This window comes from Aquiflexum gelatinilyticum (assembly GCF_024813435.1).
Lineage (GTDB): Bacteria > Bacteroidota > Bacteroidia > Cytophagales > Cyclobacteriaceae > Cognataquiflexum > Cognataquiflexum gelatinilyticum.
The window spans coordinates 1-57671 of sequence record NZ_JANAEZ010000004.1; the positions used below are offsets into that span (position 1 = coordinate 1).

General features: G+C 41.5%; 47 protein-coding genes (1 of these 47 running past the window's edge). 21 read left to right on the forward strand and 26 right to left on the reverse strand.

Features of this window, described 5'->3' with window-relative positions; translation table 11 throughout:
* Positions 1 to 384: 384 nt before the first annotated feature.
* The 7 genes from NK987_RS10425 to NK987_RS10455 form a co-directional block, all read right to left on the reverse strand.
* The gene (locus NK987_RS10425) at positions 385 to 981 is read right to left on the reverse strand and encodes a 3-keto-disaccharide hydrolase (protein WP_258425126.1); all 597 of its coding nucleotides are present in this window, start codon (positions 979 to 981) and stop codon (positions 385 to 387) included.
* Positions 978 to 1736 (reverse strand): 3-keto-disaccharide hydrolase, encoded by a 759-nt coding sequence (locus NK987_RS10430; RefSeq protein WP_259263795.1) that lies wholly within the window; start codon positions 1734 to 1736, stop codon positions 978 to 980. The genes NK987_RS10425 and NK987_RS10430 overlap by 4 nt, the downstream gene beginning before the upstream one ends.
* 2 nt (positions 1737 to 1738) lie before the next feature.
* Positions 1739 to 3091, reverse strand: a complete 1353-nt coding sequence (locus tag NK987_RS10435) for a Gfo/Idh/MocA family oxidoreductase (RefSeq protein ID WP_258425128.1) — start codon at positions 3089 to 3091, stop codon at positions 1739 to 1741.
* Positions 3092 to 3213: 122 nt separating this feature from the next.
* The gene (locus NK987_RS10440; protein ID WP_259263796.1) at positions 3214 to 3975 is read right to left on the reverse strand and encodes an ABC transporter substrate-binding protein; all 762 of its coding nucleotides are present in this window, start codon (positions 3973 to 3975) and stop codon (positions 3214 to 3216) included.
* A 100-nt stretch (positions 3976 to 4075) separates the two neighbouring features.
* Positions 4076 to 5143 (reverse strand): M42 family metallopeptidase, encoded by a 1068-nt coding sequence (locus tag NK987_RS10445; RefSeq protein WP_259263797.1) that lies wholly within the window; start codon positions 5141 to 5143, stop codon positions 4076 to 4078.
* A gap of 62 nt (positions 5144 to 5205) precedes the next feature.
* Positions 5206 to 5523 carry a four helix bundle protein gene (locus tag NK987_RS10450; RefSeq protein ID WP_420841178.1) on the reverse strand — a complete coding sequence of 106 codons (318 nt, stop codon included), beginning with the start codon at positions 5521 to 5523 and terminating at the stop codon, positions 5206 to 5208.
* Between the two features lie 128 nt (positions 5524 to 5651).
* Positions 5652 to 7235, reverse strand: a complete 1584-nt coding sequence (locus NK987_RS10455) for an acyl-CoA carboxylase subunit beta (RefSeq protein ID WP_259263799.1) — start codon at positions 7233 to 7235, stop codon at positions 5652 to 5654.
* A gap of 165 nt (positions 7236 to 7400) precedes the next feature.
* Here NK987_RS10455 and NK987_RS10460 point away from each other — a divergent pair, with 165 nt between their 5' ends.
* The 4 genes from NK987_RS10460 to NK987_RS10475 all read left to right on the forward strand — a co-directional run bounded on the left by NK987_RS10460 (position 7401) and on the right by NK987_RS10475 (position 11855).
* On the forward strand, positions 7401 to 8360 hold the full coding sequence (locus NK987_RS10460) for a Ppx/GppA phosphatase family protein (protein WP_259263800.1): 960 nt from the start codon (positions 7401 to 7403) through the stop codon (positions 8358 to 8360).
* Between the two features lie 26 nt (positions 8361 to 8386).
* A complete protein-coding gene (locus tag NK987_RS10465) occupies positions 8387 to 9457 on the forward strand; it encodes an Ldh family oxidoreductase (RefSeq protein ID WP_259263801.1) in 1071 nt (356 codons plus the stop codon).
* Between the two features lie 207 nt (positions 9458 to 9664).
* On the forward strand, positions 9665 to 11035 hold the full coding sequence (locus tag NK987_RS10470) for a Gfo/Idh/MocA family protein (protein ID WP_259263802.1): 1371 nt from the start codon (positions 9665 to 9667) through the stop codon (positions 11033 to 11035).
* Positions 11036 to 11171: 136 nt separating this feature from the next.
* Positions 11172 to 11855: a DUF4397 domain-containing protein gene (locus NK987_RS10475; RefSeq protein ID WP_259263803.1), complete on the forward strand. Its 684-nt coding sequence runs from the start codon at positions 11172 to 11174 to the stop codon at positions 11853 to 11855.
* Between the two features lie 51 nt (positions 11856 to 11906).
* Here NK987_RS10475 and cysM read toward each other — a convergent pair whose 3' ends face one another.
* From cysM to NK987_RS10495, 4 genes are read right to left on the reverse strand one after another with little or no spacing between them, the layout of a single operon-like run.
* On the reverse strand, positions 11907 to 12785 hold the full coding sequence (gene cysM, locus NK987_RS10480) for a cysteine synthase CysM (RefSeq protein WP_259263804.1): 879 nt from the start codon (positions 12783 to 12785) through the stop codon (positions 11907 to 11909).
* Positions 12782 to 13615, reverse strand: coding sequence for a serine O-acetyltransferase EpsC (epsC, locus tag NK987_RS10485; protein WP_259263805.1), 834 nt, complete (start codon positions 13613 to 13615; stop codon positions 12782 to 12784). The genes cysM and epsC overlap by 4 nt, the downstream gene beginning before the upstream one ends.
* An 18-nt stretch (positions 13616 to 13633) precedes the next feature.
* Positions 13634 to 14188, reverse strand: coding sequence for a hypothetical protein (locus tag NK987_RS10490; protein ID WP_259263806.1), 555 nt, complete (start codon positions 14186 to 14188; stop codon positions 13634 to 13636).
* Complete coding sequence (locus NK987_RS10495) at positions 14169 to 14456, reverse strand: FtsB family cell division protein (protein ID WP_258425140.1); 288 nt, start codon at positions 14454 to 14456, stop codon at positions 14169 to 14171. Before NK987_RS10495 ends, NK987_RS10490 begins: the two co-directional genes overlap by 20 nt.
* A gap of 190 nt (positions 14457 to 14646) precedes the next feature.
* Here NK987_RS10495 and NK987_RS10500 point away from each other — a divergent pair, with 190 nt between their 5' ends.
* Positions 14647 to 17433, forward strand: coding sequence for a VPS10 domain-containing protein (locus NK987_RS10500; protein ID WP_259263807.1), 2787 nt, complete (start codon positions 14647 to 14649; stop codon positions 17431 to 17433).
* A 33-nt stretch (positions 17434 to 17466) separates the two neighbouring features.
* Here the strand turns inward: NK987_RS10500 and NK987_RS10505 are convergent, their stop codons facing one another.
* The 12 genes from NK987_RS10505 to NK987_RS10560 all read right to left on the reverse strand — a co-directional run bounded on the left by NK987_RS10505 (position 17467) and on the right by NK987_RS10560 (position 28837).
* Positions 17467 to 18057 (reverse strand): PorT family protein, encoded by a 591-nt coding sequence (locus NK987_RS10505; protein WP_259263808.1) that lies wholly within the window; start codon positions 18055 to 18057, stop codon positions 17467 to 17469.
* A gap of 290 nt (positions 18058 to 18347) precedes the next feature.
* Positions 18348 to 18719, reverse strand: a complete 372-nt coding sequence (locus tag NK987_RS10510; protein ID WP_258425143.1) for a response regulator — start codon at positions 18717 to 18719, stop codon at positions 18348 to 18350.
* Positions 18720 to 18868: 149 nt separating this feature from the next.
* The gene (locus NK987_RS10515) at positions 18869 to 20257 is read right to left on the reverse strand and encodes a sodium-dependent transporter (RefSeq protein WP_259263809.1); all 1389 of its coding nucleotides are present in this window, start codon (positions 20255 to 20257) and stop codon (positions 18869 to 18871) included.
* Positions 20258 to 20296: 39 nt separating this feature from the next.
* Positions 20297 to 21229: an SDR family oxidoreductase gene (locus NK987_RS10520; protein ID WP_259263810.1), complete on the reverse strand. Its 933-nt coding sequence runs from the start codon at positions 21227 to 21229 to the stop codon at positions 20297 to 20299.
* Positions 21213 to 22058, reverse strand: a complete 846-nt coding sequence (locus NK987_RS10525; protein ID WP_259263811.1) for a peptidylprolyl isomerase — start codon at positions 22056 to 22058, stop codon at positions 21213 to 21215. The genes NK987_RS10520 and NK987_RS10525 overlap by 17 nt, the downstream gene beginning before the upstream one ends.
* Positions 22055 to 22993 (reverse strand): hydroxymethylbilane synthase, encoded by a 939-nt coding sequence (gene hemC / locus NK987_RS10530; protein ID WP_259263812.1) that lies wholly within the window; start codon positions 22991 to 22993, stop codon positions 22055 to 22057. The genes NK987_RS10525 and hemC overlap by 4 nt, the downstream gene beginning before the upstream one ends.
* Positions 22965 to 23897, reverse strand: coding sequence for a 30S ribosomal protein S6--L-glutamate ligase (rimK, locus tag NK987_RS10535; RefSeq protein WP_258425148.1), 933 nt, complete (start codon positions 23895 to 23897; stop codon positions 22965 to 22967). Before rimK ends, hemC begins: the two co-directional genes overlap by 29 nt.
* Positions 23894 to 24325, reverse strand: a complete 432-nt coding sequence (locus NK987_RS10540) for an ATP-dependent zinc protease family protein (protein ID WP_259263813.1) — start codon at positions 24323 to 24325, stop codon at positions 23894 to 23896. Before NK987_RS10540 ends, rimK begins: the two co-directional genes overlap by 4 nt.
* 2 nt (positions 24326 to 24327) lie before the next feature.
* The gene (locus tag NK987_RS10545; protein ID WP_259263814.1) at positions 24328 to 25476 is read right to left on the reverse strand and encodes a DNA polymerase III subunit; all 1149 of its coding nucleotides are present in this window, start codon (positions 25474 to 25476) and stop codon (positions 24328 to 24330) included.
* A gap of 7 nt (positions 25477 to 25483) precedes the next feature.
* Positions 25484 to 26683, reverse strand: coding sequence for a GlmU family protein (locus NK987_RS10550; protein WP_259263815.1), 1200 nt, complete (start codon positions 26681 to 26683; stop codon positions 25484 to 25486).
* Between the two features lie 71 nt (positions 26684 to 26754).
* Positions 26755 to 27000: a type B 50S ribosomal protein L31 gene (locus tag NK987_RS10555; RefSeq protein WP_113924979.1), complete on the reverse strand. Its 246-nt coding sequence runs from the start codon at positions 26998 to 27000 to the stop codon at positions 26755 to 26757.
* Positions 27001 to 27871: 871 nt separating this feature from the next.
* The gene (locus tag NK987_RS10560; protein ID WP_259263816.1) at positions 27872 to 28837 is read right to left on the reverse strand and encodes a hypothetical protein; all 966 of its coding nucleotides are present in this window, start codon (positions 28835 to 28837) and stop codon (positions 27872 to 27874) included.
* Between the two features lie 322 nt (positions 28838 to 29159).
* On the opposite strand from NK987_RS10560, the gene NK987_RS10565 reads away from it, so the two are divergent.
* The 4 genes from NK987_RS10565 (at position 29160) to NK987_RS10580 (ending at position 34899) form a co-directional block, all read left to right on the forward strand.
* Positions 29160 to 30854, forward strand: coding sequence for a hypothetical protein (locus NK987_RS10565; protein WP_259263817.1), 1695 nt, complete (start codon positions 29160 to 29162; stop codon positions 30852 to 30854).
* 197 nt (positions 30855 to 31051) lie between these two features.
* The gene (locus tag NK987_RS10570) at positions 31052 to 32884 is read left to right on the forward strand and encodes an ABC transporter ATP-binding protein (RefSeq protein WP_259263818.1); all 1833 of its coding nucleotides are present in this window, start codon (positions 31052 to 31054) and stop codon (positions 32882 to 32884) included.
* A gap of 32 nt (positions 32885 to 32916) precedes the next feature.
* The gene (locus NK987_RS10575; RefSeq protein ID WP_259263819.1) at positions 32917 to 33282 is read left to right on the forward strand and encodes a hypothetical protein; all 366 of its coding nucleotides are present in this window, start codon (positions 32917 to 32919) and stop codon (positions 33280 to 33282) included.
* 78 nt (positions 33283 to 33360) lie between these two features.
* On the forward strand, positions 33361 to 34899 hold the full coding sequence (locus NK987_RS10580) for a YifB family Mg chelatase-like AAA ATPase (RefSeq protein WP_259263820.1): 1539 nt from the start codon (positions 33361 to 33363) through the stop codon (positions 34897 to 34899).
* 172 nt (positions 34900 to 35071) lie between these two features.
* On the opposite strand, the gene NK987_RS10585 is transcribed toward NK987_RS10580, so the two are convergent.
* Both NK987_RS10585 and NK987_RS10590 read right to left on the reverse strand, forming a co-directional pair.
* Positions 35072 to 36175 carry a trans-sulfuration enzyme family protein gene (locus tag NK987_RS10585; protein ID WP_259263821.1) on the reverse strand — a complete coding sequence of 368 codons (1104 nt, stop codon included), beginning with the start codon at positions 36173 to 36175 and terminating at the stop codon, positions 35072 to 35074.
* An 88-nt stretch (positions 36176 to 36263) separates the two neighbouring features.
* Positions 36264 to 36743 (reverse strand): DUF4293 domain-containing protein, encoded by a 480-nt coding sequence (locus NK987_RS10590; protein WP_259263822.1) that lies wholly within the window; start codon positions 36741 to 36743, stop codon positions 36264 to 36266.
* Between the two features lie 105 nt (positions 36744 to 36848).
* Between NK987_RS10590 and truA the strand changes: the two genes are divergently transcribed.
* The 6 genes from truA (at position 36849) to hemE (ending at position 42597) form a co-directional block, all read left to right on the forward strand.
* A complete protein-coding gene (gene truA / locus NK987_RS10595; RefSeq protein WP_259263823.1) occupies positions 36849 to 37601 on the forward strand; it encodes a tRNA pseudouridine(38-40) synthase TruA in 753 nt (250 codons plus the stop codon).
* Positions 37602 to 37614: 13 nt separating this feature from the next.
* On the forward strand, positions 37615 to 39390 hold the full coding sequence (locus tag NK987_RS10600; RefSeq protein ID WP_259263824.1) for an ABC transporter ATP-binding protein: 1776 nt from the start codon (positions 37615 to 37617) through the stop codon (positions 39388 to 39390).
* Positions 39391 to 39578: 188 nt separating this feature from the next.
* The gene (locus tag NK987_RS10605; RefSeq protein ID WP_258425161.1) at positions 39579 to 40160 is read left to right on the forward strand and encodes a hypothetical protein; all 582 of its coding nucleotides are present in this window, start codon (positions 39579 to 39581) and stop codon (positions 40158 to 40160) included.
* A gap of 67 nt (positions 40161 to 40227) precedes the next feature.
* Complete coding sequence (locus NK987_RS10610; protein WP_259263825.1) at positions 40228 to 40749, forward strand: hypothetical protein; 522 nt, start codon at positions 40228 to 40230, stop codon at positions 40747 to 40749.
* A 93-nt stretch (positions 40750 to 40842) separates the two neighbouring features.
* The gene (locus tag NK987_RS10615; RefSeq protein ID WP_258425163.1) at positions 40843 to 41376 is read left to right on the forward strand and encodes a hypothetical protein; all 534 of its coding nucleotides are present in this window, start codon (positions 40843 to 40845) and stop codon (positions 41374 to 41376) included.
* 195 nt (positions 41377 to 41571) lie between these two features.
* A complete protein-coding gene (gene hemE / locus NK987_RS10620; protein WP_259263826.1) occupies positions 41572 to 42597 on the forward strand; it encodes a uroporphyrinogen decarboxylase in 1026 nt (341 codons plus the stop codon).
* Positions 42598 to 42707: 110 nt separating this feature from the next.
* Here hemE and NK987_RS10625 read toward each other — a convergent pair whose 3' ends face one another.
* Positions 42708 to 43508 carry an MOSC domain-containing protein gene (locus tag NK987_RS10625; RefSeq protein WP_259263827.1) on the reverse strand — a complete coding sequence of 267 codons (801 nt, stop codon included), beginning with the start codon at positions 43506 to 43508 and terminating at the stop codon, positions 42708 to 42710.
* Between the two features lie 1022 nt (positions 43509 to 44530).
* On the opposite strand from NK987_RS10625, the gene NK987_RS10630 reads away from it, so the two are divergent.
* The 6 genes from NK987_RS10630 to NK987_RS10655 all read left to right on the forward strand — a co-directional run.
* Entirely contained in the window at positions 44531 to 47548 is a 3018-nt protein-coding gene (locus tag NK987_RS10630; RefSeq protein ID WP_259263828.1) for a SusC/RagA family TonB-linked outer membrane protein, read from the forward strand.
* A gap of 18 nt (positions 47549 to 47566) precedes the next feature.
* Positions 47567 to 49084: a RagB/SusD family nutrient uptake outer membrane protein gene (locus NK987_RS10635; RefSeq protein ID WP_259263829.1), complete on the forward strand. Its 1518-nt coding sequence runs from the start codon at positions 47567 to 47569 to the stop codon at positions 49082 to 49084.
* A gap of 117 nt (positions 49085 to 49201) precedes the next feature.
* Entirely contained in the window at positions 49202 to 52504 is a 3303-nt protein-coding gene (locus NK987_RS10640; RefSeq protein WP_420841180.1) for a VCBS repeat-containing protein, read from the forward strand.
* A gap of 211 nt (positions 52505 to 52715) precedes the next feature.
* Positions 52716 to 53303, forward strand: coding sequence for a hypothetical protein (locus tag NK987_RS10645; protein ID WP_259263831.1), 588 nt, complete (start codon positions 52716 to 52718; stop codon positions 53301 to 53303).
* A complete protein-coding gene (locus NK987_RS10650; protein ID WP_259263832.1) occupies positions 53293 to 56622 on the forward strand; it encodes a VCBS repeat-containing protein in 3330 nt (1109 codons plus the stop codon). The genes NK987_RS10645 and NK987_RS10650 overlap by 11 nt, the downstream gene beginning before the upstream one ends.
* A gap of 83 nt (positions 56623 to 56705) precedes the next feature.
* Positions 56706 to 57671, forward strand: the start of a protein-coding gene (locus tag NK987_RS10655; RefSeq protein WP_259263833.1) for a VCBS repeat-containing protein. Its footprint extends 2304 nt past the window's final position; 966 of the gene's 3270 nt are visible here — the first part of the coding sequence; its start codon is at positions 56706 to 56708; the stop codon falls past the right edge of the window.

Genomic DNA, 57671 nt, shown 5'->3' on the forward strand with positions numbered 1-57671 from the left:
CAATCTAATCCAACAGTGTTAACTGCCGGATCTTTAATGTCGTTTCTCCAGTATTTCAATGAACTTTTACCGCCTCATCCGGCAGTATCGTAAGACTCTCGCCCCATCTCTTTTTCCCGTTCCTTACAAACAGGAGTGCAAAGGTAAGAATAAAATTTACAATCGGTGAAGAAAATAAAATTATTTTTTTGACCTTCTTATTTCAACAATTGTTCCCCCGTTTGGGAGTGCAAAGGTGTAAATCATTTCATTAAACACAAAGTTGTATTTTAAAATAATTAATAAATAGGACAAATGTCACTGATGGTCAGCAACAAAAATTTAAAAAAAATCCTGCCCCGATTTTTAACCGAGGCAGGATATCAATCAAAACCTGATATTTTCTTAAAGTGCCTTCAAAGTGATGTTTCTCCAATACACTTTGATCCCACCGCCATCATGGATCTGCAATAAAATCCCACCTTCGCCTTTACCAATCTTCTCGTCTGTATAATCCACCATTTGGACACCATTAACATAAGATGTGACTCTATCACCATTTACAACGATCTTCATTTTGTTCCAATCGCCATATTTCAAGGCTTTGTCCTTTTCGGGATCAGGCTTGATCAACCAACCTCTGCCATAACTTTCATAAATCCCACCAGTATCGTTTCCCGGAGGGGCAACTTCTACCTGCCAACCTGATACTTTGGTACCGTCAACCGTAGATCGTATAAAAACCCCGCTATTGCCATCCGCTTCTTGTTTGAACTCAAGGTTGATTTCAAAGTTTTTGTAATGCTTTTCTGTTCCCAAATAGCCGTAACCTTTATCAGGACCACTCTCAGATACAATCAATCCGTTTTCCACATACCATTTTTCGGTACCGTAGACTATCCAACCCATCAAATCCTTGCCGTTGAACAACTTCTCTTTTTTCTGTCCAAATGAAACTTGCGCCAATAAGAGGAATAAACATACAATCAATAACTTTTTCATAATGGTCTAATCTTTATGTTTTTGTACCAAACTTCGCTACCGTGATCCTGAAGAGCAATCAATCCGGATTTTGAAATTGCGTAATCGGGAAAAGCATCCCACTTACCACTGTTCCGCTTTGTTTTCCAATCCTCAGAATAAGGCACGAATTCTACTGTCTTCTTTCCATTCAAATAGTATTCCGCCTTTTCATTGGTGAAAATAATTTTCGAAACATTCCATTCGCCGGCAGGCTTAACTACTCCCTCGAAATCAGGGACGTACATCGCATAGTCAGCCGCCAATGATTGCCAATCTTCCAAAGGCTGCGGGAATCCAAGCTGATCTATCACCTGGTATTCAGGTCCTGTGTAATAAGGTGCCGCATATTTTGGATCCTCCACTACATGATAGAAGACGCCACTGTTTCCACCTGTAGCTATTTTCCAGGTAAACTCCATTTCAAATTGCTCGAAATCCATTGGTGCAAATACAATATCCCCTCCGACATCTCCCCCATCATGACCTAGGCCCTTGAGGGCCCCATCTTCTACGGTCCAATTTGCAGGCAAAGAATCACCATTAAATGCCCTCCATCCATCTGTATTGACACCATCAAACAACAACATCCAACCTGCTGATTTTTCATCCTCTGAGAGTGAATTGTCAGGAAGGATTACTTCAGCAACTTCTTCCGTCACTTCTTCGGCAGGCTTTGGGCCACAGGCCCAAGCCAAGGATATCAAAGCTATCCAAGCTATTCTTGTGTATTTCATAATTAAATCAATTTCATATTTACGGGATCCCATTTCATAAACTTATCTTGAAAGTAACTGTCGTTGCAGAGCAAGGCAGGTGCCGCAGCCCTGAATCCAAAAATCGGATCCTCGGCTACTGTGCCGTTTGTCCTTATGGCATTGAACCAATTTCCAAAATGGTCATAATGTGCGCCTTTCCAGCTTCTTTCTGCAGCGTATACTGTCTCACGGGGAGGAAGAATTTTGGCTCTGCTTTCTTCGGTAGCTCCTCTCAATTTCGCCTGCTCTCTCAAAAACGGATCATCACTTTCAGCATTTTGATTGAGTTTGACGACTACTTCTTCCCACTTCACGTCCATGGAACCTTTGGTACCCACTATTCTCAAATAAGTAGTACCGCTCGTGCCATCCACAAAATTACATCTTAGAGAAAGGTTGAATCCGGGATGCTCAGGAGTCTGGGGATAATCAAACATACCCAACAACACATCGGGAACTTCCCTTCCATCTTTCCAATACCTCAAGCCCCCCATGGAAGATACCTTGGTTGGACCTTTGGAATTGGTAATAAAATGCAAACTTGAAAAGAGGTGGACAAATAAATCGCCTGACATGCCTGTGCCATAATCAAGGTAATTTCTCCATCTGAAGAATCTCAAAGGATCCCAATCTCTAGCTGTGGTATTGGAGATGTATTTTTTCCAATCAACGGTCTGTTCATTTCCATCCTTTGGAACATTATATTGCCATGCGCCTTCAGGAGAATGTCTCGCCCAAAATCCTTCTGCATAAACAATGTCCCCAATGGCCCCGGCGGCAAGAAGTTCTTTGGCCTTTTCATTTCCCAATGAAGAAACACCTTGGCTGCCCACTACCATCACTTTCCCTGATTTTTTCCAAGCGTTGACGACTTCCATTCCTTCTTTGACAGAATGGACCATCGGCTTCTCGCAATAGACATGCTTTCCAGCATTCATGGCATCGATACTGATCTGCTTGTGCCAATGGTCAGGAGTCGCAATGATAACTGCATCAATATCTTTTCTTTTGAGGACTTCCTGATAATCTTGGGTAACAAACAGATTGGCTCCCCACTTCTGCTTGGCCGACTCAAGTCTGCCTTTGTACAAATCACAAACAGCCACCAACTTGACATTGGCATGCCTTAGCGCAGAATTGGTATCTTCTGTACCCATGATTCCAGCTCCAATTAATGCCAAGTTGATAGGAGTATCGTTTACCATTTCAGAGGCAGGACCTCTTTCTAGGAAATTTTTATCGGGAATTTCTTCTGAAAATGCCAAAGGGCTGATCGCTGCTGCGGCACCTGTAGCACCAAGCTTTTTTAAGAAATGTCTTCTATTTTGCTTCATTTTCTGAGATTGGTTATTATTGATATTTGGAATCGAAAAGTTAATTAAAATTTTTATAAAAGTATTTTCAAATGATCTATATTTTTATAAACGGGGGTTTTCCCAAGTAAGCAAACTCTTCTTTAAATACTTTCAAAATATCTTCCAGCAAAAAGCAATCTGCTTCCATACCAAGAAAACATTTCCCCATCCACTATCTTGATTTTAGTTTTGGGTAATTTTTCCTGAAAAAATAAAATGTGTTTTTCTTCGAATGGAAACGGCTCTGAACTGAGCAAAAGGAATTGCGGATTCAAATTGACGATTTCTTCCAAATCAATCTCAGGGTACCGAGATGGATTGATGAGATTTTTGAAACCTGCTTTTTCCAACATGAAATCTATAAAAGTATTGGAACCGACTGCAATCAAAGGATCTTTCCAAATTAGGTAAATAGCAGAACCTTTGAGTTTGAATTCTTTTTCCAAACCATGCTTAATCTCAGACACGATCTCATTGGCTTTTGAAAAAGTATCAGTCAATTCCCCAATGCTCAGAATCATCCGGTAGGCATCTTCCAAGGTGTAAATGTCACTCATCCAAACCGGAAACTTTTCAGCAAGTTTTTCAATCCCTTCCTGATAGTTTTCCTCCTTGTTTCCAATAATCAGGTCAGGTTGAAGCGATTCGATTTTATCAAAATGGAAATTCTTTGTGCCCCCAATAACCGTTATTTCTTTTTTCAATCCTTTGGGATGGATACAAAATTTGGTAACGCCAACAATCTTATCTCTCAAACCCAAATCCACCAAAAGCTCTGTCTGCGATGGAACCAAAGAGACAATCCTTTTTGGTGGATTAGGAAGGGAGATGGTGCGATTGAGTTGGTCTTTGTGATAGGGCATGGTTATTTGGTTATTTGGTTATTTGGTTAATTGGTTATTTGATAACACAAAACCTCTGATTGTAAATCTTAATAACTTATTAACTTATTAACCAATAACCTTATTTAATATATCTAAAATCAAACTCCGGATCCAATTCAGCCAAGAATTGATACATCAGAAGAATGACATTTTCGATATCTTCTTTGCTAGCTGTCTCCACGGTCGTGTGCATGTATTTCAAAGGAAGGGAAATCAAGGCAGACGGAACGCCTTCATTGGAATAAGCAAAAGCATCTGTATCTGTTCCGGTACTTCTCGAAGCCGCTGCCCGTTGGAACGGAATGCTGTTTTTCTTAGCGGATTCGATGACCAAATCCAATAACTTTTTGTGAACTGCTGCACCATAAGTCAAGACAGGTCCTTTTCCTGCTACCTGCTCGCCACTTGTTATCTTGGAATACATTGGTGCAGTCGTATCGTGGCACACATCGGTGATGATCGCTACATTCGGCTTGATGCGGGCAGCAATCATTTCTGCGCCACGAAGACCGATTTCTTCCTGCACGGCATTCACTATATATAAGCCGAAAGGAAGCTTGAGACCTGCCTCTTGGATTTTCCTCGCTACCTGTGCGATCATATATCCCCCAATCCTGTTGTCCAAGGCCCTTCCTGAATAGAATTTTCCATTCAATTCCTGTAGTTCATCTTTGAAAGTAATCACGCAACCGACATGGATGCCCAATGCCTCCACTTCTTCTTTGTTTCTTGCCCCGACATCGATAAAAATATTATCCAAAGTCGGCCCTTCTTCTTTTCCTTCTTTCCTGACATGGATCGCCGGCCAACCAAAAACTCCGGGAATGACGGCTTTGTCCGTGTGGATATTTACCCGCATGGAAGGTGCGATCATGTGGTCCGAACCGCCGTTTCTACGGACATAGATATAGCCGTCCCCATTGATATAATTGACAAACCAACTGATCTCGTCGGCATGGGCTTCGATGACAACCTTGTATTCCGCTTCGGGATTGATCACCCCGACGACTGTTCCATAGCTGTCAGTAAAGTAGCTGTCCACATAAGGTTTGATATAATCCAACCAAATCTGTTGACCCGAAGCCTCAAATCCCGTGGGAGAGGCGTTGTTGAGGTATTTGTAGAGGAAGGCTTGTTGTTTTTCCATTTTGAGTTTTTTTATATTCTTGTCAACAGTCGACAGACGACGGTCCACAGCAGGTTTATAGGTTAGTTTATGTTGTTTCGTAAAGATTGAAGTTTCACAATTAAATTCTCTATAGATGCATAGAGAATTAAAAATTCATCTTCAACAATAATTCCTCTCTTTCTCCCTAAATAGAGGCAACCTACTACCTCAATTCCTGATCGGATAGAATATCCTAAAAATTTCTTGAATTCGGCATTCGATTGACCCGTTGATCCTTCTGCAATATTTAAAGCAATCGAATCAGCAGCTCGTTGAAGTTGCTGAGCTAAAACATACTTTTCATCTGATGGGAATTTTTTAATTAGTTTATTTATCTCAAATGAATAATCCAACGCCATTTCCCAAACCCTCAAGTTTTGAACTTAAAAGCCATACTTTATCTATTTTGTTTCAATTACTATTTAAACCATGGTAAGAATACCTTTTGCGGGGACCTGTCGACCGTGGACTGTGGTCTGTTGACCTTTTACAAGGGTATATTCCCATGCTTCTTCCTTGGCAATTTATCCACTTTGTTTTCGAGCATTTTGAAACCTCCGATCAGTTTTTCTCTAGTTTCAGAAGGGATGATCACCTCATCGATAAAACCTCTGTGGGCAGCACGGTATGGATTGGCGAATTTGGAAGTATAGTCATCAATTTTTTCCTGAAGTTTGGCGGCCGGATCTTCTGCTTCAGCGATTTCTCTTTTGAAAATAATTTCTGCCGCACCTTTGGGACCCATTACAGCAATTTCAGCAGTAGGCCAGGCAAAATTCAGATCAGCTCCGATATGTTTGGAATTCATCACATCGTAGGCTCCTCCATAGGCTTTTCGGGTGATGACGGTAATCCTTGGAACTGTCGCCTCCGAGAACGCATAGAGCAATTTGGCACCATTGGTAATGATTCCGTTCCATTCCTGATCTGTTCCAGGTAAAAATCCCGGCACATCCACCAAGACCAATAGCGGTACATTAAAGGAGTCACAGAATCTCACAAACCTTGCCGCTTTCATTGAAGCATGGTTGTCCAATACCCCGGCAAGTGATTGCGGTTGATTTCCCACGATACCAATGCTTCTTCCTGCAAGTCTTGCAAATCCCACCACAATATTATCTGCGTAATTTTTGTGAACTTCGAGAAATGATCCTTCGTCACAGATCCCATCCACTACATCGCGGATATCATAAGGATGATTGGGATTGTCTGGAATGATGGTATCCAAAATCTTCCTGGATTCATCTTCTTTCAAATCGTATCCATAAACCGGAGCTGTATCCTCACAGTTTTGAGGCATGTAACTCAGCAATTTTTTAATATGGTTGATACATTCCAATTCATTGGCACAGGCAAAATGTGTCACTCCACTTTTGGTAGAATGTGTACTCGCACCACCTAATTCCTCTGCAGTGACATTTTCGGCAGTGACGGTTTTCACAACATTGGGACCTGTCACAAACATGTATGAGGTGTTTTCGACCATCAGAATAAAATCTGTGATCGCAGGAGAATAAACCGCACCACCTGCACAAGGTCCCATGATGGCAGATATCTGAGGCACTACACCTGAGGCCAAAGTATTTCTATAAAAAATATCCGCATATCCACCTAAAGAGACAACGCCTTCCTGAATCCTTGCTCCTCCCGAATCATTCAACCCGATCACCGGCGCACCGTTTTTCATGGCCATGTCCATGATTTTGCAGATTTTCTCCGCATGTGTTTCCGAAAGAGACCCTCCAAAAACGGTAAAGTCCTGCGAATACACATAGACCAATCGTCCATTGATTTCTCCATATCCTGTCACCACACCATCTCCAAGGTAATGCTCTTTGTCCAATCCAAAATCCTTGGCCCGATGCATCACAAATTTGTCGATTTCCTGAAAAGTGCCTTCATCAAGCAAAAAATGGATCCTTTCCCTTGCCGTAAGTTTGCCTTTCTTGTGTTGGGCAGCAATTCTTGCTTCTCCCCCGCCGAGCAAAGCTTCCTCGTTTTTCTTATTCAGTAATTCAAATTTGTCCTTATTGGAGGGAAGGGTATACACGCCTTTGATTTTGCTGTCCATGTCTCTAAAGTTATTTGGTTTGGTCAAATATAATGCGGGACAATCTAGTGAGGAAATTTAAATTGAGGAACATCCCGGAAATTCGATTTCGTGGCAATAGAAAAATTCTTAACAATGGAATTAGAATAAACTTTTTATATTCGCGCATTCAAAAATCAAGGTGGTATGATTCCGACCAAAGCTGCAATCATCGACATGGGTACCAATACGTTTCACCTTCTTTTGGTGGAATTGTATGCAGACAGGTTCGAGACAATTTATAAGGAGAAAATCCCTGTCAAAATCGGGCAGGGTGGCATCAGCCGCAACACCATCCATCCGGATGCTGAAAAAAGGGCTTTTCATACATTGCACCATTTCAGAAATCTGATAGACGGGGAAGGGATCACAAATATTTTTGCTTTTGCCACGAGTGGCGTCCGAAATGCCGATAACGGAAAGGAATTTGTAGTCAAAATCAAAGAACAATTCCAGATTGACGTTCTCGTCATCGATGGGGAACAGGAAGCACAAATGATCTATGAAGGCATCAGATTTAGTGGTTCTTTAAATGGGGAAACCTGTTTGATGATGGACATAGGTGGCGGTTCGGTAGAATTTATCATCGGTAATTCACAGGAAACATTTTGGAGAAAAAGTTTTGAAATTGGTGGACAAAGAATGCTTGATTTGTTTCATTACCATGATCCAATTTTGCCTGGTGAGGTGGAGAACCTGACTGTTTATCTTGAAGAAAAACTTGGAGACCTTGTCAATGCCATCAAAAAATATAATCCAACAGGAATCGTAGGCTCTTCAGGTACTTTTGATACGCTGACAGACATTTATTTTGCTTCGTTGCATGAAACCAAGTTGAAGACACAACAGGTATTTCAGCTGCCAAGAGAAGAATTCGAATTGATAGTCCAAAAGCTTTTGACCCTAAATAGAGAAGAAAGACTTTTGATCCCGGGCATGATCGAAATGCGAGTGGATATGATTGTCGTGGCAGCCTGCCTGATCGAATATATCTTGAAGTTTGTGCCTGTATCTACCTTGATTTGTTCCAATTTTGCACTGAAAGAAGGTGCTATAGCGGAATTAATGGGGAAACATTCCCAAGCCAATACCCTTATCAGCAGGTAATCCAATCCTAAATCCGGATCCCAACCATGATATTTTCGTACGCCGACTTATTCGACTTTACCAAATCCATACTTTTGAAAATAGGCTGTCTCGAAAAAGACGCATCTCTTGCAGCTGATGTATTGTTATCCGCAGATCTAAGAGGTGTAGATTCTCATGGTGTGGCCAGGCTTTCCGGCTATGTGAGACTTTGGGAAAAAGGAAGAATCAACGCCACCCCAAATATCAAGATCATCCACGAAACCCCGAGTACAGCTGTTGTTGATGGAGACGGTGGTTTGGGTTTGGTTGTGGCACCTTTTGCCATGCAAGTGGCTATTGACAAAGCCAAAACCGCAGGTACGGGATGGGTTTCGGTGAAGCATTCCAACCATTACGGTATCGCAGGTTATCATGCTATGATGGCTCTCGAACATGACATGATCGGGATCTCGTTGACAAATGCCAGTCCTTTGGTAAGCCCGACTTTTTCTAAAGAAAGGTTGCTAGGAACCAACCCGATTGCAGTGGCAATCCCTGCCAAAAGCCAACCCGCTTTTGTGGCAGATATGGCCACCACAACGGCAGCAAATGGGAAATTGGAAATCCTGCAGAGAAAAGAAATGGATGCACCACTCGGTTGGGTGCAGGACAAAGACGGCAATCAGACGACTGATTCCAATGGCGTTAAAAAGGGAGGCGCTTTGTTGCCTCTGGGAGGAGACAGGGAACATGGTTCGCACAAAGGATATGCATTGGGGGCGATAGTGGATATATTTTCCGCAGTCCTTTCGGGAGCAAATTATGGGCCATGGGTCCCACCTTTCGTGGCATTCCTTGAGCCGGACCCCAATCCTGTCGGTGAGGGTTTAGGCCATTTTTTTGGTGCGATGCGCGTAGATGCTTTCCGTCCTGCGGATGACTTCAAATCCCATATGGACAATTGGATCGGTAGATTCCGTCAGGCAAAACCTACCGAAGGAAATGAAAAAGTATTGATTCCTGGAGATCCTGAGCGTGAACTTGAAGCAGAAAGAAGAATCAGTGGAATCCCTTTATTAAAACCTGTAGTTGACGATTTGCGAAGTTTGGGAGAAAGGTTTGGAGTAAAATTGTAATCAGAAGTCTACCCAAAACATACCCCATCTTCATTTATTTTTTGAATAAATTTTCCCACTTTTTTTTTATTGGCAAGATTGACCTCTAAATAATTTAAATTAGTTCGTGGTTGATCAACCACCCATCAAATCCCATTTGTTTGGTTTTTTCCTTTTTGTAAATTGTATTTCTTTCAAATCTTTTACCTATATCCCCAAAAAAAACCTATGAACACCTCCAACTACAACAGAAGACAATTCCTAAAAACCGGCGGTTTTGCCACCTTGGCATTGGCAAGCATGGGAATGATGGGAATGAACCCCATCCAAAATGAGAAACCGCTGAAAGTAGCACTCATCGGATCGGGTTGGTATGGCAAAAGTGACCTGTTCAGATTGATCCAGGTAGCGAATGTGGATGTTGTTGCCCTTTGTGATGTGGATCAAAACATGTTGAAGGAAGCAGGCGATCTGGTATCAAAAAGACAAAAATCAGGGAAAATACCAAAGTTGTATACTGACTACCAGGAATTGCTGAAAGAAAACAAACTAGATATCACCGTGATCGGTACCCCCGATCATTGGCATGCCTTACAGGCCATTGCCGCCATCAAATCAGGTTCGCATGTTTACCTTCAAAAACCGATCTCAGTCGATGTCATCGAAGGAGAAGCAGTGGTAGCTGCTGCGCGAAAATACAACAAAATGGTGCAGGTGGGTACACAGAGAAGAAGTACGCCACACCTTTTGGAAGCAAAAAAGCAAGTCTTGGAAAGTGGTATGTTAGGAAAAATCTCACATGCTGAAGTCTGTTGCTATTATCACATGAGAGCCAATGGCAATCCCCCGGTAGAAACTGTTCCTGCATTTTTGGATTATGACATGTGGACAGGTCCGGCTCCGCTCAGGCCTTATGATGGAATCCCACATACAAGGTGGTGGAGAACTTTCATGGAATATGGAAATGGGATCCCGGGCGATATGTGTGTTCACATGTTGGATACAGTGCGTTGGCTTCTTGGATTAGGATGGCCAAAAAAAATCACCGCAACAGGTGGAATATATGTCCAAAAAGAGGGGAAATCAAATATTGCAGATACCCAAACAGCCATCTATGAATTTGATGGACTGAATGTCGTGTGGCAACACCGTACTTGGGGCAATCCTGTGGATCCTGAATATCCCTGGGCATTCAAGATCTTTGGTGAAAAAGGTACTTTGGCGGGAAGCACCATGAAAGCCGAGTTTATTCCTTTTGGCAAAGGTGAAAAAATCCTTTTCGATGTCTTGTATGAAAAGGAACAATATCCTGAAGACCTGACCGAAAACAGGATCGAACTCAATGCGGCTCCTGCTACAAGAAGACAGATGCAAAACCTATTGAATTCCATGAAAACAGGTGAACTTCCTGTAGCGGATATTGAGCAAGGCCATATTTCAACAGCAAGTTGCATTTTGGCAAATATGTCTATGGAATTGGGAAGACCACTGGTCTATGATCCAAAAAAGAGAATTGTGGTAGGTGATGAAGAGGCAACTCAAAAACTCCGAAGACCATACCGCGGGCCTTGGGTACATCCCGAACCAGACAATGTTTAATCCAAATCGCCTGAAAAATTTCAGGGGATTTTTTTATAACAATTGTCGCGATCCATGACCTCAAAGCGTCTTGAGGGAGAAATAACAAAAACCAACTATGAAAATTACTGGATTGCAAACAAACTTTACCGGCCTAATGAAGTCGGTATCAACCTTATTTCTTTCTCTGATTTTATTTTCAGGATGTGTCAATGATTTGGAACAGCCGGCACAAGCTCCATCTGCTTTTGTTTCCATTTATCATGGATCACCCGATGGTCCTGATTTGGATATTTACGTAGAGTCAAAAAAGATCAATAACCAACCTTTACTGTTTGGTCAGTCTTTTCCTTACAGCGGTTTCTTTGCCGGTGAAAGAAGACTTCGATTTAATCCATTCAATGCACAAAATACACTTTTGGAAAAAAATGTATCCCTCTTACAGGATAAAATCTATACCGTCTTTCTGGTGAATAAAGCAGCTGACATAGACGCTATTCAGGTCGAAGATATTTGGGAAGAACCTGACGGATTAAAAACCCAAATGAGACTTGTACACTTATCCCCTGATTCTGGAGACCTCGAAGTAAGCATAGCAGAACAAACTCCTTTTGGCCCTTCCACCACTTACCATTCCATTTCAGATTTTCTTGAAATGGAAAAAGGTAAAGTAAAAGTTGTAGTCAAATCCAAATCCACAGGAGAAGTCCTTGTCACAGTCAATGAAATTGAATTGCTTGGAAACAGGGTATACACTTTGGTTGTAAGGGGATTTGCTAATCCTTCCAACGGCAACAACCCAATCAGTGTCCAACTGCTAACCAATTTTATCAAATTCTAAAAATTTTGTTTTTTTGTGGAAAACCCGGGGGCAATGCTTCCGGGATTTTTTTTACCCAAAAAGGTCTGAACTCAGATACCTATCCCCTCTGTCACAGGTAATGCAGACAATTGTCCCGGATTCAAGTTCTTCCGAAAGCCGGAGCGCAGCATACAATGCGCCCCCACTGCTCATTCCTGCTAATATACCTTCTTCCTTGGCCATCCTTCTGGTCATATTCGTTGCGGCTTCCTGACTGACATCTATCACCCGATCTACCCGGGTAGCATCAAAAATCCTTGGCAAAAATTCCGGAGTCCATCTCCTGATTCCAGGAATCTGAGAACCGTCAGTAGGTTGTGTACCTACAATCTGAATCGATGGATTTTTCTCTTTGAGGTATTTCGATACCCCCATGATAGTACCTGTGGTACCCATTGCCGAAACAAAATGGGTGACTTTTCCTTCAGTATCTTTCCATATCTCCGGACCGGTACTATAATAATGCGCCATATAATTGTCCGGATTAGAAAACTGGTCGAGCATAAAATACCCTTCCTCCGCAGCCATTTTATCCGCCAATTCCCTTGAATACTCAATGGTTCTTTCTGCAGGTGTCAAGATTACTTTGGCACCATATGCTTCCATGGATAAGATCCTTTCTCGGGTAGAATTGTCAGGCATAATCAAGGTCATTTTAAGACCGAGAATATTGGCAACCATGGCCAAAGCAATGCCTGTATTGCCTGAAGTGGCCTCCACAAGCCTGTCTCCTGGTTTGATTTCTCCTCTTTCAAGCGCACACTTGATCATGTTGTATGCAGCTCGGTCCTTGACACTCCCTCCGGGGTTTTGACCTTCCAGTTTACAAAAAATCTTAACATTTGGTTTGGTCGGAATCTTGACCGCTTCTACCAAGGGAGTATTTCCTATCAGATCAATTAATTTCATCCTTCATTTTTTATAATATAGGTATCAGTTTGATCCAGATCAGGATTATACATTTTTGCCTGATAATAAATTTTACTGTTAGCAGGAACGCTTTTAGTGATCCAAACATTTCCTCCTATAGTAGAATTCCTTCCAATGACCGTATTTCCTCCTAAAATCGTCGCTCCTGCATAAATCACAACATCATCTTCTATAGTAGGATGTCTTTTTTTATCCGCATCTTCTTTGTCAACACTCAACGCACCCAAGGTGACTCCTTGGTATATCTTGACACAATTACCGATTACAGTAGTCTCTCCGATTACTATACCTGTACCATGGTCAATACAGAATCTTTCTCCGATCTTGGCACCGGGATGGATATCCACTCCTGTTCTGCCATGGGAATATTCAGTTATCATCCTTGGAATCAGAGTCACCCCATATGAATGTAACAAATGTGCAATCCTGTAAGCCGCAACCGCATAAAATCCCGGATAGCATCGGATGATCTCCGTCACGGATTTGGCTGCTGGATCTCCATCATACAAAGCCTGCACGTCCTGGATCAAAAGATCATAAACCCGTTCCAGATTGTCAAAAAAGCCATTGGCTATTTCAATTCCATCTCGTTTATAGAGGTGCTTATTTCTCAATAAAACCTGGGAAAGTTTATGCTTCAGTTCTTCGATTTTTTCTGCAACCTGCTCTTCTTCTTTCAAAATCTCTGATGCAAAATCAGGAAAAAGCAATCCGAGTACACTTTCAAAAAAAGTATGGATCAACTTTGGGGAAGGACATTGAGGGCAATCCTGATGTGATTTACTGAGTTTTTTTATCAAAGAATTCATATTCTTTTTATTGAATGATTAAAGAAAAAATCCAACCCTGATGACATAAGGCTGGTTATAAGGAGACCTCAAAGGGTCATACAAGAAGTTATACAAAATGGTGAAATTGGCTCCTCCCCTATTTCCAAAAGGAGTAAAATATCCTCCTCCAAGAAATAAACCCGGAACCCATTCTCTTTCAAACCTATCCAAACGGGGATTGTACAGGTCAAGGTTAAGACTTTCAAATTCGGAATGCAAAAAGAAATTTTGAAAAACATTATTTCGCAAAAAACCCCTTCCTCCATAAATGATATTGTCACCTTCAGGAAATCTTGAATCATTAAAGTATTGAAAAGTCCCACCTATGCCTCCTGAAAGGGTATTGGTCAACATGACTCCGGCCAAAGGTGAAATATCCACAAAAGTGATTGTTCCAAATGAGAGTCCTAAATTCCCTCCAAAATAAACCCTATCCTTAAACGGTGATTTTTCGCCTTTCTGAATTTCCCTTTGAGCAAATGTGGGAACGGTGACCAGCAAGAAAAAAAACAATCCTGCAAAAAAAACCGCTCTATTCTTCGACCACCACATATAAATCCTCACTTTCCTTTTTCATCAAATACCTTTCACGGGCAAACTTTTCCAAGAGTTCGTAATTGCTCATTAATTCCTCCCTGTCTGCTAAGATTTTTTCTTTCCTATCTTGGTAGAATTCCTTTTGCTTCTCTAATTCTTTGATTTTTGAACGAAGCTTAAACTGGGTGAGAATATCATTAGAATCAATAAACACCATCCATACAATAAAAAATAGAGTAAACAGGAAATAGAAATTCTTGGTGTATTTGAGGTACTTTTTCATGGTATTCTCCTTGGTCAAAACAAATATATACATTGAAGTCAAATATTTCCACTATTGGCCATTATTTGAATATCCCCGTTTTTTTCAAGTACGGCTGTATCCGATCAAACAGAAAGCAAATCAGTTTATACCTTATTTTACAAATTTAAATTCTTGAATAATTATATTGTTGGAATAACAAATCAATCTTATGAGAAGAAATTTAACAAAGGTCTGTACCGGTTTGAGCCTGGCTTTATCCCTGTTTCATTTTTCGGCTGTTAAGGCACAGGAAATAAAACCAACCACAGCCAAAGAAATGAAAGAAGCGGTAATCTTACATCAAGAGATGTTGACCAATTCTCCATTTAGAAACTATCCGGCAAGAAATATCGGTCCTACCAATATGAGCGGAAGGATAGTTGACATTGAAGTGACCAATGATTTCAAAACCTATTTTGTTGCAGCGGCTTCAGGTGGAATTTGGAAAACCAAAGACAACGGACAATCTTTCAAACCAGTTTTTGATCATCAAGGAGCATTAGGAATCGGTGATATGGCCATTTCCCCATCCAATAACGATATCATTTGGATTGGAACTGGAGAGAATAACTCTAGCCGGTCCACCTATGCCGGATCAGGGATTTATAAATCCACAGATGGCGGATCGACTTGGACCTTTATGGGATTGCCGCATTCGCAGCATATAGGGCAGATTCAGATCCATCCAACCAACCCGGATATTGTTTGGGTAGCTTCTATGGGATCTTTGTATTCCAAAAATGAGGAACGTGGAATTTACAAAACCAAAGACGGAGGGAAAACCTGGAAAAAGACACTTTTTATTGACGACAACACAGGGGTTATCGACTTAAAGTTCCATCCCTCCAATCCAAACATCATGTTGGCAGCATCTTGGGAAAGGTTCAGACAAGGTCACGATTTCATCGGAAATGGAAAAGGGTCAGGTATCTGGAGATCCGAAGATGGAGGTGATTCTTGGAAAAAATCAGGTACAGGTTTCCCACAGGATGAATTTGTAGGAAGAATTGGGTTTGACTTCAGTCTCAGCAATCCTTCTGTAGTCTATGCCCTACATGATTATCAAAAAATGCAGGAAAGACCAGCCAGACAAAACCAAAATCAGAACAACGATGATCTGAAATTTGAAAGCTTCAAAACTATGTCTGCATTAGATGTAGAAAGTATTGACAATGATAAACTGAATAAATTTCTAAGAAGCAATCGATTTGCCAATAAATATGATGCGGAAAGTGTCAAGAAACTGGTAAAATCAGGGAAAATCACACCACTTCAGATAGCGGAATATAATGGCTCAGGTCAAGATGCCAATTCGAATCTCTTTAATGCTTCAGTCATAGGCGCTGAAGTTTACCGCTCAGATGATGCGGGTAGTACTTGGAAAAAAGTCAGCGAATCCAATCTTGACAGATTGTATAATTCATATGGATATTACTTTGGTGAAATCAGGGTCAGCACACAAGATGAAAATGAAATGTTTATTTTGGGCGTACCACTTTTGGTTTCAAGGGATGGGGGAAAGAATTTCGCAAGAACAGACACTGTCGGAGATGTTCATTCAGACCATCAGTCCATGTGGATCAACCCCAAAGATTCCAAGCATATTCTATTGGGAACTGACGGTGGTATCTACAGTTCATATGGAGGTGGAGAAAGATGGACCCATCTTAATGACCAATTGACGATCAGTCAGTTTTATTCCATTATGGTAGATGAAAAAACACCCTACAATGTCTATGGAGGTATGCAGGACAATGGTGTTTGGTTTGGTTCCTCCACCAACAAACCCGAAGTGCCTTGGGCCTCACTCATGGGCGGAGATGGAATGGTGGTTGCCGTAGATACCAGATCCAATGATGTGATTTATACTGGATTCCAATTTGGAAATTACTTCAGAATCAATACAGAAACTGAAGAAAGAAAATTGGTTACGCCTGGACATGACATCGGGCGGGCTCCAAATCGATGGAACTGGAGAACGCCTGCTATCCTGAGCAGCCATAATCAGGATATTTTCTATATGGGTTCCCAGTATGTTTACAGAAGTTTGGACAGGGGGGATACTTGGGAGACCATTTCTCCTGATCTGACCAAAAACCAAAAAAGCGGAAATGTTCCTTTTGCCACACTTTCAGTGATTGAAGAATCCCCTCTTGAATTTGGAACTCTCTATGCGGGTTCGGATGATGGAAATATCTGGGTGACCAAAGACCATGGAAATTCTTGGATAGATATATCCAAAGGTTTACCACAAAATAGATGGATCAGCAGCATATCACCTTCTCAACATGCTGAGGGAACTGTTTATGTCACCCTTACAGGTTATAGGTTTGACGAGTTTACCCCATTTGTTTATAAAAGTCAGGACTACGGCAAGACTTGGACACAAATCTCTGCTAATTTGCCAAAAGAGGCTATCAACATCGTCAAAGAAGACCATACCAATCCGAATATTCTTTATCTGGGAACTGACCACGGTCTTTATGTTTCCCTCAACGGCGGAAAAAGTTATGATTTGTTTCAGGGAAATATCCCAAATGTCGCAATCTATGATATGGTGATCCAAAAAAGAGAAAATGACTTGGTAATAGGTTCCCATGGCAGAAGTGTATTCATTGCGGACTTGGACCCACTTCAAAAGCTCGCCCAAAACCCTGCTGCAGAAGCAAGATTGTTGAGTGCCTCTGAAATAAGGTTAAACCAAAGGAGATCACCTTGGGCAGAAGCACCTACGACAAAGCCTAATCAGTCGATAATGTTTTTTGTAAATCAGGCAGGAGAAACAAGCTTCGAAGTGATGAACGAAAATGGAGAGAGTCTGAAATCTTGGTCCGTGGATTCCACAAAAGGAATCAATAGAACAAGTTGGGAATACGGAAATATCGGGAAAGGAAAATATAAAATCCTGATCAAGAAGAATTCAGGAGCCGATGAGTTGGCCTTTGAAATCAAATAAAAAAAGAGGTCCGGAAATCCGGACCTCTTTTTTTTAGAACAATCTAAAACCTGCTGATAAAATGATTTGATTTTGGCGTTGGTCGGTCTGGAATAATGGAGAACTTTTTGAAATCTTGCTCAGGGAACTTTCGTATTTGAGGTCAAAAATCAAATTACCCACATCGAGGCCAATGCCAGCCTGATAGCCAAATGTGGACGTTTTGTAATCCAAATCCAAAGGCACATTCAAGGCATCTTCGATTGTATAATCCACCAGAATCGTCGCTACCGGCCCTGCCTGAACCCTGAAAAAATCGAAAAACTTAAATCCGAACATGAGAGGAATGTCGAACCTGTCAAAATTTGCATCAAATGAAGTTTCGGTATTTCCATTGTCAGTTTTGATCACAGATCCTCCTGTGTTGGTATAAAGGAATTCGGGCTGAACAAAGATGGAACTTCCCCCCATTCTGACAAAAAGTCCCAAATGATAGCCAAATTCATTACTTCCTGATTCAAATTCATCGCCGTTAACGTGAATATTTGCAGATGAAATCCCAGCTTTAGGGCCTATGGAAAAGTCCTGACCATAAACGCCAATACTAAGAATCATCGAAGAAATGAGGAAAATAAGTTTTTTCATTGTCGCAGATGTTTAAGTTCTCGACAATTTAACGAGTAAAAAACAGGAAATTGCAAAAAAAATGATTTTTTATGCTTCGAATAAAAGTCCCGGATAAAACGGTTAAATGATTAATCTTTTGTTTGAAAGTCTAGAATTCCTTAATCGAAAACAGTTTAAAAGTCCTATTAATTTAACCGATGGAATTCCTACTCTAGGCTTTGACAAATGACCAAATTCAATCCAGACAGTAATCATTAACCCCTTAAATGCCGAAAAAACTTGAAAAGGTATATTTGGACCTGAAAAAATTAGGATGCCCTATCTAATACAAACTGATTGGCAATATTATACAACTCAGTATAATCCATCGGTTTTGGCAATAATCGGTCAAATGGAATAACAGTAATACTTCTAAAATAATCGATATCCCCTGCGGTAAATCCGATAATTGGAATCTGTCCGGTCTTATCTCTTTGTTTGATTTCAGCAAGGAGTTCAATACCGTCCATTTCAGGCATCATGATATCAGTGATTACAATATTGATTTCATCATCACCTACAAACAAATCAAGTGCCTCCTGCCCGTTTTGTGCAGTCACAACAGTATTGTTTCTCCTTTCAAATAATTTTTGAAGGATCAGTCTGTTTATAGCATCATCATCGACTACTAAAACTTTCATATGTCAGATCAGGTGACCGGGTGATAAAAACGCTTTGTGGGTAATACCCTTAAATAAGGCTATTTTTTAAACAAAAAGCAAATTTGATTACTCAAAACAAAAAAAGGGCCAAAAAATTGGCCCTTTTAAATTATTTTTTTGAAATGATATCAACCACCTTCTTGTGGGGTTCCAAATACGCCCAATAGGTCTAACAATACCAAAGCAATGACAACAGGACATACCCACTTGATAAAGAATACCCATGTTTTTCTAGCCGCACCCTTAAATCCGGGAGATCCTTGTGCAATTTCATCGGCAAAATCCCCGATTTTCTTCGCCCAACCTGTATACAAACTTAACATCAAACAAATCACCACCACTGCAACAGTACCGAAAGTGAAATCCATGATGTCAAAAAATCCGATTTTGGTATTGCCCAAAAATGATATAGACATGCTGTTGAATATACTTCCTTCGATTGAAGACATAGCGGAAGGTATGGAAAGAGCCATGGCCGCAATCCCGACAATCCAGGCTGCTTTTTTCCTGCTCCACTTTCTGTCATCAATCAAATAGGAAACCGGTACTTCCAACATAGAAATCGTAGAAGTCAAGGCCGCTACCATCAATAAGAGAAAAAAGAGTCCACCTATAATATTCCCGCCAGGCATAGCATCAAAAACCTTTGGCAATACATCAAAAACCAAAGCAGGACCTGCAGCAGGATCTTTTCCAGGAAGCAAAGCAAACAAAGCAGGGAAAACCATCAAACCACCCATCAGGGCCACCGCAGTATCCATTCCTGCTATCCAACCAGAGGAAGCAACAATATTACCGTTTTTGGGAAGATAAGAACCAAAAGTAATCATCAGACCCCAACCTACAGACATGGAAAAGAAAGCCTGTCCCAAAGCCTGAAGCACAACTTTGGAATTAATCTTTGAGAAATCAGGATTCAGGTAATATTCAATACCGGCACTTGCACCTTCAAGGGTGACACTTCTACCCGCAATAAAGACCACAATGATCAGCAAGAGAGGCATCAAAAATTTTGCTGCCTTCTCAATACCACCTGAAATACCGCCCAATACAATTCCGATTGTCATCAAGATAAAGGCAAATGTCAAAGGAATGATATACATCGGGGTTTCTTGGAACTCCTCAAAATCAACTGGGATATTGATTACTTCGGTGAAAATATATCCAAGCGTCCACCCGGCAATCACTGAATAATAACTCAACACAAAAAAACAAACCAAAACGCAAAGGATACCTGCAAGCTGCCAAAATTTATTTCCACCTGTACCTCTGATAGCACCTATGGGGTTTTTACCTGACAATCTCCCCAAAGAAACTTCATTGAGCAAAAGTGGAAGTCCGATAAGCAATACGCAGAGGACATAAACAAATACAAAGGCACCTCCACCATTTTGTCCTGTGAGGTATGGAAACCTCCAAATATTACCCAAACCTACCGCTGAACCGGCAGCAGCCATAATAAACCCAAAACTTGAGCCGAATTGACCCCTACCTGGAGCATCTGTTTTAATCGCCATAGTCTATCAATTACTTGTGATTTGATTAATTTTTTATTTTTAAGAATCGGCTAATTTAAGTTGTTTTGCCAAAATACCAATCCCAGCCAAAAAAGATTTGGGGGAATACCCAAGTTCCTTCTTTGCCTTGTCAATTATAAAACCTGTTCGTGGCGGACGCCTGGCTGGCTGTGTAAAAAGTGTGGAATCCGACTCAGTAATCAAGCTTTTATCAAGTCCGAAATATTCAGCAGTCTGAATCGCCATGTCATATGGCGTCAAAAAATCCGAACCGGAAATATTGAAAATCCCCGTTGCTCCTTTTTTCATGATTAAAATACAGCCTTCCGCAAGGTCTTCTGCCAATGTCGGAGTTCGCCATTGGTCATTCACAACTTTGATATTCTTCCCTTCCTCTAATGATTTTTTGACCCAAAGGATAATATTGGATCTGCTCATGTCCTCGGCAATTCCATATACCAATACTGTCCTGACAATCGCCCAAGGGATTTTTGATTGAACCAAAAGGTTTTCGGCTTCCATTTTTGTAACTCCATAATAATTAACCGGATTGGCTTTAGCTTCCTCTGTGTAAGGCCCATCAGCTCCGTCAAAAATAAAATCCGTGGAAAGGTGGATCAGATGGGTGTTATTATTCTCACAAGCTTCGATCAAATACCTGACTGCCTCCACATTCAAAATCCTGCACCCTTCCATGTCCTTTTCACAGTCATCGACTTGAGTCATCGCCGCGGTATGAATCACTGTGCCAGGATTTGTAATAGAAAAGACTTGCAAAACCTGGTCTCTATCTGTGATGTCTAACTCTACCCAAGAGTAACTTCCTACCCATTTTTTGGGTAATCTTGATGGTCCCTTTCCAGTTGCAATCACCTCTACAGAATCATCTAATCTTAAAAATCCGACTAATTTTTGTCCCAAGAGCCCATTTGCCCCGGTGATCAAAACCTTTTTTTTATTTATTGATTTCATAGACGTAGCCGAATTCTTTGGAGATTTTAGCTTTTGAAATCAATTCCACTGTGACCTTCATATAAATGGGATCAAGTGGTTTACCTCTTTGCCCTGTCTGAACAGATGCAATTTTTTCCATAACATCAAGTCCCTTGATCACTTCCCCAAAGACGGTGTATTCTCCATCCAAATGGGGTGTACCTCCGATTGTGGTGTAGGTTTGTACCTGTTTGGGAGTCATTGGCTCTTCTAAATTCAAATTGTAAAAAGCTTCCAGATTGGCCTTTTCAGAAAGCATCCTTTGTCTAAGACTGTCAAACTGTTGAGCTTCATAGAGTCTGGCATATTCCTCTTTCAAGGCTACGTTACTGCCCAATTGAATATACTTGAAATAGGTCTCCGACAAAAGCTCCATGTCTGTCACTAATTCATCAGGGGCGTAGGTTTTTCCTTGAACAATATAAAACTGCGAACCGCTAGATCTCTTTTCAGGATTAACCTTGTCATCCATCCTCGCAGCGGCTATCATCCCCTTTTTATGGATCAATCCGGGAACAATTTCCGCCTCTATTGTCGGCCAAGTATTTGCAGGAAGTTTCTCTTTGGTAAATACATCTCCTCCCTGAATCATAAAATCTTTGATGATCCTGTGAAATTCTGTTGAATCAAACCTTCCCGCTTCGGCCAATTCAATAAAATTTTGCTTGTGTTTTGGCGTCTCATCAAACAAAACCGCGTACATGTCACCGTGCTTTGTTTGTATTTTGATGACATAATCCTTTTCGACCGAACAGGAAAAAAGTGCCAAAACCAATAATACAACAGGAATAAAACTTAATCTTTTCATTTTTTCAGATCTGATTTAATTTGTTTCAATATCTCATCGCCTCCACTTTCCAATACCAATTTGGCCAATTCCTTTCCCAACTCTTCAGCCTGAGATGATGGGCCCGACACTTGGTGAATAATCCTTTTGAAACCATCTAGGGAAACAATTCCTCCTTTGAGAAGAAGTTTGTTTGCCTCATTTTCTGCCAGAGCAAAAACCGGTATACTGCAACCGCCTTCCAAAACCCTCAGGTATGCCCTTTCTGCAAGTAATCTATAGCCTGTAGCTTCATGGTGACAGGCTTCAATGATTTTTGACTTGAGCATGGGGTCTAGGTTTACAGAAGACTCTATCGCCACAGAACCCTGACCCACAGCCGGGGTGAATTCATCCAATGAAAGTTCATGGCGGATCATGTTGTTGTAGCCCATCCTGTGTGCCCCTGCATACGCAAGCAACAAGGCATCACAAAGTCCCGCTTCCATTTTGGCGATCCTTGTCTGAAGATTTCCCCTTACCTCAACGGTTTTGATGTGGGGATAAAAATGCTTCAGTGTGGCCACTCGCCTTGTAGAGGATGTTCCCAAAAGCAGGGGTTTGTCAGGGTTTGTATAGTCGATATCTGTCTGATGGCTTAGTATGATGTCATTTTCTTTTTCCCTTTCGGTAAAAGCGATGATTTCAAATCCATCGGGCAACTTGGACTGCATGTCTTTGGCACTGTGGACGGCAATATCGATGGCTCCGGTGGTAAGTTGCTCCTCCAACTCCTCCGTAAAAACTCCTTTGCTTCCGATTTTGGCAATGGAGACATCCAAGATTTTATCGCCTTTGGTATCAATTTGGACGATCTCAGTTTCAAGTCCTTTTGCTTTGAGAAGGTCAGCGATGTGATACGCCTGCCAAAGGGCTAATTTACTTCCCCTAGTGCCTATCCGGATCGGTTTGTTCATTCTTTTTTTTCTTTTTATTAATTCTCTTCTCTACAGATTCTTCTATGAACTTAACAATCTCTCCGGCGATATTCACTCCAGTGGCCTGCTCAATTCCTTCCAATCCGGGAGAGCTGTTTACTTCCAATATCAAAGGTCCTCTCTCGGACTGCAACATATCCACCCCAGCAATGTCCAAACCAAGGGCTTTTGCTGCGCCAAGGGCAGCGGCTTTTTCTTCCTTGGTCAATTTGATAACTGTAGCCACACCCCCCCTATGTAAGTTGGATCGGAATTCACCTTCTGCGCCTTGCCTTTTCATTGCCCCCACTACTTTGCCGTTGACGACAAATGCCCGGATATCAGCTCCTTTTGCTTCTTTAATAAATTCCTGCACGATGATCCTTGCTTTCAACCCATGAAAAGCTTCAATGACTGACTGTCCGGCTTTTTTGGTTTCGGCAAGGACCACACCTAATCCTTGTGTTCCTTCCAACAACTTGATGATTAGCGGTGCCCCACCCACCCTTTCGATCAGGGCTTTTTCACCTCCTTTGGAAAAATTGGTAAATGCCGTCTTTGGCATCCCTAGACCTGCTTTGGACAAGATCTGAAGACTTCTGAGCTTGTCCCGACTTCTGACAATCGCCTGAGAATCCACCGCAGAAAATACCCCCATCAACTCAAACTGACGGACTACGGCTGTTCCATAAAAGGTGACCGAAGCTCCGATTCTTGGGATAATTGCATCGACACCTTCCAGTTTTTCACCTTTGTAGATGATATAAGGCCCCTCCTGCTCAATGATCAGATCGCAAAGGGAATGGTCCACGACCAAAGCCTCATGCCCGGCAGTCCTGATGGCTTCTATCAACCTTTTGGTAGAAAAAAGGTGTGGATTTCTGGAAAGTATTGCAATCTTCATTTTTGTGATTTCTTTGACAGGTTAATAGAATCTACGTCCACTAAAAATCTCCCTCTTAACAATTTCCTTCCAATCAATATCGGAATCCTCATTTTTGACCTGTCTGTAAGGGTAAATTCGGCATCAAATTCCTCCCCAAACATAACGACTTTTGTATTCACTTTGTACCTGACTTCTGCCTGACCAAAGGAATTCTTTACTACCTTTTCAGTAAAATCTTCAGTCCGAATCACTTTGCTTTTATATTTTTTGTGGTTTGGGGAAAGAACTTTGAAATATAGTACCGGAATAGAATTTTCGATTTTCTCCTCTGCGAATTCACAATGGATCGAGGAGGTATAGGCACCGGTGTCAATTTTGGCATTGACATTTTTCAAACCCCATATTGGGATGTAAATTTTTTCCCTTCTACCGATTGTCTTTTTCATAGTCAGGCTGTTTGGGCAGGTCTCATGATCCTAGCTATCCGGAATGACAGATCAGCAAAAAGTATCCGGACATTGGCGTTTCTTTCTATATGGTAATGAGTCTCATTCAAAGCCTGATAGATCGCCATAAGCTTTTCCTCATCGAGGACATGTACACCGAGGTTATGTATAAATTCACGGTCAGATTCAATACTGCGCATCAATTCCCCCAATTGTGACTTGTCCAGCATCACTTCTCTCATCACATTGATCCCGCTGAGAAGGAGGGATTTTTGGGCTTCTTTGTCTTTGGAACTGAATATTTCAACAAATTCCAACATCTCGTTGACATTCACAGAATAGCAGGAACGGAACCAATCCCTGACCAACCGCGTAAATTCATCACCTACCTGATCCACCATCCTGTAAGCCTCCCGCATATTCCCATCTGCCAAAGGTGCTATCTGCATGGCTGTTTCCCTTGAAATCTTATGCTCCTGTATCAAGTGCTGCATCACTTCTTCATCAGTAAATGCCCTGATCATGATCTTTTGGGTTCGGGAAAGAATGGTCGTCAACAATTGCTCAGGATGGGAAGTCACGAGAATAAAAAGTGTCTTGGCAGGCGGTTCCTCCAATATTTTCAAAAGGGAATTTGCAGATTGGGCATTCAGATATTCCGAAGACCAGATCAGCATGATCTTGTACCCGCCTTCAAATGATTTGAGCGAAATTGTTTTGATGATCTGCTTTGCAGCTGCTTTAGAAATGTTGAGCTGCTTTTTCTCAAAGTTATTCTTGTAAATCCAGTCAGAAACATTCCCAAAAGGAGTCTCTATTGCAAAACCTCTGAATGAGGATGGGAAGTCGGTCTTTTTTCCTTTATTTTCCTCATCCTCGTCTTCCTTACTTTCCCCCACCAATGGAAACACGAAGTTCATATCCGGATGGACAAGCCGGGACATTTTTTGGCAGGAAGGGCAGGTCCCACAGGAATCATTGTCACCGGGTTGTTGGCAAAGCGAATAGGTCGCCAATGCTATTGCCATCTTGAGATTTGCAGAACCCTCCGGCCCATGAAACAACAGGGCATGCGCCAAATGGTTATTTTTGACAGCTTGGACAATTTTCTCCTTTACTTCTTCCAATCCTGGAATAGATGAAAACAGCATATTTTTATCAGGCTTCTTTGTCCCAAATACGGTAATGTCTTGTCAAATCGAAAACCTTTTGGATAATTTCTTTTTCGGTTTGGTTGTATTCCATTCCCCTTCTTTTCATTACCGCAATGGCCGTTTCTTCAAATTTTCTCACCTGAAAAGTGCTGAACCCGGAAGCGCCGCCCCAAGAAAATGATGGAATAAAATTTCTCGGAAAACCGTCGCCAAAAACATTGGCCCCGACACCGACGACCGTCCCGGTGTTAAACATCGTATTGATGCCTGCCTTGGCATGGTCTCCCATCATCAGGCCGCAAAATTGCAAGCCGGTATTGGTAAATCCGCCTTTGATATAATCCCAGATTTTGACTTCTGCGTAGTTGTTTTTTAGGTTGGAAGTGTTGGTGTCGGCACCGAGGTTACACCATTCGCCGATCACGGCATTGCCGAGAAATCCCTCATGTCCTTTGTTGCTGTAGCCAAAAAGAACCGCATTTGAGATTTCTCCCCCAACTTTTGAAAAAGGCCCCACAGTCGTATCTCCCCTCATTTTGGCTCCCATATTCACCGTAGAACCTTCGCAAAGCGCAAATGGACCTCTGATCAGCGAACCTTCCTGCACTTCGGCGTTCTTCCCGATATAGATCGGCCCGCCTTCGGCATTGAGGACAGCGGCTTTGATTTTTGCTCCGGGTTCAATAAAAACCTGAGAAGCATTATATACTATGGTATGAGGATCTTCCAAAGGTTCCGACCGTCTGCCTGCAGTGATCATCTCATAATCTTTTCTGATCTCAGCAGCATTGACCTGAAAAATATGCCATGATTTTTGGATGGCCGTGACCGTTCCTTCGTATTGGATTTTGGTCAAAGATTTTGCCTGATCTGGATGAAAGGAACCCGGTTTTTCTGAAAAGGCAGCAACCAAAAGGTTATTGGACCAAAGTGACTCGGTGCTTTTCAGTTGGTGGATGGCTGACCAAAGCATCTGATCCGGGCAAACTGCTCCGTTGACCATCAAAGCAGCACCTTCTTTTTTGGGAAACTTTACAGAAAGGTAATCCTGCGTCAAAAACCCCGGTTGGTAGCCTGAGTATTTTTCCCATTTCTCCGAAATCTTCAAAATCCCCACCCGGATATCCCCGATAGGCCTGGTAAAAGTAAATGGCAACAAAGAACCCCGGATGGCAGGGTCATCGAATAGAATCAGATTGTCCATGGTACAAAAATAAAAAAGTCTCCCGGAAAACCGATTCCGGGAGACCTTTACCTGCTAGCAGGCTGGTAAAATTATTTCTTTGCGTATCTCTTGTTGAACTTGTCAACACGACCTGCTGTATCCAACATCATCTTCTTACCTGTGTAAAAAGGGTGTGAGTTAGAGCTTACTTCGACTTTATATACCGGATAAGTGTTACCATCTTCCCATACGATCGTCTCAGAAGTCTGGATGGTGGATTTGGTGATGAACTTATATTCGCTTGAAGTATCGTAAAATACGACATCTCTGTAATTAGGATGAATGTCTTTTTTCATTGTATTGCTATTTATCTTTTTATCGCTTTTCCGAAATGAGGCACAAAGTTATTTCTTTTTTGAAATGTATCCAAATCTTGTTTGGTAATAATTTGACGGGTGAAGGAATTAAGTATCTCGCAAAGGCGCAAGGGCGCAAAGAGTATGGGGAATTTGGTTGTAATTGTTGTAGTTGTTGTAATGGTTAGGTGTTAGGTTGTCAAGTTATCTGGTTGTCAAGTTTTCGGATTCCGTCACCCTGAGGTACGAAGGGTCTCTTGTCTCTCGGTCCTTGGCTTTGAATTTTGGGTTTGTTGAAGAAAAAAATATCACGCAAAGACGCAGGGACGCAAAGAAGGTGAAAGAGATTTTTAGGGATTTTGGTTAAAATCGTTGTAGTTGTTGTAATGGTTGGGTTGTCAGGTTATCAAGTTATCTGGTTGTCAAGTTTTCGGATTCCGTCACCCTGAGGTACGAAGGGTCTCTTGTCTCTCTATATTTGGGTTTGAATTTTGGGTTTGTTGAAGAAAAAGAATCACGCAAAGACGCAGGGACGCAAAGGGTTTGGGGATTTTGGTTATAATCGTTGTAGTTGTTGTAATGGTTGGGTTGTCAGGTTGTCAAGTTATCTGGTTGTCAAGTTTTCGGATTCCGTCACCCTGAGGTATCAACATTTTGTAAATGTTTAGAAAAGGAATGACGGTTGTTGTTGCGTCATCTTGAATCCGAGGTACAGCCTGTCCCGTTTTTTTCGGGAAGGATGAAAGATCTCACTCTATATCAGTAATATAAAGACTCTTCGCTTCTCTAAGAGTGACGACCTAAATGATCACATAAATGGTAGGAACGAAAGCTTCTCGTCTCTCGCTTCTCGCCTCTCGCCTCTTTCCTCTCATTTCCCCCGTCCCTCCAAAGGAATCCCAAACGAAATGAAATTGGTTATTGGCGGGTTGGAGAAGGTATTTCTGCTTAACGGAACTGCTGCTGCTCCAAAATTATACCTGTCCAAGGCTGACCTGGTGTGGTTTCTAGCACTCCTTTTGACTTGACCGGAGACAATGCTCAGTCCGAGGCTGGTAAAAACCAATGGCAGCAGGATATCATTAGGGGTGGAAGATTGAAACTGTGGAGAAATGAAATACCATGTAAACACCAACTGAAGGCCTAATCTTGTCAAATCCAAAGCATTGGCGAAGGTCTGTTTTCGGATTGCTTTTTCGTAGTCCGCATACATGTCGGGCCTGTTTTCCATCAGGGTTCTGATTTGCGCTTTATTCAGCATATTTGGACCGTCATAGATGTTGATTTTTTGGCCGATCAGGTTTCCTTCAATTTTCATTTTCAGGTAATGCGATCCTAACCTGTCCTTATCTATCACATAATTGTAAGATTCTAGAATATTGGACAGGTGCATTTTGGCATTGCGCTCCATGCCTCCACCAACACTTTCCAAAACCTCCCCACCAAGTGTCACCAAGAAGAAAGTGGTATAATTTTCTTGACTCAATTCAGTGGTAAATAAGTAAGCCATTGTACCCAAACTAACAGCTCGTCCTGCAAAATAAAGTGCAGAACCGATTCGTAATTTGGAAATGTTTGCAGTAAAATCCTGTGCATCCCCGGGCAGGATTTCGAGGTAAGCACGGACTTCCTGAGGCTTGGCTTTTTGGCCATTGATAAAGTAAACCGGTTGGTTTAAGAAATTTTCCCTGAAGGTGATAAAAGGATAATCAGCGTATTTGTTTTCCTGATAAAAGGGCGAACGCTTATCTTGAGCTTGGGCGGAATGGATGGAAAGAAAACAAATACACAACAAATTTACGGCTAATGAAAAATTAAAAACTCGGGGCCTTTTCATAAATAGACTGGTTTATGGTATAAAGTCTTTCCCATCTAAATGAAATAGAACTTTTCTTTAGAGCTAAAGATACTTTAGGATTATTAAAACTCAAACTATATCCGTAGCCATTATTCAAAAGGATGTTATGGGCCTGAAATATCACCAGTCCCATTTCAAAAAAGAGTATAACAAATCAGTTGATAATCCGAGAATAATTTTTTAACCCCCATAAAAAGTTTTCTTTCTGAGAAAGAAAGACATCCCATCCTTTGAAAACCTGATCCTCTCCTTCCATTTTCCGCCGTTTTTTTTAGCTTTACACCATTATAGCATCACCCCTATGAAAAAAATATTCCTTTTGACTTTTTGTCTTGCTGCTTTTTTTACCCTTGATGTTTTTGGCCAAGGTGCCTATGTTCCTTTCAACCGGGATTATTACCATATGCTGGAGCGGTACGAAATCCTGGACGGCAAAAACAACCCGAGTTTTCATACAGGCTTCAAACCTTACAGGAGAGACCATGTTGCGGCTTTTCTGGATTCACTTTCTGAGGCTGATATTTCCCGCTCCAAAGCTGACAAGTTCAACTTCAACTACCTGAGCAACGACAATTGGGAATTCATCAGCGGAGAAACTGAAGCCTCCAAAAAACCATTTCTGAAGCACCTTTACACCAAACCTGCCGACTTTTACCATTACCGTGATTCGGTGGTAGACATCCACATCAATCCGGTTTTATACCTTGCTGCAGGATTTGAGCCCGGGATAGATGAGATGCGCTTCCGCAATTCCCGGGGAATCGAAATCAGGGGAAGCATAGACAGAAAGGTCGCTTTCTATACTTTTATGACTTCCACACAGACTATTTTTCCTTCTTGGGTCAAGAACTTTGCCGAACACAGCGGTGCAATACCGGGAGAAGGATTTTGGAAAAGGTACAATGAAACCGGCTATGGCTTCTTTTCGGCACGGGCACATTTGAGTTTCAATGTCACGAGGCACATCGAAGCCCAATTTGGTCAGGACCGGAACTTTACAGGAGAAGGTTACCGTTCTATGATCCTTTCGGATTTTTCCAACCCCTACCTGTTTTTCAAGCTGAATACTAAAATCTGGCGATTTCAGTTGACCAACCTTTGGGCACAGCAGACTGCGGACATCTTTTTTGACAATCAGGGCCGGCCAACAGACAAAATCCGCTATCCCAAAAAATGGTTTGCCATGCACCGACTTGGTGTCAATCTGGGGAAAAAGCTCAACATCGGTATATTTGAATCCATCATGTCTGACCAATTTGACTGGAACTACCTCAATCCAATTATCTTTTACCGGTGGGTAGAGCATCAGGGCGGTTCACCTGACAAGCTGATGCTTGGCACGGATCTCAAATGGAACATGACCCGTGGCATGCAGCTTTACGGACAGTTTGCCTTGAATGAATTTGTCTTTACCGAATTTTTTGAATTGGAGGGTGAAAATTCTTCCCGAAACAAACATGGGATACAGGTGGGTTATAAATACATCGATGTGCTAAAAATCCCAAATCTCGACCTGCAACTTGAATACAATCAGGCAAGACCTTATACCTATCAGGAAAAAAGGCCTTACCAGTCCTTTTCCAACTACAGGACACCACTCACTCACCCACTTGGTGCCAACTTCAAGGAGGCCATTGGCATCATCAGGTATCAGCCCGAGTTTCTGCCGCGTCTCTTTGCCACATTTACTGGCCTGTACCAATTCTATGGCGATGATCCTTCACCGGAAGTGAACTTTGGCAAAGATGTGCTGAAAAACCGCACCGTAACCAATACAGGAAAAGGCCTCTATGGTCACTATATCGGTCAGGGCGTTGAAAATACTGTGATCATGGGCAACCTGAACCTGAGCTATATGGTCAAGCAAAATGTATTTTTGGACCTGAGTCATAGCTACAGAAAGCGAACCGCCGAAGACCTTTCCAGCCCGGAGTCAACCAATTTTACCCAGTTTTCGATCAGGGTGAATATGGTGAGGAATGATTTTAATTTTTAGGATTGGTTATTGAGTTAATGGTTATTTGGTTATTTGGTTAATGGTTATTTGGTTAATGGTTATTTGGTTAATGGTTAATGGTTAATGGTTAACGGTTATTTGGTTATTGGGGTGAAATTGGATTTTCAGGAATTCAACAGAAAACAAAAACCTATTTTTATTCCGTAACTTGCGCCCCTAATCCGTAAAAGCATTTCATGAATACTTACCTCCGTATTTTGTCTTATGCCCGGCCTTACCGCAGGTATTTTCCGATATACGTCCTATATACACTCTTGGCCATCATTTTTGGCCTGATGAATTTCACTTTGCTGAAGCCTTTGTTTGATGTCATCTTCGAGCAGGCACCGCAGGCGGACATAAGCAAATACCTCAGCAAGCCTGATTTTTCGTTCTCTATTGACTATTTTCTGACCCTTTTCAATTACTATTTCCATCAGATCTCAGAGGCTTATGGCAAGTTTGGGACTTTGGTCTATGTCTGTATCATCATCGTTATTTCTGTTTTTCTTGCCAACCTTTTCACTTACCTCTCCGGAGTAGTTTTGGCAAAGGTCCGAGCAGAAGTCATCAAGAAAATGAGGATGTCGATTTTTGAGCAGGTGTCAAGGATGCACATCGGGTACTTTTCCAATGAGAGAAAAGGCGACCTGATGTCCAAGATGACCAACGACATCCAAGAGGTGGAAAACAGCATTGTCCAATCTCTCAGGGTCGTCTTCAAAGAACCGGTAACCATTATCCTGTACTTTGCAGTGTTGTTTTTCATGTCAGTTAAACTGACTTTGTTTACGATATTGGTGATTCCGATTTCCGGGGCAATTATCGGCGGGATTACACGAAGACTGAAAAAAAAGGCAGTCGAAAGCCAGGAATCACTTGGAAGGATTGTCAATATATTGGATGAAACCATAGGTGGCATGCGCGTCATCAAAGCATTTGGTGCACAGAAATACATCAGAAGCAAGTTTGATGGGGAGACTGATTATTACTCCGATGTGAATATTTCAATGGCCAAGAAAAACGAATTGGCTTCGCCGATTTCCCAGTTTCTCGGTGTATCAGTAGTAGCTGGAATCCTGGTATATGGAGGAAGCTTAGTCCTGAATAATAGCTCTGACCTTAGCGCCTCTGATTTCATCACCTACATCATCATCTTTACGCAGGTACTTAATCCTGCCAAGGAAATCTCCCGGGCGGCAAGCAGCATACAAAGGGGTTTGGCCTCTGCCGACAGGATCTTCAAAGTAGTCGATACGCCTAGCGAAATCAAGAATTCAGAGAATCCCATTATTGTCGACACCTTTACCGATGCTGTACAATTTCACCATGTTTCTTTCAGCTATGAAAAGGAAAAGGTGTTGGATAATATTTCTTTTACTCTCCAAAAAGGAAAGACCATTGCTTTGGTAGGTCCTTCCGGTGGAGGAAAATCAACGATTGCAGATTTGGTTCCAAGATTCTATGACCCGACAGAGGGGAAAGTCACTTTGGATGGGGTGGATTTGAAAGCCATAGAAATCAATTCTCTGATCAAACAGATGGGAATCGTGACGCAGGAATCGATACTGTTCAACGATTCTGTATTCAACAATATCGCCTTTGGGCTTGAAGGAATATCCGAGGAGAAAGTCATCGAAGCTGCCAAGATTGCCAATGCCCATGAATTTATCGTCGAATTGGAAAACGGTTACCAGACTTCTATCGGAGAGCGTGGTTCAAAGCTTTCAGGTGGTCAGAGGCAGCGACTCAGCATTGCGCGTGCGGTATTGAAAAACCCTCCGATCCTGATATTGGATGAGGCGACTTCGGCTTTGGATTCGCAGTCAGAGAAACTGGTACAGGAAGCCCTAACCAATCTGATGGCCAACCGTACAACATTGGTAATCGCCCACAGACTCAGTACCATCCAACATGCAGATGAAATCCTTGTGATCAAAAAAGGGCAGATCGTGCAGCGTGGAACCCATCAAGAACTCATTTTGGAAGAAGGATTATATAAGAAACTTTCTACAATGCAGTCAGTTTAATAAATTTGGAATAACTTAAATTCAGCAATCATATGAAACAAATAGATAAAATCTCGCACCTTGTTACCACTCTCTATTTTGCGATAGCGTTGGTCATTTTCCTGTTATTTGACAAGATTAAAGGCATCTTAAAAATCGAGGAACTGACCCCGACTTTGGTAGTCAATTTTCTCCTGATTGGATTATTGCTTTTCTTGATTTCTTGGGGCACCAGTACAATGGCAAAAAACAACTTGGAAGCAGAACTTTCAAAAAAAGAAACAGAGAAAAATGAACTGAAAGCAAAACTCTATGACTTTGAACAAGGCATAAAGCTTAAAAACATTGAGAAGAAATTAGATAGCATAGAAGAAGAAAGAGAGGCCTCAGTGCTTCGCAAAAGACAAAATTTTAAATAACTAAAGGATATTTGCAGTAAATAGCTAATTTAGGAAACCCAATAGGTTTCCTTTTTTTATTGCCTTAATTTTAATACAATGGTCGCAAAAACTTTTGGATGTGCTGTTTCGGGTGTTGATGCCAAAGTCATCACCATAGAGGTCAATGTCGGACAAGGAACGAGCTTTTTTATGGTAGGATTACCTGACTCAGCTGTAAAGGAAAGTCAGCAGCGTGTCGAATCTGCGCTCAAATACTTCGGTTATCGCATGCCAAGGCAAAAAATGGTAGTCAACCTCGCTCCCGCTGATATCAGAAAAGAAGGTTCAGCTTATGACCTTCCCATCGCTTTGGGGATTATGAAAGCTTCCGAACAAGTGCTTTTTCCTGAATTGGAAAGCTATATCATCATGGGTGAACTCTCACTTGACGGCAACTTGAGACCCATTAAAGGAGCTTTACCGATTGCGATTGAAGCAAGAAAACAAGGATTCAAAGGGTTTATCCTCCCTGTAGAAAATGCTTCAGAAGCTTCCATAGTGAATAAACTTGACGTCATTGGAGTCAATACCTTGGAAGAGGCAATCAAATTTCTTGAAGGTGAATTGGAAATTGAACCCTTGGTAACTGATACAAGGGATATATTTTATAATTCTCTGGAGCAATATGAGTTTGATTTTGCAGATGTGCAGGGACAGGAAAACATCAAAAGGGCGATGGAAATCGCAGCGACCGGCGGGCACAATGTCATCATGATCGGACCTCCCGGTGCAGGAAAAACCATGCTTGCCAAAAGACTTCCCTCTATCCTCCCACCGCTTTCCTTACAAGAAGCTTTGGAGACTACCAAAATACATTCCGTAGCCGGAAAACTTGGAAAGCACGCTTCTTTGATTGCCAACAGGCCTTTTAGATCTCCACACCACACCATCAGTGATGTCGCTTTGGTCGGCGGTGGAGGCAATCCCCAACCAGGAGAAATATCCCTTTCACATAACGGAGTATTATTTTTGGATGAATTGCCGGAGTTCAAGCGTACTGTGTTGGAAGTGATGCGTCAGCCTTTGGAAGAAAGGAAAGTGACGATTTCACGGGCGAAGGTCTCAGTAGAGTTTCCAGCCAATTTTATGCTGATCGCAAGTATGAATCCATGCCCCTGTGGCTATTATAACCACCCCGAAAAGGAATGTGTCTGCGGTCCCGGAATTGTGCAACGTTACCTGAACAAAATCAGCGGCCCGCTTTTGGACAGGATAGACCTGCACGTGGAAGTCACACCGGTACGGTTTGAAGAAATGACCTCCACCCGAAAAACGGAAAACAGCAAATCCATTAGAGAGCGCGTTATCATTGGCAGGGAAGTTCAGATTGAGCGCTTCAAAAACAACCCTGAAGTATATTGCAATGCCATGATGCCGTCACACCTGGTCAAAGAAGTCTGTCAGATCAATGAGGCAGGCAAAGCACTTCTTAAAACAGCCATGGAAAGACTTGGTCTTTCGGCAAGAGCATATGATAGGATCCTGAAAGTATCCCGAACTATTGCTGACCTTAATCAAAGTGAAACCATCAAAGTTGAGCACCTTGCCGAAGCAATCCAGTACAGAAGTCTGGATAGAGAGGGTTGGGCAGGTTAATCTATTGCCAAATTAAGTTTTGGTAAAATTTCGATGAATAAGAAAATAATGGATTAAAAATTTCACGAATTAAAAAAATTTTATTTTATTTACTAAGCATACGAAACAGTTGTGTTGGTCGCCCTTTTTTAGCTTACCGTTTCAAAAATATAAAGGCTGTCCTGAACAGCCTTTATTCTTGTAAGGCCTGACTCAAATCCTCCAATAAATCATCCAAATGTTCCAAACCCACTGACATTCTAATCAGATTTGAGGGTGTTTTAGAATCCGGTCCTTCGACCGCCGCTCTTCTTTCGACCAAGCTTTCTACTCCTCCGAGGCTTGTGGCGTTGGTGAAATATCTCAACTTTGAAATTACCCTGTCTGCCTCTGCTGCACCGCCTTTGACCATAAAAGAAAGCATCCCACCAAAACCTGACATTTGAGAAGCGGCGACTTGATGGTTTTTGTGAGATTTCAATCCAGGGTAGCAAACTTCCTCCACATTGGGATGGCTGTAAAGAAATTCGGCAATAATGCCCGCATGTTCCGCATGGCCTTTCATCCGGTAAGCCAGGGTTTTGATGCTTCTGACCAGAAGGTAGGTATCAAATGGAGAAGGGACTGCCCCTCCAACATGTTGGATCATTTTGATTCTTTGCCAAAAATCATCTGCTTTTTTGCAAATCAAAGCGCCACCCAAAATATCACTGTGTCCTCCAAGGTATTTGGTGGTGCTGTGCATGACGATGTCTGCCCCGAGAAGGATTGGATTTTGAAAAACAGGTGTTGCAAAAGTATTGTCGCAGGCCACTTTCGCCCCGATTTCTTTTGCTATTGCCACAAGTGCACGGATGTCTGTAATTTTGAGCAAAGGATTGGAAGGGGTTTCGATCCAAAGGAGTTTGGTATTGGGTTTAATAGCTGCCCTGACCATTTCCAGGTCTGCCAGATCCACAAAACTTACCTCCACAATTCCTTTCAATATCTCCACCAACTGACGGTGGATTCCATGGTACATGTCGTCCGGTGCAATGATATGGCTTCCCGGTTCCAAAGCCTGAAAAACTGCCAAAGCAGCAGCATTTCCTGACGAAAAAGCAGCCGCATCTTCGCCATGTTCCAGTTTGGCCAATACATTTTCCAAAGCCATCCTGTTGGGATTGTTAGCCCTGGAATAGATCACGGAACCTTCATGGTGTACAAAAGTGGTAGAAGTCGTGATCGGTTGCACAGCAGGTTGCTGGGAATCCGTGATGATGTTTCCGGCGTGTATGGCTAGTGTTTCGAGTCTCATGGCTGTTTTTTTTCAAACTTAGTATTTATAAAAACAAAAGCCAGCGAAATCAACCGCCGGCTTTTGTATGATTATGTATATGGTAATTTTACCTGATCCTATCCACAGACCTGACGAGCATTTCGTCCTTTCGAATAAACCTATTTGCAAGCAGGTTACAGATCATTCCTCCGAAAATCGCCCAAAACCCGGTCACAAAAGCACCGTTGACCTCGGGATTGATGAGGGCATTGGCTGTGTGAGTGGTCCAAATAATGAGTCCGACATTGACCACCATCACAAAAGAATTGACCATATTGAGAAACATCTGCTTGGTTCTGTTTTTGTATTGCATCAAGCTGAAAATTGCAATCCCTGCAGAAATGACGGCAAGAATGCCAATAAAAATCTTGGAGGAAGTATCCACAGGTTCCTGACTCGCAACATCTAATGTCGTCAGATTCCAGGCAGTGAGGGTCATCAATTGCGTCTGACTTGGGTTGACTTGCTGCCAGATCGGGAAGGAAATTACCAATATCATGGCTACTGCCACGAGAAACAGGAATATGGTCTGTATGCGTTGTATCATTTTGATTTTAAATTTTGACAAAGAAACGGGGTAATTTTTTGAATCGCAAGGTTTGTATAAAAGGTGGTTTTTATTTGCCTCCGAATAATATCTTTGCACAGTAAAATGGAAATCCAAAGGTATTTTATAGAATTCGCTTACCGCGGGACACATTATCATGGCTGGCAATTCCAGAAAAACGCCCATTCTGTGCAGGCAGAAATGGAAAAAGCGCTTTCTGTGATTTTGAAACAGCCTTCATACCTTACCGGAAGTGGAAGGACGGATACAGGTGTACATGCTTCTCAGCAGTTTGCGCATTTTGATACTGATTTAAACCTTGACCAAGAGGATTTTGTCAAACGCATCAATGGCGTCCTTCCAAAAGACATTGCGGTATATTCTTTGCTTAAAGTGAAAAATGATGCCCATGCCAGATTTGATGCAAGGTGGAGAAGCTACCTTTATCGCATTACTTTGCGCAAAGACCCATTCGAAGAAGAAAGTGCTTGGTTGGTATACCACAAGCCCTGCATTGACAAAATGAATGAAGCCGCAAAATTGCTTTTGGACCATGAAGATTTTCAATGCTTTTCGAAAGTCCATACCGATGTCAACCACTTTAATTGTAAAATAAAAGAAGCGTATTGGGAACAAAATGACCATCAATTGCTCTTTCATATAACTGCCAACAGATTTTTGCGTGGAATGGTGAGGGCGATTGTAGGGACTTTGGTCCAAGTGGGTTTAGGCAGATTGGATTGTGGGCGGTTTCAAGAAATTTTGGACAGTAAAGACCGGAGTCAGGCAAAATCTGCTTCTCCTGCCCAAGGTCTATACCTTTGCAGGGTTGTTTATCACGAAGATATATTTATTTAAATACTGAAATATTTTGAGCCTGGAAAAAGAAAATATCAAAAGTGGTGACATCATTGACGCCCAGGTATTAAAGAAACTATACGAGTTTGTCAAGCCATACCAAGGCCGCTTTTATTTTTTGGTGTTCCTTACCATCGCCATGGCAGTATTGGCACCGACAAGGCCGTATTTTATCCAGATAGCCATCGATGATTATGTGGCTATTGGGGATAGTGAAGGATTGCTGAATATCATCTACCTGTTGATTGTGCTGCTTTTGCTGCAATCTTTGGTACAGTTTGCGCATACTTACCTTTCAGGATGGATCGGGCAGGTGATTATCAAGGACATCAGGATCAAACTTTACCGTCATTTGCTTAAAATGAGGTTGAAGTTTTTTGACAATACACCGATAGGCAGATTGGTGACAAGGAATGTATCCGATGTAGAAACTCTTGCTGATGTTTTCAGTGAAGGCTTGGCAGCCATTATCGGGGATTTGCTGCAATTGATTACCATTCTGGCTGTGATGTTTTATGTGGATTGGAAACTGACCTTGGTGAGTTTGAGTACTTTGCCACTCCTGATTATTTCCACCTATATTTTCAAAGAGAAAATCAAAGTAGCCTTCAATGACGTCAGAAATGCCGTATCCAACCTGAATTCGTTTTTGCAGGAGCATATCACAGGCATGAATATTGTTCAGATTTTTAATAGAGAAAAAAGGGAATACGATAAATTTAAAGAGATCAACAAAGAACATAGAGTAGCGCATGTCAAGTCGGTCTTGTATTATTCGATCTACTATCCTGTCGCTGAAATCATACAGGCGATCGGTACAGGTGTAGTGGTGTGGTATGGCGCAACGGGGGTATTTGACATGGAAATCCAAATCGGGATCCTGATCTCCTTTATTATGTACCTGCAGCTTTTCTTCAGACCAATAAGGATGATTGCAGATAGGTTCAATACCCTGCAGATGGGGGTAGTAAGTTCCTCCAGGATTTTAAAACTACTTGAAAGCGATGACCAAATCCCGAATGAAGGAAAGTTCAAGCCAGAAAAAATTGAGGGAAACATCAAATTAGAGAACGTTTGGTTTGCGTATAACGACGAAGAATGGGTTTTGAAAAATATCAATTTTGAAGTAAAACACGGGGAAACAGTCGCCATGGTCGGGGCCACCGGAGCTGGAAAATCTTCCATCATCAACCTGATCAACCGCTTCTACGATATTAACAAGGGCAAAATAACACTTGACGGCACTGACATCAAGGAATATGAACTAGGTACTTTGCGAAAACATATAGGCGTGGTATTGCAGGATGTTTTCCTTTTCTCAGATACGATATTGAATAACATTACCCTTGGGAATCCTGAGATTACGAGGGAGGAAGTTATGAAAGCCGCCAAATTGGTAGGTGCAAAGAAGTTTATTGAAAGACTTCCCGGAGGTCTGGATTACAATGTCATGGAACGGGGCGCCACACTTTCAGTTGGTCAGCGACAACTGATATCATTTGTAAGGGCAATCGTCTACAATCCTGAAATCATCATCTTGGATGAGGCTACCTCCTCGGTGGATACCGAAACTGAGGAAATGATACAAAAGGCCATTTCTAAAATGATGAAAGGCAGGACGTCCATTGTAATTGCCCACAGGCTTTCGACCATCCAAAAAGCGGATAAAATCATGGTTCTTCACCAAGGTGAGATCAAGGAAACCGGAACCCATGAGTCGCTCTTGGAATTGGGAGGCTACTACTCCAAACTCCATCAGATGCAGTTGAAGTCGATGGCGATTGGTTAGAAGTTGGGAGGTAGGAAGTTGAGAAGTTGAAAAGTTAGGAAGGTGGGAATCAAAAAATGGTCCGATGTCCGGTGACGGATGGTTTGGGCAAAAGGTAAGATTCCGGAATGTCTTGAATCCTGTGTCCCAAATCGCACGTCTCATGTCTCATATCTAAAAAGAAAAACTAAACCAAAAATAAAAACACAGTGAAAAAGTTGCTTGTTTTGGCTTTTGCCATGTTACCGTTATTTGCTTTTGCTCAGGAACCGGGGATCGGTCTTAGATTTGGAGAACCATTTTCAATTACCTACAAAACCTTTATCGATGATAAAATTTCCTTGGAAGGAATGGTCGGAAGAGTCGGACCCAACAGCGGTCAATATTACCGGAGAGATTTTGACAACAACAGGCCAAGCCCAAATGCATTTTATGTAGGCCACAGTACCTCCAACACCTGGTCATTGAATTTCCGCGGAGCATATCATGAGGACTTCTCGGATGATTTCAATATCGGTTCAGGTTACTTGTTGGGCTATGCAGGGGCTGGTGTTCAGCTTCGTTCTGTATTGGTAGATTACGCCTTTACAGATTCTTCCATTTCGCAGGCGACGCTTAGAGAAACACGAAGAAATATGGATTTTGGCCCTGAGGCATTTGGCGGCGCGGAGTATTACTTTGATGAAGCCCCGATCAGTGTTTTTGGGGAAGTTGGTTTCTTTATGGAATTGTTGGACCGTTTTGGGCACTTTAGGCTGCAAGGCGCAATCGGAGTCCGGTACTTATTTTGATCTAACTACCTTTAAGGAAAAACCTTATGAAAACCTTTTTTAATATCATCCAAGTAATATCCCATTCATGAAAAAAACTATTGTTCTCATTTTTGTCATTTTATTGACTGCAATTGGTTTTTATGTTTTCAATAAAATGGGAGGCTTCAATGAAGTCCACCTTGAGGTTGTCGAGGGTATGAAAATTAATTTGGTTGGGAAAAATTTCAAAGGAATCCCCCAAGATGAGAAGCTTACAAAGGCCTTTCAGGAAATTGAAAGTATCAAGAATAACAATCCGGGAGCTGCACTTTATACCATTTACTATTCTGAACCTGCAGGAAAATTGGATACAATGGAGGTTTTTGTAGGTCTGGATTCCAAATGGATACCTGATACTGCCGGATTTGAAACCATTTCATTTTCAAATGAAAATGCAATTGTTGCCACCATTACTGCCCATCGTTTTGTAATGCCAAGCCCATTGAAAATCAAAAACAAAATCATTGTCTTTGCAAAAGAAAATAGCTTGCCTGAACCTGTGGTATTTATTGATCAGATTGTCGGGCTCGACGAAGTCAAAGTCATTGGGATAAAAAACACAAAATAAAACCTGTTTCAATTTTACTTCGTTGAGTTGAAACAAATCAAATTGAAATTTCTCTTTCTTAGCTTTTATTCAAAATTTTAAACCAGAATTATTATGAGAAAATTACTTTCTTTATTACTAGTGGGAGCTTTGGCTACCATTTATGCCTGTGTAGGACCTGTAGGACCTCCGGGGGTACCGGGACCTCAAGGACCACAAGGTCAGGCAGGAGTTAATATAGTTGCTGAGGCATTTGAAGTGAATGTCAATTTTACATCTGCAAATAACTATCTGGCTGTCTTTGATTTTCAGCCGCCAATTTTTGACAGCGATGTGGTCTTGATGTATGTCCGATGGGAAACAGCCAATGGCAATACAATCTGGAGGGCATTGCCTCAGACAGTCCTTTTTGATGAAGGTACTTTGATCTATAATTATGATTTCAGCAAAGATGATTTTAGCGTCTTTTTAGAAACAAATTTCGATCCTAGCCTGTTGGGAACAGATTGGACTGCAAACCAAAGATTCAGGGTGGTAGTTGTTCCGGCGGATTTCAGTTCTAGGATTGATTACAATGATTATGAAGGAGTGGTCAAAATGCTTGGACTTTCCGAAAGCGATTTTGTGAAACTCGAAGCAAGAAAATAAATTTAAAAAGCCTCCAAATTGGAGGCTTTTTTACTTTTATAATCCATAGTTTTTCATTTTTGCGTAAGTAGGAGAATTAAAATAGAGAGTGCCTAAAAAATAATATTGTCCGCTTGACACCATACACCACCAAAGTCTATTAGAAGTTTTTAATTCCTTACCTCCTAATTCAAATTGGGATTCTATATTTGCAGCATGCTATTGAAGAATGATTTATTGATCCGTGCCGCAAAAGGCGAAAAAGTAGAAAGAACACCCGTATGGCTGATGCGTCAGGCCGGAAGAATCCTACCTGAGTACCGCGCAGTCCGTGAAAGCGTGAGTGGTTTTATTGAATTGGCTCAAACACCCGAATTGGCGGCAGAAGTGACCATACAGCCGGTGGATATTTTGGACGTCGATGCGGCAATTATTTTTTCAGATATTTTGGTGATCCCTGAAGCCATGGGATTGCCCTATGAAATGCAGGAAAAGCGTGGACCTTGGTTTCCTGAGACTGTAAAGGATGTTTCTGACTTAAAGAAACTGAGAATTGCTGACGGCGTGGATGACCTCAGCTACGTAATCGAAGCGATCAAAATCACTAAAAAAGCGCTGAACGGCAGGGTTCCTTTGATTGGATTTGCCGGTGCGCCATGGACGATTTTTGCTTACATGGTCGAAGGGTCAGGAAGCAAGACTTTTTCCAAATCCAGGGCAATGCTCTATACACAACCGGAGTTTTCCCATCAACTGCTGCAGATGATTACTGACAGCACGATCAACTACCTGAAAGCACAGGTTGCGGCAGGTGCTAACCTTATCCAGATATTTGACAGTTGGGCGGGAATCTTACCTCCAAACCATTACCTGGAGTTTTCCCTTCCCTATATCTCCCAGATCTGTGATGCCATCCAAAATGTACCGACAACGGTTTTTGCGAAAGGTGCTTTTTTTGCAAGAAAAGAAATGGCTGGGCTGAATTGCGACACCATAGGATTGGATTGGAATATGGGGATAGCTGAATCAAGAGATATCATCGGTCCCAATAAAACCTTGCAGGGAAATTTGGATCCTGCTGCACTTTATGGCTCTGCCAAAGAAGTGGAAGCAGCCACGAGACTGATGATGGACCAATTCAAAGGGACTAGGCACATCGCAAACCTTGGACATGGCGTCTATCCCGACATTGATCCCGAGATGGTAAAAGTGTTTATTGAGACAGTGAAAAATTATTCCTAATCATAAGGAAACTTTATTTACCGCAATGGACGCAAAGGTTTCGCAATGATCAAAATGGACTCAAAATTAGGCCGGCGGAGTTGTAAGGGGGCGACCCGATTACGCTATCCCTATTTCGAAAACGGAACCAATTCATCCCCTACCTTAATCTTGTCTCCTTTAAGTAAAAGCATATTTTGGCCAAACATTACCTTATTGTCAAAAGTCCTGAATGTTGCCAAGGTCTTCAAGGGTTCTTTGCCTTTTTCGGCAGTTTCCTGATTGACAGTCGTCATCACGCAGCGGGCGCAGGGTTTGGTGATTTTAAATACAGCCTCCCCTACTTGGACTTTGTCCCAAGCATCATCTTCGAAAGGTATCCCTCCCGAAAAAACAAGATTCGGCCTGAACCTGTCCATGGGGACAGCTTTATTGAGCTTTGAATTGAGTCCATCCAATGCAGCCTGACCGATCAAGAGATATGGCATGGCATCAGCAAAACCAACAGATTCATTGTTGACCGCATATTTAGGAGACAATTTCCTTTTAGTGGATTCAGGCATGATGACCAAATCACATTCCATTTCAAGGATTTCTGAAAACCATTTGCTGACTTTTTCTCCCACTATCTGACCGATTACCTCATCTTCCCATACCTGAACAGACTTAAAAATTTCAGATTGGGGGAGAAACGGAATTTGAATCCTATATACGTTGTCTTTTTTATGGAAAACCAAAAGACCTTGTTCCCCAACCTCTACCTGTAAAAGTGCCATTTCAGGAAAAGTCCTTTGGGACAGAAACATCCCCTCTTTATCTACCAACATCCACCTCCGGTCAAATTTCAATCCCCTCTCTTCCAGTTTAGATTCTTCTAACCTGATGCCTCCAAGTGATTTGATGGGATAAATATAGATGTCTTGTAGCTGCATTATGTTTTAAAATGGATTAAACGGCTGATATTCTTTGATTTTAGCAAATTAAAATCCAAAGGTAAGAAGTCTTTCAGGGGTTAAAATGTTTACCTCTTGAAACAAAAAATCTAATTCCATTCCTTGAGTCTATCGGGAATTTCTTGGGGAATAAATTTGGTAACAATGTTCCTAATTGGATTGCCCTCACCATTACTCCAAGCATAGAAAGGATTAAAAAGTTGGTATGCCATGGTGTTTTTGGAAGATTGATTGGAATAAAAAAAAGCGGTACCAATGCAAATCAGGAAGACGAGCACCCATTTTTTTCGTTCTTGGTTTCTTTTCTTAGTATCCAAAACCTTCATACGGCTAAGATACAGATAAGAATAAAAAAGTTGCATCAATTAAAGAAAAAATAACAACAAAAAAATATAAAACTCCTCAGTTAAAATAGAGATAGGGAAATTTTTTGACCAGGTTCTATAGGAAATTCACCTGATTTTCCCTCAAATGATTCATAAATATTTAGGACTTGCTATCAAAAATTTACCTAGAAAAACAAGGCTTGTCACCTCAATTTCTCAGCTTTTCTTTCTCCAATTTCCTTCGATAAAACGGACGTTTTTTCACTTCAATCTTGCCAAAAGCTGATCAAAATAAAACCAATGTAAATTCCTGATTATTGATGATTTAGACCTTAAAAACCCCAAATGCAAAAATAAGCTTGCTCAATGGTAATATGGTACAGCATCCTGTTTATTTACCCAAACGATTAATTTTAACAGCCAATTTTCACATTTTTAATAAAATTGAAAAATTTTAAGTATTCGAAAAATTCAAACGTTTTCGGTTGCTGATTCTATTTGTAAAAATAGATTTTGTTAACGATTAATAAAAAATAACATTATTCTGTTAACAGGCATTTGACCAAAAGCCCAAATGGCCATTTGTTAAAAATTGCAAAATATAATTTAAACATTCAATTTAGAATTGAAATCAACTACATAAACAATTTCGTTTTTTTCAAAACAACAAACCCTATGAGAAATTATTTACAAAAACTAAAGGCTTTTGCTATGGTTTCAGTACTGATGATTTTCAGTATTGCCTCGGCATTTGCTCAAGGCAGGGAGGTATCAGGAACTGTCCTGGATGCTACCTTAAGAGATCCCCTTCCGGGAGTAACAGTTCTGGTTAAAGGTACTACAAGAGGTACCACCACTGACCTGGATGGAAAATTTAAATTAGACGTACAGCCGGGAGATGCTACTTTGGTTTTCTCTTTCGTTGGCTTTACGGCACAAGAAGTAGCGATTGGAAACCAAAGTGTATTCAACATCGAATTGGCTGAGGATATCCAAAGCTTGCAGGAGGCTGTTGTAATCGGTTACGGTACACAAGACAAGAAGGAAATCACTTCAGCTGTTACGAACGTCGGAACAGAGCAATTCAACCGTGGTAACTTCCCTAACCCAACCCAATTGCTTCAGGGTAAAGTAGCCGGTCTTTCTGTGACACGTGCAGGTGGTAACCCCAACTCACAGCCTACTTTGAGATTGAGAGGTATTTCTTCTTTCGGTGCTACGCAGTCTCCCTTGATCGTATTGGATGGGGTCATCGGTGCTTCTATTGATGCGGTCGATCCAAATGACATCGAATCTTTTGACGTATTGAAAGATGCATCTGCTGCTGCAATCTATGGTACAAGAGGTGCTGCCGGTGTGATTTTGATTACTACCAAAAAGGGTTCTTCCAAAAAAGGTGTTTCCAATGTCACCATCAATACTTTTGGTGCAGTTGAAGTTCCTACCAACCTGATTCCTATTCTTTCTCCGGAGGAATTCGTGGCAAGAGGAGGTACAGATTATGGTTCCAGAACCGATTGGAGAGATGAAGTTACCCAGACTGCTTTGAACGGAACAGTTAATGCTTCTGTAACAGGCGGTTTTGAAAACACCAACTACCTTGCTTCTGTCAACTACCGTAATAACGACGGTATCGTAAAAGGAACTAACAGGGAAACACTCAACACCCGTTTCAACTTGAACCATGGTGCATTGCAAAACAGGTTGAGAATGAATATGGGATTGGCTTATACGCAGACAAATACAACTGACGTAAACGGAGAGGCTGTAAGATATGCCACTATTTACAACCCAACTGCTCCTATCTTTGAAAGAGACTTTATCGGCACAGGTGAATCAACTGTCGACAGAGATACTCGTATTGCAAATGCAAACAGGGATTTTGGTGGTTATTTCCAAAGACCGTTGTTTGATTATTTCAATCCGGTGGCATTAATCAATCAGCAAAAATTCACTAATGATATCAAAAGTGCCATTTACTCTTACAGAATGGAATATGACTTGAGTGATAAATTTATCATCGCAACACAATTTTCAGAAGATAGATTGTCAGTCAATTCCACAGAGTTTTTCTCTTATCAGGATTATAATGTCGGTTTTGGTAGAAGTGGTTCTGCGGGCCAAAGTTTATTTAACAGAACTACAAGCATTTGGAATGGTACCATCAGATTCCAAGATGAAATTTTTGACAAAATGGATTTCACGTTCTTGGGAGGTGCTGAAACCCAGATCTTCAATGAAAACGGTTTTAACGCTTCATCTTCAAGATTTCTATTTGACCAAGGTGCAAACAACCTAGGTGCAGGTGGTCTAAGATTCGGTCCGGGCACAGGCATGGGTTCATTTGCTACTAGAGCGGTTTTGAATTCTGTATTTGGAAGGGCAAACTTTAACTACAACAATACTTATTTCTTCTCTGCCTCAGTAAGGGCTGAGACTTATTCAGGATTTGGTAAAGAAAACCAAACTGGTATCTTCCCTGCAGTAACAGCGGGTGCTGATTTGACTCAGGTTTTGGACATGGGACCATTCAGCCAATTCAAACCAAGGGTCTCTTTGGGTGTTGTAGGTCAGTTACCTCCTTCCCCAACATTGGCTTTGGGTATCTTCGGTAACGGTAATAGAATCCCTTTGAATCTTGCAGAGCCAATCAACTCTGTATTTGTGGGAGTTAACCAACTTTCAAACCCTAACCCTCAGTTGAAGTGGGAAACCACGCAGGAGTTGAACTTTGGTTTGGATTACGCCTTAATGAACGGCAAAATAACCGGTACGATGGATTACTGGAGAAGAAACATCTCTGACTTGTTGTTCAACACACAAGTTCCTGTAGGTGCTCCAAATGAATTCCTTCCTGGCAACTTCTACACCGCCAACACCATTTGGGCGAATATCGCTGATCTTTCAAGTGCAGGTTTTGAGTTCTTAGTAAATGTCAATAATATAAAATTGGGTGCTGTCAATTGGAATCCTTCTGCGAATTTCACGATCTATAGAAGAACAACTATCGATCGAATAGGCGTTGGTTCTATCAGTCTTCCTGAAATCCGTCAGGCAACACCAGGATCTCCTGGACAAAACAACAACGAGATCGTTTGGAACAGAGTAGGTGAAGAAATCGGTAATTTCTATGGACCGAAATTTTTGGGCTTGACCGAAAACGGAGAATACATCCTAAGCACCGAAAGACCTGAAGAGTTTGAAAACTTAGGAAATGGTCTTCCTACGGCTGACTTTGGTTTCTCTAACTCATTCTCTTACAAAAACTGGGATTTAAATTTCTTACTAAGAGGTAGTGTTGGCCACTTGATCTACAACTCCTTCAGAGGTTTCTATGAAAATGCTGATGGCGCTTCTAATACTTGGAACTCTGTTGTGACCAAAAATACGCCAACCAACCCACTTGTTACATCTACACCAACATTCTCTGACCTTTATTTGGAAAGAGGAGACTTTGTAAGGTTGGACAACTTGCAGTTGGGCTATAACCTTCCTGTCAAATCTGCTGCAATCAGCAATTTCAGGTTGTATGCAGGTGTTCAAAACCTTTTCACGATCACTCAGTTTTCAGGTGTAGACCCTGAAGTTAGATGGACAGATGATGGAAATCCATTAGCGCCCGGTATTGAAAGAAGAAATACTTATTTCGTGCCTAGAACCTGGACCGCAGGTTTAACCTTTACATTAAAATAACATAAACTCAAAATAAATATGTTACGATCAATTAAATCATTATTTGTTGGAGGTCTCGTGGCAGTAACCATGGGATCATGCTGGGAATTAGAACAGGAAGTTCTGACGGGTGTAACCCAGGAAGACCTGTCAAATAGCACGCGTCCGGAGTTGATTGAAGTACTGAAGCAATCTGCTTATGCTGCCGTAGTCGGCAACTGGGGAGGTCACGGAGGTTTGTACAGTATCAATGAAGTTTCATCTGACCAATTGGCAATTCCTCAAAAAGGTGCTGACTGGGAAGATGGTGGTATTTGGCTAAGAAACCACAGACATACATGGGCTGTGGGTGACGGTGCTTACAACGGTGCTTGGCAATATTGCTTCAGAATCGTCGGTGAGACCAACTTGTTGTTGCAGCAATATCCTGAAGTGGAAGCTTTGGGTGCAGAATTGAGAGTTTTGAGAGCATTGGCTTATTTGTGGTTGATTGACAACTTCGGTAATGTGCCAATCATTGTGGAAACTGACAGAGGTGGAAACCCTGCCCAAAATACAAGGGCTGAAGTTTTCGCTTTCATTGAAAGCAGCATCAAAGACAACGTGGATTTACTTCCAAAAACCAATGTGAAGACCAACTTGAACTATTGGACCGCCCACATGATTTTGGCCAAGCTTTATTTAAATGCTGAAGTTTATTTGAGTACTACTCCAGGTGTATTGGATCCTTCCAAAGGAAGATGGGCAGATGCTGAAGCTGCTTTAGACGTAATCATCAATTCAGGTCAGTACAGTTTGACTCCTAATTTCTTCCAAAATTTCTCAGCTACGAATGCAAATTCAACTGAGAATATGTTTACTCTTCCTTATGACGCAAACAATGCAGGTGGTTTTAATATCCACCACATGACATTCCATTATGTCAACCAAGCTACTTTCAACTTGGTAGAACAGCCATGGAATGGTTATACAGCCTTGGAAGAATTCTACAACAGCTTTGAAGCAGGAGACTTAAGAAAAGGTTCTTTGAGAGAAGGAATCCAAAGATCCTCTACAGGAGTTGACTTGATAGATGCCTCCGCTGAAGCTGGAGATCCTGACGGACCCGTTGTAAACTTTACTCCTGAAATCAATCAATTGGCTCCAAATGCTTTCAGACAAGCCGGAACCAGAATCAACAAATTTGAAGTTCCACTTGGATCTGCAAACAGCTTGAACAACGACTTCCCGATCTTCAGATATGGTGATGTCATCTTGATGAAAGCAGAATGCGCATGGAAACTCGGAAGGACCGCAGACGCCATTGCTTTGGTAAATCAGATCAGAACAAGATCTTCAGCGCCTGCTTTGACTACTTTGGATGCTGATATCTTATTGGCAGAAAGAGGAAAAGAATTCTTTGCTGAAGGCCAAAGAAGATCTGATTTGATTAGATTCGGAAAATACACTGCTGCATGGTGGGAGAAGCCTGCTTCTCAGCCCTTCAGAACATTGTTCCCCATTCCTCAAGGACAGCTTCAGGCTAATCCAAACCTGACACAAAATCCTGGATATTAATCCAAATATTTTGATATTACAATGATAAAAGAAGTGCACATCCGTGCACTTCTTTTTGATTTAATGGATACCTTCGGATTAGAAAACAGAACCCAATCGCATATTAACCCTTCCAAAATGTCTTCACTGACACATAACATCTTCTTTTTTTTAATTGGCTTACTCCTCTTTTCTTCCTGCGCAAAAAAGGGAGAAGAAAAAACAACTCTTTTTGAACTGATGGATAAAAAGTTGACAGGAATCAACTTCAACAATAACCTAGAATATAACGAAAAATTCAATCCTTATCTTTTTAGAAATTTTTATAATGGGGCAGGTGTAGCCCTTGGTGATATTAACAATGACGGTTTGGTTGATATCTTTTTGTCCGGAAACCAACAAGAAAATAAATTATACCTCAATAAAGGAAATTTTCAATTTGAAGACATTACCGCAAAAGCAGGATTGGCTGTAAAGGGAATATGGTCGACCGGAGTAAGCATGGCCGATATCAACGCTGACGGTTGGCTAGATATATATGTTTGTAAATCCGGCCCTTTGGGTGGAACTCAGCGTTATAATGAACTTTTTATCAATAACGGTGACTTGACATTCACCGAAAGTGCAAGAGAATTTGGAATAGCCGATGAAGGGCTTTCCCAGCATGCAGTATTTTTTGACTATGACAAAGACGGTGACTTGGACATGTACCTGTTAAACAATTCCATCAGGTCCATAGGTGTAAATGACCTAAGGATCGGACAGAGAAATATCCGAGATCCATTTGGAGGGAACAAACTTTACCGAAACGACAGTGGAAAATATACCGATGTAAGCGAATCTGCCGGTATTTATGGTTCTGCCATAGGTTATGGATTGGGTGTAACAGTAGCTGACCTCAATAAGGATACTTGGCCGGACTTGTATGTCTCCAATGATTTTTTTGAAAAAGACTACCTCTACATCAATAATGGCGACGGTACCTTTAGCGAATCTCTCGAAGACATGATGACTGAAATCAGCATGGGTTCTATGGGTGCTGACATCGCCGACCTGGACAATGACGGTTGGCAGGATGTCTTTGTCACTGAAATGCTACCGGCTACCATGGCAAGGTTGAAGACCAAAACTCCATTTGAGGAATGGGACAAGTATCAAGCGAACGTTGCAGGTGGGTATTTCCATCAGTTTACCCGAAACACCTTACAAAGGAATCTTGGTTTTCAACCCAACAGTAATCAGATTCATTTTTCGGAAATAGGCAGACAGGCAGGCGTACATGCTACCGACTGGAGTTGGGGGGCTTTGATTTTTGACACTGACAATGACGGGCTGAAAGATATTTTTGTGGCAAACGGAATAGTCAAAGACCTTACAGATTTTGATTATGTCGACTATTATGTCAATAACCAGGACCTGATTGCCCAATTCAAGCGGGACAGTATTTTGTTGACCAAGATGATTGATGAATTTCCTTCTAATCCACAGATGAACTTTCTGTTTCATAACGAGGGCAATTTCAAGTTCAAAAACATTGCTGCTGAATCAGGAATGGAGCAATTGACTTTTTCGACAGGCGCTGCTTATGCTGACTTGGACAATGACGGTGACCTTGACTTGGTGGTCAATAACCTCAACGGTGAGGTTTCCATATTCAAAAACAACAGCAGGGAAATCAACAAAAACCATTTTCTCCAATTTGATCTCAAGGGTCAATTCGGAACCCAAGTGACTCTTTTTGCCGGAAATGATCTGTTCTTTGCAGAGCACAATCCAGTCAAAGGCTATATGTCTTCCGTAGACCACAAGCTTCATTTTGGACTTGGTCAGGTAGAGAAAATTGATTCTGTGATCGTCCTTTGGCCAAATGGAAAAGCCACCAAGATAACCGATGTATTACCGGATCAATTGTTGGTATTGGATCCTTCCACAGCGACTGAAGATTGGAAATTTGTCAAAGCGGTCACAAATCCCCTCCTCTTACCCTCTTCCATCAAACTTCCATGGAAACATCAGGAAAGCGATTTTATAGATTTTGACAGGGACAGGCTGAGGTTTCATATGATTTCCAATGAAGGACCAAAAATAGCTATCGGTGACATCAATGCAGATGGACTCGATGACCTTTTCCTTCCCGGTGCAAAAGGTCAAGCCTCCTCCATTTATATTCAAAAGCCCTCTGGAGATTTTCAAATTCATCAAAAATTCGAGACAGATTCAGTCGCTGAAGATGTCGACGGATTGTTTTTTGATGCGGATGGGGATGGGGACTTGGATCTCTATGTCGTGAGCGGAAGTCTTGAATTCAGTGCTTTCAACATGAATTACCTGGATCGGCTTTACCTAAACAATGGCAAAGGATATTTTTCCAAAACAAAAGAAAGCCTTCCGATGGTTTTTCAGAGTTCCTCTTTTGCAAAGGCTTTTGACTACAACGGAGATGGAAAAATGGATCTTTTGATCGGGACGAGAACAGTGCCTTTTGCCTACGGTGTACCCGGTGATGTGACACTGTTGGAAAATCAGGGGAATGCTGTTTTTGTGGATAAAACCATGGAGTTTGCTCCGGAATTGAAGAATATCGGAATGACAAGGGAAGCATGGATTGGGGATTTGGATGGGGATGGGATAGCCGAAATTGTGATTGTCGGGGAGTGGATGGGAATCAAAGTATTTAAAAAAGCCAGTGGAAAATATTATGATGCTTCCTCTGAATTTGGATTAGACAAAACCAGCGGTCTTTGGAATACCCTCCACGTAGCAGATGTCAATGGAGACGGGTTGCCTGATATTCTAGCAGGAAATTCAGGAACCAATACACGTCTTCAGGCTTCTTCTGAAAAACCATTGCAATTACAAATCAATGATTACGATCAAAACGGAAGCGTCGAACAAATCCTTACCCAATACGAAGGTGACAGCACCTACCCATTGGTTTTGAAATCCACCTTAATCAAGCAATTACCTGCATTGCGAAAGCAATTGTTGACTTATGATTCCTACAAAAGCAAAAGATTGGAGGACTTATTCCCTCAAGAGATATTGTCCCGAAACATGGTCCTGAATGTACATACTTTGGAAACAAGCCTGTTTATCAATCAGGGAAATGGTACATTTGTAAAAGCATTTCTGCCCTACACCATCCAACGAAGCCCTGTCTATGCCATCCATTCCTTTATGGATGATTTAGGAAAAATCCATTTGCTGTTTGGAGGAAACCAAAGCCGGATCAAACCTGAATTGGGGATCAATATGGGAAGCTATGGATGGCACCTAACAGGATCAAATGAAAAAGACCTCCACTTGATTCCTGCCAATCAATCGGGATTCTTTGTAAGAGGAGAAATCAGGGATATCAAAAACATCAAAACTTCAAAAGGAATTAGAATTGTAATCAGTAGGAATAATGATGTGCCGGTTGTTATGGAAATGGTAAAATGAGGTGTAAGAGAAGATGAAAATTAAAAGATTAAAAGTAAAAGTTTAATTGTAAGGCCTGCCCGAATCAAGAAGGATAGTCAATCTTTTATCTCATTGTCATAAAGCGGTTAACAAAAGAATTTGCTAAAAGGTAAATTCACCTTACTATTAAAGAAAGAAGCTTCTTTCAAGAAGTAAAAAAGAAGGGTTTAAAATTTAGAATCAAAAATTAATGATCAGAGTATTCATATTATTCTTCGCTTTGGGTTTGGCATTATCATGCAAACCAAAGACTGAATATGATTTGGTAAAAGAAAGAGAACTCACTTCAGGGAAAATTGAGGAAGATCTTTTTTTGGATATCCGTTTTGGAATGGGCCGTAAAGAGTTCTATGGCACCTGTTGGGAACACAACAAAAATGGGATTTTGGTAAATGGTGACCATTACCTTCAGATCCAATACCTGCCAAAAGTGTCCTCGGGAAAAAGTGTTGTGATGAATTTTTACCCTGAATTTGAAGAAGACAAGCTATTTTTCATGCCCATGGAGTTTGGATATACACAGTGGTTTCCGGGAAATGAGGAATTTACAAACGAAAAATTAATCGTCGATGTAGTTGATCTTTTGGAATCCTGGTATGGGGATGGATTTTTTGAAGTTTCTGACAAAGACAAAAAAATAAGTGCTATGGTCAAAATAGACGGAAATAGATTGATCAGAGTCTTTAAAAAAAATATCAATACCATTCGGGTCGAAATCCTTGATTTACGTGTAAAGGATATCACCGAAATGACAAAAAAAGTAGAAGATGCATCTTAATAAATCCCTCTCTGTTTCCTTTTTGATCATCGCGGCATTTGCCTCCTGCAAGCCATCTGAATCTGAAAAAAAGGAAACCCTATTTGAAAAAATCGAATCCTCTACCTCAGGCGTCAACTTCCGGAACGACCTTCCATTTGATGAAAAATTCAATATTTTCACCTACCGAAATTTCTACAATGGTGGTGGAGTAGCTTTGGGTGATGTCAACAACGACGGTCTTATTGACATGTACCTGACGGCCAATTTGGGGGAAAACAAACTTTATCTGAATGAGGGCGATTTTAAGTTCAAAGATGTCACTGAAACCGCAGGAGTAGCCGGTACCCGTGCATGGAGCACAGGCGTGGCCATGGCAGATGTCAATGGCGATGGCTATTTGGATATATATGTCTGCAATTCAGGAGATATTGCCGGCGATAACAAACAGAATGAGTTATTTATCAATAACGGAGACGGCACTTTCACAGAAAAAGCCGAAGAATTTGGCTTGGCAGATCAAGGATACTCTACCCATGCAGTATTTTTTGACTATGACAATGACGGGGACTTGGACGTCTACTTACTCAACAACAGCTACCAATCCATCGGAAGCTTCAATAAAATGCAAAATGAACGTCCAAAAAGAGATCCTGTCGGTGGTGATAAATTATTCAGAAATGACGGTGAAAAATTCTCAGATGTTTCTGAAGTAGCGGGGATATATGGAAGTACCATCGGATTTGGGTTAGGTATCACCATCGGTGATGTCAATCAGGACGGTTGGATGGATATTTTCATTTCCAACGATTTCTTTGAAAGGGACTATCTCTACATCAACAATCAGGACGGAACATTTACTGAAAGACTGACCACTTACATGCGTGCCATCTCAGCAGCCTCCATGGGGGCTGACATCGCCGATATCAACAACGACGGACATTTGGACATATTTGTCACAGAGATGCTTCCCGAGCCGTCAGAACGCCTCAAACAGATCACGACATTTGAGAGCTATGACAAGTTCCAATTCAATGTCCAACACGATTACCACTACCAATACACGAGAAACATGTTCCATATCAACAATGGCGATGGGTCGTTTTCGGATATGGGAAGACTGGCCAATGTGGAAGCGACAGATTGGAGTTGGGCAGCATTGATGTTTGACATGGACAATGATGGTTTGAAAGACATTTTCGTGGCCAATGGTATCTATAAGGACTTGACGGATCTGGATTACCTCAATTTCATCGACAATGATGAAACCAAACAGAAAATCATCAGTAAAGCCGGTGTAAACTACAAAGCATTGGTAGACCCGATGCCCATCAATCCAATCTCTAACTACGCATTCAAAAACAAAGGAGACCTTGTTTTTGAAAATGTCATCCACGAATGGGGAATGGGAGATCCGATCCATTCCAACGGTTCAGCTTATGGTGACCTTGACAACGATGGCGCCATGGACCTTGTCATCAACAATGTCAACAATGAGGTCCTGATTTATAAAAACAGGACCAAAGAATTCGAACCCGAGAATTCATTCCTTAAAATCCAACTTATCGGTAAGGACAAAAATACTGCTGCCATCGGCACCCAGGTGAGGTTGGTAGCTGGTGAACAGGTTTTTTATCTGGAACAGATGCCCAATAGGGGTTTTCAATCTTCAGTGGATCCAAGATTGAATTTCGGTTTGGGAAAAATAAGTAGGCTCAATGAAGTACAAGTCAGGTGGCCGGACGGAAAAATTACCTTGCTCAATGATGTAGCTTCTGATACCACTTTGGTTTTGGAATGGGAAGATGCCAAAGAAGCAACGGAAGGATCTGCCTTTTTTGAAAAGCCTGCAAGTCAGATTTTCTCCAAAATTGATCCCAGTACCATTTTGAACTATACCCATCAGGAAAATCTCATGGTAGATTTTGACCGTGACCGACTTACCTACCACATGATTTCTACCGAAGGTCCAAAAGCAATTTGGGGAGATGTCAATGGAGATGGCCTTGATGACGCCTTCATCGGTGGAGCCAAAGGATTTGCCGGACAGCTTTTTATCCAAAATGCCAATGGAAATTTTAAGCCAAGCAATCAGAAAGTGTTTGAAAATGACAAATTCTCTGAAGATCGCGGTGGCGTTTTCTTCGATGCAAACGGAGACGGAAGTCTTGATTTGGTGGTGGCATCAGGAGGCAATGAATCCGGATTCGGTTCACCGGATCTGGCAGATAGATTGTATTTGAATGACGGAAAGGGAAATTTTAGCAAATCCGAAAACAGTGGCTTACAGTTTTTGACCAACAGCACTTCGGTCATCAGAACCTTAGATATCAATGGCGATGGGGCATTGGATCTTTTTGCTGGATCGAGGTTGGTACCATTTGTTTATGGAGTCAATCCCAACTCATCTATTTTGATCAATGACGGAAAAGGGAATTTTACGGACGGGACGGCACAATTTGCCCCCCAATTGAAAGATTTGGGAATGGTTACCGATGCCGCTGCGGTCGATTACGATGGCGATGGGAAAATGGATTTGGTGATAGTGGGTGAATGGATGGCCCCGACATTTTTTAGAAATACAGGCAATAAGCTTGAAAAAATAGAAATGCCTGAAATGAACCGGTATAAAGGGTGGTATCAGGCGATCTTGGTGGGAGATTTTAACAATGATGGTCAGCCGGATTTTGCCTTGGCAAACCATGGATTGAACACCCGATTCAAAGCCTCTGAAGAAAGTCCGATCAAAATGTATGTCAACGACTTTGACCAAAACGGTTCTGTAGAACACGTTTATGTCAAAAAGCAAGGTGAAAAACATGTTCCTTTCACACTGAAGCACCAACTCGAAGGTCAGCTACCTGGAATCAAAAAAAGATACCTGAAATACAGCTCATTCAATAACCAAACTTTGGAGGATATCTTTACTCCAGAACAATTGTCTCCTGCGGTTGTCAAAGAAGTGAATTTCCTTTCCTCGGCAGTATTGATGAATCAGGGAAATGGGAAATTTGAAATGAAACCATTACCTAGATTTGCGCAGCGCTCGTGGATGTATACCCTTTTGATCACAGATCTAAATGGCGATGGCAATCCGGATCTTATCATGGGAGGAAACCTGAGAGGTGCAAAACCTGAAGTAGGTCAATATGACGGAAGCTATGGAGAAGTATTGATTGGAAAAGGAGACGGCACATTTGACTATTGGACAAACAGAGAACATGGTCTAAGATTAGATGGTGAAATCAGAGATTTGAAAATCCTAGATCTGAAAGGAAAGAAAGTCTTGATGGTAGTCAAAAACAATGAACCCGTGGAATTTTGGAAAATAGAGAAATGATTTTTCCCGCAAAGACGCAAAGACACAAAGTTTTGAAGCTTAGAAATTTTGATTTGAAACCATCGGCCTATTTAGTAATAGGAATGTTTTATTTCATTTTTATAGGATTATTTTCCTGTTCCAAACCCAAAGAGGAGACACTTTTCAAACTTTTAGATCCCAAAGAAACCGGAATCGAATTCCGAAACGACCTGGTATCCTCCGAGGAGATGAACATTCTCGAATACCTGTACTTCTACAATGGTGGCGGTGTGGCTACAGGGGACATCAACAATGACGGTTTGGTAGATATTTATTTCTCCTCAAACCAAGGCGAGAACAAACTATACCTAAACAAAGGAGATTTCAAATTTGAGGATATCACCCAAAAAGCGGCGGTCACAGGCGATGGCGGATGGTCAACCGGAGTCACGATGGGAGATGTAAACGGAGACGGAATGCTGGACATTTACGTCACCCAAGTCGGGGATTACAAAGGCCTGACCGGAAAAAACAAACTTTACATCAATAACGGTGATTTGACTTTCTCTGAAAAAGGTGCAGCATATGGAGTGGATTTTGTAGGCTTTTCAACCCATTCACTGTTTTTTGACTATGACCAAGATGGAGACTTAGACCTCTATTTGCTCAATCATTCCATCAAAAAACCAGAAGTATTTTCCCATGCCGACACCAAATTCACGAATCAGGATGAAAAAGGAGGAGACAAACTTTTCAAAAATCTTTTGGCTGAAGGAGAAAACAGGATGGTTGAAGTGACCGAAGAAGCAGGAATTCTTTCAAGCAGCTTGGGTTTTGGGTTGGGTATAGGCATGGCTGACATCAATGGGGATGGTTGGATGGACTTGTATGTTTCCAATGATTTTACCGAGGACGATTACCTCTATATCAATCAGGCTGACGGAACTTTCAAGGAATCCTTGAAAGAATACATCTCCAACACAAGTCGATATAGCATGGGAAATGACCTGGGAGACATCAACAATGATGGCTTGTCGGATATTTTTACAACAGACATGCTTCCCTCCGATCCTCAGATCTGGATGAAG

Excerpts from the sequence above, each read along its gene's own strand:
- NK987_RS10425 (WP_258425126.1), bottom strand. The coding sequence starts at position 981 with ATGAAAAAGTTATTGATTGTATGTTTATTCCTCTTATTGGCGCAAGTT.
- NK987_RS10430 (WP_259263795.1), bottom strand. The coding sequence starts at position 1,736 with ATGAAATACACAAGAATAGCTTGGATAGCTTTGATATCCTTGGCTTGG.
- NK987_RS10435 (WP_258425128.1), bottom strand. The coding sequence starts at position 3,091 with ATGAAGCAAAATAGAAGACATTTCTTAAAAAAGCTTGGTGCTACAGGT.
- NK987_RS10440 (WP_259263796.1), bottom strand. The coding sequence starts at position 3,975 with ATGCCCTATCACAAAGACCAACTCAATCGCACCATCTCCCTTCCTAAT.
- NK987_RS10445 (WP_259263797.1), bottom strand. The coding sequence starts at position 5,143 with ATGGAAAAACAACAAGCCTTCCTCTACAAATACCTCAACAACGCCTCT.
- NK987_RS10450 (WP_420841178.1), bottom strand. The coding sequence starts at position 5,523 with ATGGCGTTGGATTATTCATTTGAGATAAATAAACTAATTAAAAAATTC.
- NK987_RS10455 (WP_259263799.1), bottom strand. The coding sequence starts at position 7,235 with ATGGACAGCAAAATCAAAGGCGTGTATACCCTTCCCTCCAATAAGGAC.
- NK987_RS10460 (WP_259263800.1), top strand. The coding sequence starts at position 7,401 with ATGATTCCGACCAAAGCTGCAATCATCGACATGGGTACCAATACGTTT.
- NK987_RS10465 (WP_259263801.1), top strand. The coding sequence starts at position 8,387 with ATGATATTTTCGTACGCCGACTTATTCGACTTTACCAAATCCATACTT.
- NK987_RS10470 (WP_259263802.1), top strand. The coding sequence starts at position 9,665 with ATGAACACCTCCAACTACAACAGAAGACAATTCCTAAAAACCGGCGGT.
- NK987_RS10475 (WP_259263803.1), top strand. The coding sequence starts at position 11,172 with ATGAAGTCGGTATCAACCTTATTTCTTTCTCTGATTTTATTTTCAGGA.
- cysM (WP_259263804.1), bottom strand. The coding sequence starts at position 12,785 with ATGAAATTAATTGATCTGATAGGAAATACTCCCTTGGTAGAAGCGGTC.
- epsC (WP_259263805.1), bottom strand. The coding sequence starts at position 13,615 with ATGAATTCTTTGATAAAAAAACTCAGTAAATCACATCAGGATTGCCCT.
- NK987_RS10490 (WP_259263806.1), bottom strand. The coding sequence starts at position 14,188 with ATGTGGTGGTCGAAGAATAGAGCGGTTTTTTTTGCAGGATTGTTTTTT.
- NK987_RS10495 (WP_258425140.1), bottom strand. The coding sequence starts at position 14,456 with ATGAAAAAGTACCTCAAATACACCAAGAATTTCTATTTCCTGTTTACT.
- NK987_RS10500 (WP_259263807.1), top strand. The coding sequence starts at position 14,647 with ATGAGAAGAAATTTAACAAAGGTCTGTACCGGTTTGAGCCTGGCTTTA.
- NK987_RS10505 (WP_259263808.1), bottom strand. The coding sequence starts at position 18,057 with ATGAAAAAACTTATTTTCCTCATTTCTTCGATGATTCTTAGTATTGGC.
- NK987_RS10510 (WP_258425143.1), bottom strand. The coding sequence starts at position 18,719 with ATGAAAGTTTTAGTAGTCGATGATGATGCTATAAACAGACTGATCCTT.
- NK987_RS10515 (WP_259263809.1), bottom strand. The coding sequence starts at position 20,257 with ATGGCGATTAAAACAGATGCTCCAGGTAGGGGTCAATTCGGCTCAAGT.
- NK987_RS10520 (WP_259263810.1), bottom strand. The coding sequence starts at position 21,229 with ATGAAATCAATAAATAAAAAAAAGGTTTTGATCACCGGGGCAAATGGG.
- NK987_RS10525 (WP_259263811.1), bottom strand. The coding sequence starts at position 22,058 with ATGAAAAGATTAAGTTTTATTCCTGTTGTATTATTGGTTTTGGCACTT.
- hemC (WP_259263812.1), bottom strand. The coding sequence starts at position 22,993 with ATGAACAAACCGATCCGGATAGGCACTAGGGGAAGTAAATTAGCCCTT.
- rimK (WP_258425148.1), bottom strand. The coding sequence starts at position 23,897 with ATGAAGATTGCAATACTTTCCAGAAATCCACACCTTTTTTCTACCAAA.
- NK987_RS10540 (WP_259263813.1), bottom strand. The coding sequence starts at position 24,325 with ATGAAAAAGACAATCGGTAGAAGGGAAAAAATTTACATCCCAATATGG.
- NK987_RS10545 (WP_259263814.1), bottom strand. The coding sequence starts at position 25,476 with ATGCTGTTTTCATCTATTCCAGGATTGGAAGAAGTAAAGGAGAAAATT.
- NK987_RS10550 (WP_259263815.1), bottom strand. The coding sequence starts at position 26,683 with ATGGACAATCTGATTCTATTCGATGACCCTGCCATCCGGGGTTCTTTG.
- NK987_RS10555 (WP_113924979.1), bottom strand. The coding sequence starts at position 27,000 with ATGAAAAAAGACATTCATCCTAATTACAGAGATGTCGTATTTTACGAT.
- NK987_RS10560 (WP_259263816.1), bottom strand. The coding sequence starts at position 28,837 with ATGAAAAGGCCCCGAGTTTTTAATTTTTCATTAGCCGTAAATTTGTTG.
- NK987_RS10565 (WP_259263817.1), top strand. The coding sequence starts at position 29,160 with ATGAAAAAAATATTCCTTTTGACTTTTTGTCTTGCTGCTTTTTTTACC.
- NK987_RS10570 (WP_259263818.1), top strand. The coding sequence starts at position 31,052 with ATGAATACTTACCTCCGTATTTTGTCTTATGCCCGGCCTTACCGCAGG.
- NK987_RS10575 (WP_259263819.1), top strand. The coding sequence starts at position 32,917 with ATGAAACAAATAGATAAAATCTCGCACCTTGTTACCACTCTCTATTTT.
- NK987_RS10580 (WP_259263820.1), top strand. The coding sequence starts at position 33,361 with ATGGTCGCAAAAACTTTTGGATGTGCTGTTTCGGGTGTTGATGCCAAA.
- NK987_RS10585 (WP_259263821.1), bottom strand. The coding sequence starts at position 36,175 with ATGAGACTCGAAACACTAGCCATACACGCCGGAAACATCATCACGGAT.
- NK987_RS10590 (WP_259263822.1), bottom strand. The coding sequence starts at position 36,743 with ATGATACAACGCATACAGACCATATTCCTGTTTCTCGTGGCAGTAGCC.
- truA (WP_259263823.1), top strand. The coding sequence starts at position 36,849 with ATGGAAATCCAAAGGTATTTTATAGAATTCGCTTACCGCGGGACACAT.
- NK987_RS10610 (WP_259263825.1), top strand. The coding sequence starts at position 40,228 with ATGAAAAAAACTATTGTTCTCATTTTTGTCATTTTATTGACTGCAATT.
- NK987_RS10615 (WP_258425163.1), top strand. The coding sequence starts at position 40,843 with ATGAGAAAATTACTTTCTTTATTACTAGTGGGAGCTTTGGCTACCATT.
- hemE (WP_259263826.1), top strand. The coding sequence starts at position 41,572 with ATGCTATTGAAGAATGATTTATTGATCCGTGCCGCAAAAGGCGAAAAA.
- NK987_RS10625 (WP_259263827.1), bottom strand. The coding sequence starts at position 43,508 with ATGCAGCTACAAGACATCTATATTTATCCCATCAAATCACTTGGAGGC.
- NK987_RS10630 (WP_259263828.1), top strand. The coding sequence starts at position 44,531 with ATGAGAAATTATTTACAAAAACTAAAGGCTTTTGCTATGGTTTCAGTA.
- NK987_RS10635 (WP_259263829.1), top strand. The coding sequence starts at position 47,567 with ATGTTACGATCAATTAAATCATTATTTGTTGGAGGTCTCGTGGCAGTA.
- NK987_RS10640 (WP_420841180.1), top strand. The coding sequence starts at position 49,202 with ATGTCTTCACTGACACATAACATCTTCTTTTTTTTAATTGGCTTACTC.
- NK987_RS10645 (WP_259263831.1), top strand. The coding sequence starts at position 52,716 with ATGATCAGAGTATTCATATTATTCTTCGCTTTGGGTTTGGCATTATCA.
- NK987_RS10650 (WP_259263832.1), top strand. The coding sequence starts at position 53,293 with ATGCATCTTAATAAATCCCTCTCTGTTTCCTTTTTGATCATCGCGGCA.